Below are 55,571 nucleotides of genomic sequence, written 5' to 3'. Positions count from 1 at the left end.
GACGTGTTCGCCCTGCGCCAGCACCCAGGCCAGCGAGAGCGCGGCGGCAGTGGTCCCCAGGCGCGTGGCCAACCGCGCGAGGCTGTCGACCAGCTCGAGGTTGTGCGGGTAGTTTTCCTCGCTGAAGCGCGGCATGTGATGCCGCATGTCGCCTTCCGGAAGCGAGCCGATGCCCCGCAGGTTGCCCGAGAGGTACCCCCGGTAAAGCGGGGAAAAGGCCACGAACGCGGAGCCCAGTTCCGCGCAGGCCTCCACCATGCCCAATTCGGGGTTGCGCGTGGCCAGCGAGTATTCGTTTTGCACCGCGGCAATCGGGTGGACCTCGTGGGCGGCGCGCAGCGTGGAAACCGAGATCTCCGACAACCCGATGCTGCCGATCTTTCCCTGCGCCACGGCGTCGGCCAGGGCTCCCACCGAATCCTGGATCGGGACCTCGGGGTCGAGCCGGTGCAGGTAGTACAGGTCGATGTGCTCGGTTTGCAGGCGCTGCAGCGAGGCATCGACCTGGGCCCGGAGGGTCTCGGGGCGCCCGTCGATGTGCCCGCGGCCATCGACGAGAGCCAGCCCGCCCTTGGAGGCTAGCAGGTACTCGCCGCGGCGCTGCCTCAGGTATTGGCCTATGAGGTTTTCGCTGCGGTGTCCGCCGTACAGGGTTGCCGTGTCGAGGTGGTCGACCCCGGCATCCAGCACCTGGTGCAGCAGCCGCCCGGCCTCTTGGTCGGTGGGGAAGTCCGAGTAGCCGTGGGCAATGTTCATGGCCCCGAAGCCGAGGGGATTGACGTTCTTGCCAGCCAGTACACGCGTAGTCATGCGTTCATTTCTAGCATGGGCCGGGGCATCCCCGGCCATCACCGAGCATCAATTCGTCATGGTTGCCGGGCGGGTGCCCGGCTGGCCGCCGGTGCTCCCCGCCGCAAGATCCGGGTGAAGGGCGCCGTCCTGGCGGCGTTGGCCCGGAAGCGGGGAATGCGCCCCGGGGCGGGTGGACAACGACGGGACGCAGGTGGTGGCGGCACGGCGGTTGCGCCGCAGTTCGACGGCCAGGGCGTGACGGGCTGCGGGTTGGGTGGCGAAGATGCGGCTGTCCAGGGGCGTCTTGGAAATGCTCATGCCCCAGCTTCTCCGATGAATGTGTCCCAGCGGCGAACCGGGCATGAAATCCGCGGATCGCCGCCCCGGTGGCCGCTCAGGATCCCAGGGCCAGGAACGCCCCGAGTTGTGCGAAGGCCGCCGGGGTGCCGGGCAGGAAGCGCGTGAGCGCGGGGGATCGCACGATGACGGCGCGCCATTGGCCGCGCGAGACCGCCACGTTGATCCGATTGCGGTTCAGCAGGAAGTCGATGCCGCGGGCGGCATCGTCGGCCGAGGAGCACGCCATGGACACGATGACCACCGGGGCTTCCTGGCCCTGGAACTTGTCCACGGTGCCGACCTTGACGTCTTCCAGTCCGGCGTTGTCGAGCTCGGTGCGCAGCAGGTTGACCTGCGCGTTGTAGGCGGCAACGACCAGGATGTCTTCGGCCAGCAGCTGCCGCGGCGCGGCGCCTTCGCCGCCCACCCAGGACAATCCCACGTGGGCCCGCACCTGGTTGATGACCTCGTGCGCTTCCTCCAGGGACTGGGTCGTGTTGCCCCGGTGCTCCACCAGCGCGGTGGACACCCCTGCCGGCACGCCGGAGAGCGAGCGCTTGGCCGCGGCTGCGGCCGACTGCAGTTTGGACTCGTAGCTCAGTGCCGAGACCTTGGCACACAGCTCGGGGTGCATGCGCCACGAATCGGCCAGGAAGTAGCCCAGCTCCCCGGGCAGCGTGGGGTGCCCGGCGCTGAGCCAGCCCAGCGCCGACTCGTCCACCGGTTGCGGGTGGGAACCCTGGGTGACCTGCGGCAGCTGCTGCGGGTCGCCCAGCAGGAGCAGGCGGGTCGCGGCGCGGGAAACCGCCAGGGTGTTGGCCAGCGAATACTGGCCCGCCTCGTCGATGACCAGCAAATCCAGCGAGCCCTCCGGAACCCGCTTGCCGGTCATGGTCCAGGCGGTGCCGCCGATCAGCGCGCCTTGATCCGAGTTGAGCAGTTCCTCCACGGCGTCGTCCGTGGTTCCGGACCAGGGGACCTCGGACTTGTCCCCGGCCTTCAGTTTCTTCGCCACCTGCTCCGGGTGCACCCCGGCGCCGGTGATGGCCTTGGTGAGCACGTTGTCCACCACCGCGTGGGACTGGGCCACGACCCCGACCTTCCAGCCCTGCTTCACCAGGGCGGCAATGACGTGGGATGCCACGAAGGTCTTTCCGGTGCCCGGCGGACCCTGGACGGCGAGGTAGGAATGGTCCAGGTCGTTCAGGGCCTCGACGATCGCGCCGACGATGTTTGGCCGCCCGTCGACGGGCTCCGGGGCCGGCGGGGCGGAAAGCGTCTTGAAGCGCGGTGCGGACTTGCGCAGGATGTCGATGCCCGGGTGCTTCGGCAGGGAGGGCAGGGCGCCGCCGACGGTGCGCGCCAGCTCGGCCAGGGCCTCGCGCAGCGAGGTGGTATTGATGGGCTGGTCGGGGGTCAGTGCCACCGGCAGCGTCCCGAAGGGCTGCACCTTCTTGCTGGACTTCTCGGCAATGACGAGCCGGTCCTCGTTCTGACGCACCACCGCATTGAACAGCCCGGCCCGCCCGGCGGTGCTGGGCTCGAGTTCCGGGGGCAGGGGATCGGCATACATGGCGAACCAGGAACTGCCCGGGCGGAAGTCCGATCCCTCGGCCATGGTGCCGGCCAGGCAGGTGACGCGGGTTTCCACCTGCGCCCGGGCCGTGGACTTGTGCCAGTCCTCCAGCACCGCCGCGTCGTCGACCACGAACACGTTGCGGGTCTCCGCCCAAACATCGAAGGGCTGATCCAGCCGGTCGAAGTGCTCCCACCAGAATTGCTTGGCCTCGCGCCGGTGGTAGCCGGTGGCGGCGGCGACCATGGCGATGGCCCGCTCGTCGTTGCTCAGCGTGCGGTCCTGGGGAAGGGATTCGAGGTACTCGCGCAGCGCGATTTCCTCCGGGCTCGGCTCGACGTCGTCGACCCCGGGGAGGGGAGTCTCGTCCACCCATTCGGTGCGCGGTTCGTGCGGCACCAGGCCCAGCAGCCAGTCGCGCAGCCGCAGCGTGGAGAGGCAGTCGTATTCGTTGTAGTCGCGGATGGATTCCAGGATCCGCCCGGCCTCCGCCCCGTCGATTTCCAGCTGCTCGCAGTACTTGGCGTAGGCGACCACGGAGGCGCCGGCGTCCTTGACGTCCCCGCCGCGCAGGTGCTCGCCCATGTAGAGCGGCTCGAGCTTCTTGATCGAATAGGAGCGCTCGGAGATCAGCAGGGAGTGGCGAACCGTGTCATAGAGGTCCACCAGCAGCCCGTCGCGCAGCCACTGGTCGATGGTGTCCTCGTCGACCACGTGGCGCAGCGACAGGTTTCGCAGCGCGCTCTTCTCATAGGGCGCGTAGTGGTAGATCTTCATCTGCGGGTAGATCGCGCGCCGCGCCTCGACGTAGGCGACGAAGTCGGTGAAGGCCTTGCGTTCCTCGGCCCGGGAATGGGCCCAGAAAGGCTTGAAGACCGGTTCGTCCGTGTCGATCTCGATGACCCCGAAGAGGTATTCCAGACCCCAGGACTCGTCAAAGGGGTCCTGCCACAGCGGGTCGCCCTCGAAGTCGAAGAAGATGTCCCCGGTGCTGGGTTCCGGGAGCCGGGAAATGGTTTGGGTGGCGCTGACCTTGTAGGCGACCCCGCCGATGGTTCCGTCGGTGGCGCCGAGCCCGACCTGCATGCGGGCCTGCTCGGCGAGCTTGTGGTGCGGGTCGCGTGCCTTGGTGTTGGAGGCGGCGAGCTCGTCGATGGTGTTGATTCCGGCTTCCATGAGCTTCCTGCGCTTGGCGGTGCTCATGCCGGCGACCAGCAGCAGGTCGCGGTGTTTGGCGACCTGCTCGGCGCAGTAGTCGCAGCGACCGCAGGCGCCGATGCCCTCCTGCCCCCAGGCAACGGGGTCGGAAGCGGCCCGGTGGGCAGCGGTGAGGGCCTTGAAGCGGGACCGGCGGTCCTTGAACACCGGAAGCAGCTCGTGCATCTGGTGCACCGAATGGGTCTTGTCCCCGAGCACCAGGGTGGTCTGCGCGGCGACGGGGATCCCCGAGGTGATGAGCTGGTCGCCGTAGGCGGCCAGCTGGAGCAGGGCGGTGACGCGGGCGTGGCGGGCCAGCTTGGTGTCCCACACCGCGTAGGTACCGTCGGCCTCGCGGATGAGGAAGTCGGCAAAGCCGACGAATTCCCCGTCGAAGAAGGTCGCCTGGAACACCACGTCGGCGCCCTTGAGCAGTGCTTGGTGGGTTTCCTCGTGGGCTGCCTCCAGCGAGGCGCGGTCCCCGCGGACGCCGGCGGCGAGCATCTTCACGCCGCGTCCGGTGGCCGGGTCATAGTCACCGAACCGAGCACGGAGTTCCTCGAGGACCTTGTGTTCGTGGGCGTCTCCCAGTACCGCGGTGCGGTCGAGCATCTCGTCGGGGCCGAAGTCGGCCTTGGCGCTGCGTCCCAGGCGTTCATCGAGCTTGCTCAGCGAGGCGAATTCGCAGCCGGCAGCCACCACGAGATCGGATGCGGAGTAGATCAGATCCTGATCGAGGAAAAACACGGGACGGTGCTCCTTAGGATTGGCGTAGCTTCGAAACTAACACCCCAGGTCCGACAAAATGGATTTGCCCGGGGGAGCGGAGGCAGGCCCACGGATGGGGCGCACTGCGTTTGGCGGCCGGCCCGGTGCGGCGAGGGCACGACCCGGCGGGCAGCCAACGGCTTCTAGTGCTTGGCCAGCTGCCTGAGGATGAAATCGGCGGTGGCTTCGGCCAGTCCGGCCCCGTCCTCGGAAACGGTGCGGCCGGAGCGTGCGACCTTGAAGGAGTGGTCGCCGCCTTCGAACCAGACCAGTTCGCTGTCCGGGTTAAGGTTGGAAACCACCCGGGTCATGATTTCCGGGTTCGCGAACGGGTCACGGGTTCCTTCCAAGAAGAGCATCGGCACCTGCAACGGGTAGAGGTGTTCGTCGCGCAGCTTGTCTTCCTTTTTCGGGGCATGCAGGGGGTACCCCAAGAAAATCAGCGACCGGGTGTCCATGCCTTCGGCGACGGCCAATGAAGCCATGCGACCGCCAAACGACTTGCCGGCAGCGAACACCGCAAGTTCCTTTGACAGGTTCTGGCCGACCCATTCGCGGACCTGTTTCCACACGTCGATCGCGACGGGTGCGCGGTCCGGAAATTTCTTGCCGGCATCCATGTACGGGAAGTTGAATCGCAGTACCGAGATGCGTTTTTGGGCGACTGCCCGAGCGTAGCCGGCCATGAAATCGTGGTCCTTGCCGGCGCCGGATCCGTGGGCAACGATCAGGAAAGCCAGGGGATCCTCGGCTTCATCAAGTAGAGCGGTGACGCTTTCGGTGCCATACGGGATGTTCAGTTCCTGACTCATGCATTCAAGCCTAGGGCGTACTGGCCGGTTCGTTCTAAGCCTGGTTTCCTTGGTCAGAGTGCACCTGGTCATGCATTCGCGGATCGTCACCTTCTCCGCCCACGCCTTCGGCGCTTGGAACAACGATGCTGGGCACCTTCGGAGATAGGGACACCCTGCCGCAAAGGTTGTAGGTTTCCGTGGATTCGGATGACGCTCGGATTACGCACTGGCCGGGGAGAGCCGTAGAGGTAGAGCCACATGGGCGCATCTTCGACACCACCTCGAGCCCCGATCATTTGGCCAATGGCACCCGATCAGGAACTTCCCGATTGCTGGTGGATCATGGTTGCGACATGCAGTGTGGCAAGATCCTGGCCGTCATCCAGACGGCGGTCGAGAAGTCCTTCGACCAGAGCCAGGCGCTGGTAGAAAACCGACCGCGAAAGGTGGCTTTCTGCGGCAGCCAACGTCCGGTTTGTAGGGTGCTTGAGGTAGGCGATTAGTGTGCGCAAAAGATCCGATCCTGTACTGGCATCGTGCAGCAGCACCGGGCCTAGTATGCGTTCGGGGAATCCCCGGATCGAGGGTTCTGCACGCATCTTGTGCAGGAGCAGTGCCAGCTCCTGTGACCTGGGTTGCAGAATGTCACCGGCGGCACTCTTGCCGGTGCCCAGGGTCATCAGGGCGATGGCTTCCTCGAGGGAAGCGAGCAGCCCAGGCATGCTGGTTGAGGGGTTTCCAGTCGTGGCCCGCGTCGACACCGGTGAACCTGCACGAAAGCGTTTGAGCAGTTCTGCAATTGTCGCTTGTGGTTCCTTGGCGGGGCGGAACGACAACGCTGCCAAGATCATGGGAATGTCTGCCTGCCGACCTGCACACAGGACGTCGAGACCGAGTGAGGCTGCAGCCGAGCGCAGCGAGTTCAACTCTGCGTGGACACTGTAGGAGTCGGGTGCACTGTCGGTGCCCGGTAGCTCAATGGCCAGCCCCAACACTGTTCTGCCACCGAACTCGAACCCGGCTGCCTCGAATTCGTGCTCGAGCTCGTTCCAGTTCGACAACTCCCGTTCCAAGAGCCCCTCAAGCAGCCGCTGGTGCGAGACCTTGGTCCAGTAATCGTCATGCTGTTGGCTGAGCAATTCCATGGACAGGGCGGTGGCTGCCTGTGCTAAAACAAAACCTGTACCGGCCGCGTGTTCCGGGCTTCCCAAGGCAATGATCCTGCCCCACTGTCTTCCCCGAGCCTGGATAGGAGCACAAGCCCTCCCTTCGACGGGATTCCCAGCGGCTACGCGTGAACGCACCCGCCAATTCTCCATGATTTCGTGGTCGTCCCCCGGGCCGCGAGCGTGTGAGACCACTTGATGGGCCAAGTCCTCCAGTACGACCGTCGCCCCCAGGATCCGCGATGTTTCGGCAACGATATGCTGCACCGGGGAACCGATGTCCATTAGCTGAGTGAATCGGCTGCTGACCGAGTCCCGGGCCTGAAGCGCATGCATTTGCTGAGTGAGGAGGACCCGGTGGACGGCCTCGGTTATTGTGATAAATCTGGTGCGTTGGTGCAGGGCGATCAGCGGCAAGCGGTGCTGTTCACAAGCCTTCGCCAAGCCCTGCGGGATCTGTTGGTACCTAATACCGAGTTCCAGAACCAATCCGGCGACTCCGGAAGCCACCAGGGAACGAACGTAGTGCTGGAAGTCGATGTCAGCTGCCCAGCCAACGGCAGTGCTCAGCACCAGTTCCCCTCCAGAGAGAAAATCCATCACCGAAGACGATTCGAGCACGTGAACCCATCGGATCCGGGCGTCCAATTCTCGCGCCCCGGCCACCAATTGTGGACTTCCGGCGAGAAGCTCGGGCAGTTCCAAAACGTCCCGGACGGTCAGTGAACTCTTTGCCGGACAAACTGTCTGGTTCTTTGCTGGATTCAGTGGAAGCGTCTGGATTTCAATCACTCTATCTGTGTCAGACTTCATTTCACTAGAGGTTATGTGATTCAGGGCACTTTGTGTTGGTTGGTGTCGCTGGGAGACGCAAAAGGAGGTGGCGCAGTGTTTGGATTACCGACATTTACGACTGCGGTGATTGTGGGTGTACCAGCCTTCTGGGTCTTGTACACCTTGGGGTTCATGTGGATTTCAAGGGGCTGGAAGGCCGAGGACGTCGAGGTGGACCATGAAAATTGAGCTGGTGTTCCTGGTTGTCTATTTCGTAGCCATGGCCGGCATCGGCGTGTGGGTCATGCGCAGGAGCAGCGCCGGGGCCGAGGAATATCTCTTGGGCGGGCGCAGCCTAGGTCCGGGGGTTACCGCTCTTCGCCTGCAGAGTTCCTCAATGTCCGGCTACATGTTCATGGGTGCCGGCTCACTGGGCTACTCGCAAGGTTACTTCGGCATGTGGTACGCGCTCGGCGATCTCGGTGGCGGCGTACTGAACCTCTCGGTCCTTGGCCGGCGCATGCGCAAGCTTTCCCAGATATTGGGGTCGATCACTTCGATCGAATATCTTGAACACCGCTACCCGTCCAAATGGACACGTGCCATTGCCGCGCCGATCGCTCTGTTCTGCATCTTCTTCTATGTCCTGGCCCAGTTCATCGCCGGCGGACGCGGACTGGAAATGGTTTCGGGTGTCTCGTATCCCGTCGCATTGGCGGTGGCCATCGGAGTGATCGTGCTGTACACATTCCTCGGCGGCTACCTCGCGGTGGCCTACACCGACTTCGTCCAGGCCATCATCATGCTTATCGGCATGATGTGGATCCTGATCGGCACGCTGAACGCCGTCGGTGGTTTCACTGCTGGCAACAAGGGCGTAGGCGAACTTGATCCAACAATGCTGACCATGTGGGGAAAGGGCCTGGCCTTCGAAGGGCAATGGGGCATCATCATTGGCGCCTTGTTGATCTTCTCTATCGGATACATGGGCTGGCCGCACGTGGTGGTGAGCCACATGGCGATGAAGCGTCCCAGCGTTGCCCGTCGTGCCGGCGCTTACTCGCTGCTCTTCAACCTGGCTTTCATTCCCGGTCCGTACCTTGTCGGCATGTTTGCATTGCTCCTGGTCCCGACCTTGGCCAATCCGGAAACAGCGGTCTTCGCCGTGGCCGAGGCCGTGCTCCCATCCTTTGCGGTGGGAATCGTGATGGCCGCGATCATGGCGGCTATCATGTCCACCGCGGATGCACTGCTACTGCAGGCCGGCACGATTGCCAGCCAAGACCTCTACGCCCGGTTCGTGAACAGGAAGATGAATGACGGGCAGATGGTCTGGGTTTCGCGGATCATCGTGCTGCTCCTGGCCGTGGTCGGCTACATCATTGCCGCCTTCGACCCGCCGGCAGTAGCAGAGATCGTGATTTTCTCCACGACGGTGCTTGGGAGCGCGTTCGTCCCCGCATATATCTGTGCCGTGTGGTGGAAGAAGGCGAACACCGGGGGCGCCATCTGCTCGATGCTCGCAGGCACCGTTGCGGCCGTGGGATGGGAGATGGCGGGCATGGCCGCCATCACCGGGCTGGACCCGATGGTCGTGGGCATTGTGTGCTCAACGATCGCAATGGTGATCGGTTCCCTGGCCACACAGGCGCGGCACCCGGTTCCGGAATCGATCGTACGCGCGTTGGACGAGACGGCGAAGCTCGGCCCGATCCCCACCTCGCTGATGCTGGGCCAGGACCAGACCCTTGCCGCCCAGGCCGAAATCGCCGGACGTATCCAGTGATCGAGGCAGAATTCCCGGCCCTGCTCACCCGGGAACAAGCCGGCGCTGCGGTGCGGGCCAGGGCGGCGGCATTCGAGGTTGAATCCGCGTCCCTGTCCTTCCACCCCTTTGCCGGGTTCATCCACGCCTTGACGCTGCCCCGGACACGGGCGGAATCGACGATCCACACCTTGGTGGACCGGTTGACCGGCAAGACGTTCATCACCGACCCTTGGCCCGAACTGCGACACACCGGTTCGGGCCAAGGACGGGTGGACGACCCTCGGTGGAACAGCATCAGCTTCGAGAATGCACGGTTGAGATCGAGGCGCCTGGTGGCCACCGCCTCGCTGCGCAAGATGAAGCTCGGACACAACTCGAGGATCCGGGAGATCCAGAGCTACGAGATGATCTGGAAGCCGAATTGGCTGCTGGCAGGGAAGGTCGGCGACCAGGAACTAAAGGTCCTCGTGGATGGCATGAACGGCGGGTACTACGTCGTTGGATGCTAGGTGGGCAAGACGTGGTCCGGATCTTTCCGGACCACGTCTTGTGCCGGCCACAGGCATGCCGATATCGGGTCGGCCGCCGGGAAATCTTAGTGCAGCGGGAAATTCGAATCCTTGATGTTCGCCTCCACCCGGGTGTAGGCATCGCGCGCCACCGCCTTCCAAAAGCGCAAGGCGGTTCCCGGGTCATCGGCCTCCAGCCGGGCGATCGACGCGGCCGAGAGCACCTTCAGGTGCAGCCGGCCCACCGCGGTGACCCTGGTGGTCTGTTCGCCCTCGCCGCCCAGGGCAATCTCGCCGAAGGTCATGCCGGCCGACAGCGTGGCGTGCCGCACCGGCTTGCCGTTCTGCAGGGTTGAGGTGACGACCTTGCCGCTGAGGATGAAGTACACGCCGCCGAATTCCTGGCCGGGGGTGCGGATGATCCGACCGTCCTCGATCCGGCTTTCCTCCATCAGGGATTCGAGGAGGGCGATGTCCGCGGAATCCAGCGGGTCCAGCGCCGCGAAGTCGCGGACCGCGACCTCGCTGGGCACCAGGTCCTCGCTGCCGTGGCGCTGCAGCAGGATGGTCTCGGCCCACTCCACCGCATCGTTGCGGCTGGGGAAGCAACGCAGCGACTCCAGCGGCTCGAAGGCCTTTTCCTGCACCAGCGCCAGGGTGCGTCCCTCGGCCTCCATCTCCCGTCCCAACTGGTGGATCATCTGCACCGCGATCCGGTCGATCTCATCAACCCGGCGCAAGTCCAGGATCACCAGCTCCACAGACTCCTCCAGCCCGCTGACCTCGCGCACCATGGATTCGGTGCCGGCGAAGAGCAGGTCCCCGGCCAGCTCCACGATGTGCGCGCGCTCGCCGTATTCGGCCAGCAGCCGGTTGGCGGCATCGCTGTGGCGGGTGTACGACGGGGCATCGGTGATGTCGTAGTGGTCGCGGATCACCGAGCGGCCCAGCCGGGCGGCGCGCACGAAGTGCAGCCCCATGTCGGCGCTGATGCGCTCGCTGGCGGCGACCCCGCGCACCGAGGAACCGTGGGCGTCCAGGGCGGGGGAGTAGATGGCCAGGCCCACCTGGCCCGGCAGCACCGCAATCAGCCCGCCGCCGACACCTGACTTGGCCGGCAGCCCCACGGCCGAAATCCACGACCCGGCGTCGTCGTACATCCCGCAGGTGGTCATGACCGACAGGGTGCGCTGGACAGCCTCCTTGCTCATGGCCTGCACCCCGGTGCGCGGCTGGGTGCCGCCGTTGGCCAGGGTCGCTGCCATCATGGCCAGGTCCTGGGTGTTGACCATGACCGAGCAGGCGCGGAAGTAGTCCTCCAGCACCGGCGTCGGGTCGGTCTCGATGATGTCGAAGGAGCGCAGCAGGTAGGCCAGCGCGCGGTTGCGGTGACCGGTCAGCGCCTCGGAGGCGTAGATCGAATCGCTGAGCTCCAGCCGCCTGCCGGCCGCGGCGGAGAAGTGCTCCAGGATGCGGTCAAAGCGGCCGGTGTCCCGGTCCCGGATCAGCGAGATCGTGGCGATGGCCCCGGCGTTGATCATGGCGTTGGCGGGGCGCCCGCTTTCACGGGCCAGGGAGATCTCGTTGAACGCGTCGCCGCTGGGCTCCACGTCGATCTTGCGGTCCACCGCGTCCAGGCCGATGTCATCCAGCGCCAGCGCGTAGGAAAAGGGCTTGGAAATGGATTGGATCGAAAATTCCATCTCCGCGTCCCCGACCTGGTACACGTGGCCGTCGACGGTGGCCATGGCAATGGCGAACTTCGAGGGGTCGGCGTTCGCCATCGCCGGGATGCCCTGGTAGGGGGTCCCGGAGGTGAGGTCCAGCAGGTCGGCATACAGGTCAGCGAGGTAGCTGTCGATGGGGGAACGCATGGTTCCTAGCCTAGGGGGTCGACCCCTGGCGTGTCCGCGATGGCCTGCATGGGCTTGGTGGTCAGCGCCTGGCCAATGGCGGCGCCCAGGATCCGTGCACCTTCGACATTGGGATGCACCCCGTCGTCGCTGAGTCCCGGAATGAAGGTCCCGGCCTCACTTCGCAGCCCGGCGGCGGCATCCACGTACATCCACCCGCGCTCGCCGGCCAGCGTGCGCAGGAATTCGTTGTAGGCGAGCGTGGCGGCCACCGCGTCGTCGCGCGGCGGGATGCTACTCAGCAGCACCATCGGTGCGCGCACGATGCGTGCGATCCGGGCGAGGTTCTCCCCGATCCGTGCGTGTCCGGTGCCGTGGGCCAGGTCGTTGGTGCCGGCCAGAATGACCAGGGCGTCCGCGCTTCCGGGGCGCAGGGCGGCGGCCATGTCCCCGGACTGGGCCCCGCCCAGCGCCCAGCCGCCTGCCCACACCAAGGTGGCGGGTGTGCCGGGTGCATTGACGTAGTTGACCCAGGAGGCCTCCCCGACATGGCCCGCGGCCACGGTGTGGCTTCCCGCCGCGGTGATGGAGTCCCCGGCCACCCTGAAGGTGCTGTGGTCTCCACCGACCGACACGGCGATGGCCTGCGGCATCGGCTCGTCGGCGCGCGGCCCGCCGGTCAGCCCCAGCAAGCCGATGAAAACAGCCACACATGTAAATATCAAGAAGGGTTTGCGAGTTCCCAAGGTGTTGCCCCTTTCCTGCATTAAGCGTAGTGGGACAGGGGGCGTGATTTGGACTCGTTCCTGCAACGATTGCCGCGCGGACACAACAGATCACGGCCGCTTTCCGGGAATTCAATCTCCGGGAAGCGACCGTGACCTGGGACGGAATTTGGTGGTGCGGCTACTTGCGCCGCCCGGCCAGCAGCGAGGCAAGCACCACGGCGGCGGTGACGGAATTGACCGCGGGCCAGGCACCGATCTTCTTCGCCAGCGGGTGCGATGCACCGAAGGCGGCAAGATAGAGCCCTGTCAGGGCCACGGCCCTCGGGGTCCCTGCGTTGGCCTTCCACATCAGGAAGGCGCCGGTGCCGGCAACGGCCAGGACCGCCCCGCCCAGTGGGCGGTTCTTGGTGGTGCGGGCGGTGGCGAAGCCGCCGATGAGTCCGGTTCCGGCAAGGGCCGAGGGTAGGAATGACATGGTTGGGTGTTCTCCTTTTTCCTTCTAGCTTAGATGCCGATGCCGCCGGTGCACGGGGCGCCGGGTTCGAGGGTCTGGGGCCCCTGGCGGTACTTGGTGATGAAGGTCTTGATGCGGGGATCGTCCGGGGAATCGACGCTGAGCTGTTCGCCCCAGGCCGTGAGCTTGATCTTTGCGCCCTGGCCGGGGAAGGGACTCAGGATGAGGTACGTCTTTTCTCCCACCGCGTCCTTCAGCGCCGAGACCTCTGCGTCGCCGATGCCGTCGTAGGTGATCCACACGGCACCGTGTTCCATGGAGTGCACCGCATTGTTCTCCGGGACCGGTGCCTCATAGATCCCGCAATTGAGCCAGACGGGATTGTGGTCCCCGCCCACGCCGGGTTTCTGGTCGTAGGCGACCTTCGTATCGACGTGGTTGGCCGAGGCCACCTCGAAGGTCTTGACGCCGTCGATGGGGGCGGCGGCCGCTGCGGTGGCCGCCGATTTTTCCTGGGCGGCGCCGCTGAGGACCACGGTGGTGGGGACGACGATGGCCAGGGCGGCGGCGGCGATCACCGCGACGGTCAGCAATTTGGTTCGTTTTTCCTTGGCCTTTGCCTTGGCAAGGACCATTTGGGCTTCTGCGCGCTTGTTCATGGGAAGGAGTCCTTTAGCTCAGCTGGGCAAGCAGCTGGGTCAGGGCCGAGATTTCGGCCTGTTGTGTCGTGACGATTTTGTTGGCGAACGCGGCGACCATGGGGTTGTTTCCGCGTTGCAGGTAGGCCTCGGCCATTTCGACGCCGCCCTTGTGGTGGGCGACCATCAGGGTCAGGAATTGCCGGTCGGCGGTTTCGCCGCGGGCGGTGGTGAGCCTCTGGATGTCGGCTTCGCTGGCCATGCCCATGGAGGCCATGGTGTGGGGCTCTCCGGGGGCGACGCTGCCGTGCCCCGCATGCGACGCTTCCTCGCTGAGCAATCCATTCATCCACGTCATTGATTCACCGGTCTGGGGCAGGCCCCAGGTTTCAAGCCAGGCGAACATTTGCCCCGACTGCTGTTGCTGCGTCAAGGCCATGTCGTAGGCCATCGAGCGCACGGCAGTGTTGGTCGAGTGCTCGCGAATGATCATGGAAAGCTGCACGGCCTGGTGGTGGTGCGTTTGCATGTCCCGGGCGAAGCCCGCCTCGGGGGAGGCCTCGGAGGGCAGGTTGCTGCGTGGATTGGAGGAGCCCAGAATCCAACCGCCGGTGGCCATGGCGAGCATGAGGGCCACCAGGGCAATGACCAGGGCGCGAGAGGTTTTGGGTTCGGACATAGGGGGTCCTTGGAACGAAGAGTGCGGTGCGCCCGATATCGGGGCGCGCGGACGGCAGGGCTAGGGAAGCCGGGTTCTACGTTCGGGAAATGGACAGCGCGTGCAAATCCGGTGCCCGCGCTTGCTGCGGCTCGGACATGCCGGAACGTGCCGCCGAGGTTGCGGGTAGTGCGCCGAATGCCCCGGAGCTGTCAGGCCTCGGCGCAATCTGGACTGTGTTCAACTGCGGATCCGCGTGTGGTGCGCAGTGGTGCTGGGTGGGCATGTCCGTCGGGCAGTGCGACGTCCCGGCAGCGGGTGCCGCCTCCGCGTGGATCGGCGAGGCGGATCCGATGTCACCCAATCCGAAGGCGCCGCCCAGGGGCAGCAGCACCGACAGGGCAAGCAGCAGGCCAAGGAATCGCTTCACGTGCACGCCGCCCTTCGGATCCGCTGGAAAATGTTGGTTGAGGAATCAACGATATAAATGCCAGTTGTGCATTAGCTGTGAGAGTGCTTTTGAGAGCTCGCCCGCGACTGGCCCGGTGCAACCGGTGCACGGCCCAAGCCATAGGCTGGGTGGATGGAAATCATTGACCGGTGGTGGCAAGCGGTGCTGGCCGGCTTCAGCAAGAGCGACCCGTTGACGCTGACGCCGTGGCCGCTGCTGGGCCTGGTTGCCCTGTGTGTGCTGCTCACGGTGCCACGGGCCAGCTGGCGAATCTTTGGGCTGTATGTGACATTCGTTCACGAACTGGGGCATGCGGTTGCGGCGTTGGTGACCGGACGGTTTATTCACGGACTGAAGATCAGGCTGGATCACTCGGGCGAGCTTGTCAGCAGCGGCAAGCCGGGATTCTCCGCGGTGTTCAGCGGATTCTGGGGATACCCGGCACCCGCCGTGGTGGGCCTGTCGCTGGTTGGTGCGACGTATTTCGGCCATGCCTCCGCGGCCTTGTCCATTGGGGCCTTGGCCTTGCTTGGTTCGCTGATCTTCCTGCGGAACTGGGCGGGCATCGCGGTGGCGCTGTGCTCCGCCCTGGCCGCACAGCTGCTGGTGGTTTTCACCCCGGCCCGGGCCATGGCCTGGGTGGTCCTTGGACTGGGCCTGATGCTCTTGGTCGGTTCGGTGCGCGACCTCCTAAAGGTCATCGGGGTCCATACCCGCCGGCGCGGGCTGGTCGCTTCCTCGGACGCCTACATCCTGGCCACCCGCAGCTGGCTCCCGGCCTGGTTCTGGCTCCTGGGCTTCATCGTGGTGATTGGTGGCGCGGTAATGATTTCGGGCCGGATGATCTTCCTGATGCTGCGCTAGAGCCTTGCCGTGCGAGGTTCCCGCGCGGCGCCCTGACCTGCAGCACCGATCAGGCGGGGCGCCGGATGTCGGGATGTCCGTGGATGAAATGCAATGCGAGGGCCCGCCGAATCTCCGGTTCGTCCACCCCGTAGGCCCGGGCTATCTGCTCAAGCGTCCACCCGGCAGTGCGCAGTTCCATAAGGGTTGGATAGGCGGGCATGCCGCTGGCCATTTTCACCGCTCCCTTCGACTGGATCGATAAGTCCATCCAACACCACGGCACCGACACTTTGGAGCGTGACGAAACGTTGCGGCCCCGCACGTGGCCCTGCCGCGGGGCGAGGCTTTGGCCTAGTGTAAGTTGCAGGGGACAGCGACGCGAGAAAAGGGATGCATACGGCCATGGCAATCTTCGAATACACGACGCATCTGCCCTACCCGCGGGAAACGGTTTTCCGCTGGTTTGAACGTCCCGGTGCCCTGCCCCGGCTCTCGGCACCCTTCTCCGGAACGGTCAGGCAGGAACCGGACAAGGGCCTTGCCGTGGGTTCGCGGGCCGTCATCGACGTGGCCGCACCCGGGACCCTGGGCACCTCCTTGGCCGCCGCCGTCGGTGCCGCGGCGCTGGCCCTGGGGCTGCCCGGCCGGATACGCGCCGAAATCCCGTGGCATGCCAAGCACATCTCCCTGAATCCCGGCCGCGACTTCACCGACATCATGGAGTCGGGTCCACTGGCCCGCTGGGAACACCAACACTTCTTCGCCGACGACAGCAACTCGCCAATGCCCGGAACAGTGATGCGCGACGTCGTGGAGTTCGAGCTCCCGCTGCTTGGCCGGCTGCCCGGGAACAAGGCGCAAAGGCTCGCGGAACGGGTCTTCAAGCATGAACTGAGCCAGGTCTTCCGGTACAGGGAACGGACGCTCAGGGGCGACCTGGCATTCCACGCAAGCCACGAAACCCAGCCCTTGACCATTGCGGTTGCCGGTGCCTCCGGATTGATCGGCACCCAGCTCTGTGCCTTGCTGGGAGGCGGCGGGCACCGCGTCAAGCGCCTGGTGCGCGACCGCCGGGCCGCCAACGGCGAGGACACGATCTTCTGGGCCCCGGAGTACGCGGTGCTGGACCCCGAGGAGCTGCGCGACGTCGACGCGGTGGTGAACCTGGCCGGGCACACGATTGGCTCACGGTTCACCGCGAGCGCCAAGGAGGAAATCCGCGCTTCACGCGTGCTGGGCACTGGCCTGCTCGCCCGCGCCCTGGCATCCCTGGCAAAGGACGGCAGGCAACGCAGCCTCATCGTGGCCTCGGGCATCGGCATCTACGGCGCGACACCGCACGCCAACGGGCCGGCGGTTCCCCTGGACGAGGACGCCGCACCCGGAACCGATTTCATCGCCGGGGTGTGCACGGCCTGGGAAGACGCGTGTTCGCCCGCGCGCCAGGCCGGGGTTCGCGTGGTCAATGTGCGCACCGGCCTGGTGCAATCACCTGCCACCGGTGCCCTGCAACGGATGCTGCCGCTCTTCGCCCTGGGCCTGGGCGGACCCTTGGGGTCGGAGGCCTGGCAGTCCTGGATCAGCGTCGACGACGTGGTGGGCATCTACGCCCACGCACTGCTCACCAAGTCGCTGGAAGGCCCCGTCAATGCGGTGGCGCCACACCCGGTCCAGGCCAAGGAATACGCCGAGGTCCTGGGCAAGGTGGTGCGCCGTCCGGCTCGCGTTCAGGTCCCTGCCTTCGGGCCCAGGCTCCTGCTGGGCAAGCAAGGCGCAAGGGAACTGGCCTTCGCCGACCAGCGCGTCTCCAGCCAAAAGATCCAGGACAGCGGCTACGTGTTCAGGCACGTCGACCTGGAATCGGCACTGCGACACGTGCTGGGGCATTCCTAGACGGGCGCGGTCAGCGTCCGTTGCCGTGGCGCCTGCCCAGCAGGTACACCCCGACAGCGCCGGCCGCCCCGGTCAGCAGTCCCCAGGGCAGGCGCGGACCGGGCAGATCCGCTTCCGGGTGCGCGTCCCCGCCGGCGCGAACCCGCAGGGCGCGGCCGCTGTCACGATCATCGAGCAGGGCCAGTTGCGCCTTGGCGATCTCCGTGTCGTCGCGGGTCGGCAACGCGAGCTGGTCCTCCGCGGGCAGCCCCTGGCGCAATTCCCGGGCACGTTCAAGTTCGGCGTCAAGCTCCGAACCCAGCAGCAGGGAAATGTTGGCCAGCCAGATCCAGAGCAGCAGGATGATGACGCCGCCCACCGCGCCGTAAGCGCTCTGGTACTTGCTGAAGTTCACCACGTAGTAGAAGAACCCCGCGGTGCTCAGCGCCAGGACCAGCAGTGCGCCCAGCGACCCGGCGCTGATCCAGCGGAACTTCGGCTGCCGGACGTTGGGCGTGAAGTGGTAGAGCAGGGCGACCATGAGAACGGCGATCAGCAGCAGCACCGGCCACTTGGCAATGTTCCAGGCGAGCAGCGTTGCCTCGCCGAGCCCCAGCACCGAGCCGATTCCCTCCGCGACGGGTCCCGAAAGCACCAGGATGGCAATGGCCAGCACCGCCAGGCACAGGATCACCAGGGTCAACAGGTACATCTGCGGCCGCAGCTTCCACAGCGGACGGCCCTCGGCGGTGCCATAGGTGCGGTTCAGGGCCCGGCCGAACGCGCCCACGTAGGCGGAGGCCGACCACAGGGCCACCAGCAGGCCAATGACAAGCGTCCAACCGGCCCCCGTCTGCCCCCCGAGCTGGGTCAGCAGGGCCTCGGCGTTATCGCCCATTTCGCGGGTGCTGATCTGGCGGATCGTCTCAACCATCCACGCCCGGGTCTCGGGTCCGCTGCTGATCAGCGAGAGCATCGAGAGCAACGCCAGCAATCCCGGAACCAGTGAAAGCACCGAGTAGTAGGTCAGCGCGGCAGCAAGATCGGTGGCGCCGTCCCGGGAGAACTCGCGCATGGTGCGCTTCGCGGCATACAGCCAGGCATCCCTGCGCAATTCAAGTTCGCTGCTTTGTGACTGGTCCACTGGGGAATACACCTGCTTCCGGCAAGGCTTTCATGGTCTTTTCCCACCTTACGTCCTAGTTGCCCCGGCGCAAGGAACGTGTGGAGCGGAAGCCGTCGGCGGCCAGCACGACCAGGGCCAGGATGATGGGTGCGTAGGTGAGGGTGTCGCGGGCAAAAAGCTGTTCTCCCATCGCCACCGCTGCCACCAGGAGCAACACCGGTTCAACGTAGCTGAGCAGCCCGAATACCGACAGGGAGAGCAGGGAGGCGGCGCCCAGGTACAGGAACATGGCCACCGCCCCCAACACCCCAATGGACAGCACCGGCAGCAGGGTTGCCTCCGGCCCGCGGTCACCGGTGAGGATGAAATAGACGGCCAGGGGCGTGAGGAACAGGATCTCGAGCGTGAAGGCGGCATTGGACTCAAAGCGCGCGGCGCGCCGTGCAGCAAAGTACACGGGATACCCGAGGCAAATCAGCAAGGTGGGCCAGGCCAGGCCGCCGGCGAAGAGCAATTGGTGGCCCACGCCGAGAACCGCCAGGGCCACGGCGATTTTCTGTCCCCGCGACAGTCGCTCGGCGAAGGCCGCCCGCCCCACCACCACCATGACCAGGGGGAGCAGGAAGTAACCGAGCGACGTCGCCAATGCATACCCGTTCATGGGCGCATACATGAAGAGCCAGAGCTGGAGGCCCACCAGCGAGCTGGCCACGGCTCCGTAAACCAGCAGGCCGGGCCTGGCCTTGATGCGCCCGAGCAAGGCAACCATTTGGGCGCGGCGGCCCGGAACCAGCGCATAGAACGGGGCAACTATCAGCAGGGTCAGTACGATTCGCCACCCGTAGACCTCCGTGTGTCCGATGTCCCTCAGGGAACCGGAAATGAGGAAGATGGCTGCGAACAGCCCCGAGGCCGCCAGGGAGGCAAGAACGCCGCGATTCATCGATGACGCTCCAAAATAGACCGGGAACCGAGCACGGCCCTTAGTCTAGCGTCGATCAATAGGGAGGGAATCCCGCTGCTCCGCCGCGGACGCACGGCTTGGCCGACTGATGCAGCATTGCAGCCTCCTCGCTTCATGGAGTTTCGGGGTCACGGGAAGCGGCGGGAATGTCAGTCTTTCCAGCGAGCCTGAGACGGTCGCCGACCTTTACCACCCCTGTCCGGGGGACGCGGGTTTAGAGCACTACACGGTCCTAGACGCCGGCGGCGAATTCCGGAGCACCTCCGCCGCAGTGGACCGACTTGGCACGCGCACGGGAGCCAAGGCCTGCAAGCAGCACAGCAGCGGATGACAGCGGGGCCAGCACTGTAGCCGGTGGTAGTGGGTGGAGGGGGATACAGGCCTCCGGGCTAGACCTGAGCGTCGCATCACATGGTGCCCGGGGGCAGGGCTCGACTGGAAGTGGGGCCCTGGCCCTTTGCTATTCCGAGCATGAAGAACACGAGGACCAATTCGAGCGTGCCGAGGCCGAAATAGATGGCCTGCAGGAACGAATACTCGAGAATGATCGCCAGCTCCACGAACACCCAAATGATCATCCCGAATCCCGCAACGGCGGACCACAGCATGGATGAAGGGTGGTGTGCCCTCAGCAACGCGGCCGCAAGGCCCTGCGTACCGCCGACGACTACTCCCAGGATGATCCCGGGGACCATGAACGAGTCGAAGGGACTGCCCTGAAGGTATTCCAGGGGAACTCCCGCACCCTTGAAGACGATGGCCATCACGGCACCCGCGAATGCGGACAACGAGCCAAAGAGCAGGAGCACCAGGAGCGCGGTCCGCGTAGCACTGCCATTCATTCGCCCGATCCTAGTTCCTCCGGGGGAATCGCACCCAGGCGCGCACCCCACTCCCGCGCCCGGTGCTCCTCACCTGCGAGCAGATGGGTCGCCTTATCGACAAGGAAGCTCTCGGATTCGACAGCCAGTTCGAATCCCGAGGCCCGCAACAATCTCGATATGCCTCTGGACGCCCTGCCGGTCAACAGTGCCGCAGCATCGAAACGCGTGCCAAAGGCCGCTGCCCTGCCTTCGACACCGGAGAAGGAAGTCAGCCAATCGTGGATTCCCATGCCAGCAGAGTCGGGCTCAAGCGAAAGATCACCCGCGGAGCGAGTTACGGTGGTCCGTGCCGCGTTGCGGGTCGATTCCCGGCTCAAGCCGTGGGCATGCGTGGGTCCTCCCACGATGAGCAGGTCGAGTTCGGCGGGGTTGATTCCATTGGTCTTGGACACCGGCAGGGAGGGTACGTTACCTGCTGGGTCGATGCCGCGGGCAATGGTCTCGGCGACCTGTCGCGTATTGCCGTACATTGACTCGTTAACGACGATTGCGCGCATCTTTGCGTCTCCTGATCGATGGATGGGGGATGAAAGTGGCCTATCTTTGGTGCCCCGGCTGTGAACCTGAGGCCACAGCGGTTCGCAGGAGAACAATGATTTCCACGAGCACACCGAGGACACATCCGGCGATGGCCACCACAATCAGCACCCGTGTCACCATGCCCCAGTCGATGCCGGAGCTGCCGAAAGCGAAGGGAAAGAGCCTCCACAGCCGGGTCAGCACGGCCAACGCGAAGACACTGGTGACGATGTCTCCCACGGCCTTGACCCAGGCGATGTCCAAGACCAAATTGATGAAATTCACCACCGCGCCGGCGATCAATGCGGCCACCGCCACACCGATGACCTGTAGGGTGTCCTCGGTGAGGAACGGCAACGCCCGCCAGCCCGGCGAACCGGTGACTAGCAAGACCAACACGACATTCACCAGCATGGCGACGAGATAGCCTCCCCTGCGGGCCCCAGCGCGTTGTCGAACCTTCGGTCCCCGACTTGCCCGTCTCCCCGTGTCCCTGGCCATGAACACCATGGTGCTCGCGAATTGCGCCCGGCCACAGGGCCGAAGGTCATACCGGGGAGCGGTAGCTAAGGACATCGTCTCGGGCCCGGGCTTTGTGGCCCAAGCCGCCCTTGAAGCCTCGGACTCGGCCATGGTTCTCATGTGCAGCCCACCGGACGACGGAGGTGAGGTCGAGGTGCTCGCAGGCCACGGTGAGGCGTCGTCGGGGATGGTTGGCCGACGTCTGAAGCTGGAATCAGCGGCCGTTCGAAACGTTGTGTCTTCGGGCAGGCCGGAAGCCTTTGAAAAGGCATCAGGCTTGCTGGGGCCGAGGTACTCCAAAGGATACGGTCCTGCCCTTCTGGCACGACTGGGTACGGAAGACGCGGCCCAGGGAGTGCTGGTGCTAGTGCGGGGCAACGGCGGCATGTTGTACTCATCGGTGATTATCGAAATGGTCGCCGTCTTTTGTGCCCAGTCGGCCTTGTCACTAGAACTGGCAAAGTCACGCAAACTTCACGAACAACTGATCCTGTATACGGACAGGGACCGCATCGCCCAGGATCTACACGATGTCGTGATCCAGCGCCTCTTCGCCGCAGGATTGAATGTACAAAGTCTTGGCCGATTCATCAACGATCCGCAGGGACTTGCGCGCATCCACAACATCACCGATGAACTGGACGCAACGATCAAGGAACTGCGCGAAACCATCTATTCGCTTAAGGCCTATGCCGGCGAAACAGAACTCTTGAGCAGCCGAATTGTGAATGCCATCAGAGAAGTCTCCAAACCGCTTTCGTTTACGCCCCGCATTGTCTTGTCCGGGCCCCTCGACTCACAAGTCCCGCTGAATGTTGTGCAAAATTTGCTCGCGGTGGTGACTGAGGGCGTTAGCAATGCCGTTAGGCATTCGCAGGCCGACGAAATCGATGTCGCCGTGACCATGGACGATTCCAACTTGAGCATCACGGTCGAAGACAACGGTCGAGGAATTGTCGAACCGGCCAAGAGCAGTGGATTGGAAAACTTGGAAACTCGTGCCCTGAAGTTTAACGGAGTGTTTCAAATCGAAAGCGGAACCGGCCAGGGAACACGATTGTCTTGGTCCATTCCGTTGTCCCAGCATGGTCCTGCTCGAGTTCGAGCGACCTTTCCCGACGATTCGGCCAAGTAGCGAGTCGGGGCGGGGCTTATCTTCGTCCATCCGCAGCAACAGCACATCGTCAGGCCAGGGGGCGCCGTGCCCCCGGCCTGGAAGTCCACGCCAGATAGCCGCCCATGGCTCCCAAGGCTCCGACGCCACCGGCAAGCAACCTGTTTTGCCATGAATTGAATCGATCACGGTCGGCAGTTGTCAGATCACCGATTCCGCGAATGAAGGCGGCAAGGATCATGCCGGCCACGAGCCGATTTCCGATGCGTTCAGCCCTGGCAAGCAACGGCATGAGGTCATCGGAACGGAGTCGGACTTCGGGGCCGTCGTCGAGGTTGCGAAGCACATGCTCCAAGATTTCGGGCAGTTCTGCTCCAAAGTCCGCGGCGTCAAGTCCCCACTTCTTGAGCACGCCAGGTAGCTTGCGCGGATTGAGCCGTTCGAAGGCCAGCCTGCCGGCATACGGTTTGAGCGCCTCACCGAGATTGAACTCGGGATTGAGCCGAACGCCCATGCCTTCGGTCATCAAGATCATCTTTGTCAGCATGGCCAATTCGGTGGGTAACTGAAGACGATGCGTACGCAGGATGGTCAAGAGGGTAGTGACGAGGGCAGAGAGCTGTATTTCACCAAGAAGTTTCCCCTCGTACTGTCGAATGAAGTGTCCGATGTCCCGCACGAGCCGTTCCCGGTCTGGGATATTCGTATTGACGGAGAGCTGAATTAGGCGACGGGATATCCGGTCCGCGTCACTCCTGCTGAACGCGAAAAGGAGCTTGCCGAGTTGGTCTCGAAGACGGTCGTCCAACTCGCCGACCATGCCAAAATCGATCAATCCAATACGACCCGTTGCTTCAATAAATAAGTTTCCGGGGTGTGGATCTGCGTGGAAGAACCCGTCATCGAAAATCATCTTGGCGATTGCTCGTGTGGCTCGGTCGGCCAACTGGTCCCGCTCGACCAAGGGCATGGAACGTACCGCTTCATCATCGATCTTGAGACCGCGGATCCGTTCGATCGTCAGCACGCGGGAAGTAGTAGTCTCCCAAAATACTTTCGGAATATGGATACTTTCGTCTCCGGCAAAGTTATTGGCGAATCGTTCTGCGTTTTGGCCCTCTTTGAGGTAGTCCAATTCGGCCCGGAGTGTTGCCGCAAATGCTGCCGCTACCGACTCCACGTTGTAGTCCGCCACAACGGGCCAGTTACGGCTTGCCTGATGGGCCAGATTCTGCAGGATTTCAAGGTCTTCCTGCACCTGCGCGACTACGCCGGGCTTACGAACCTTCACGACGACAGCTGTGCCGTCATGAAGAGTCGCCGCATGGGCTTGGCCGATGGAAGCGCTGGCTAGAGGAACATCGCTGAAGTCTGCAAAGAATCGCTCGGGAGATGCGCCCAATTCCTGCGCGATCAGGGAACGGATGACATCCGAAGGAACGGGAGATGTACCATCTTGGAGCCTGGACAGCGCCGCAAGATAGTTGGGCGGAAGCATGTCCGGCCGTGTGGAAAGCACCTGTCCAAGCTTGATGAATGTGGGGCCCAGCTCTTCCAGAGCCTGGACCAAACGATCTGGATTGCCTAACCGGCCGGTCGATCCGGGTGCCGAACGCATGTGCAACCGCTCCAGGCCCAAGCCGGTCGCCAACGATTCCAAACCGTGCCGGACGAGGATTTCCGCAACTTCAGCGTAACGTTCAAAGTGCGTGGTCATGGCTTTCTCCAAGACTTGAGTGCTTCGGTCAGGCGCGGCAGAAACTGAGGACGGGAGCCCAAAACCAGACCACTAACATGTGGGACAGCGTAGCCCCGGGGGCGGCTGGGAGCATAGGGCGGGGGCAACTGCTCGCCGATCACCGCTGCACGGCCTCGCTGCAACGGTGAACGGCGGGACTGGACACGACGTTGGGTTCTAGACGCCTCTTGGTCCTGGTGTCGGTATAGATGTTCGCTGTTTGAGTAGGGAAACATGAATGAATCTCGTTGCCGGGACGGGGACAGCGATCGACTACGGACTCGGCTGTGCTCGGTCTCCGGAACAAGGCGATGAGGGCCTGAATGCTGGTGAAGTCCCAGCATCCCTTGCATGTGCAGGAAGGTCAATTGGACAGTGCATCGATACGGTTCTTGCACCCCCGGTTGCCTCGCCGCATTGAAGTCGCGACCACCATTCAGGAAGTGTCCGGGGGCTAGAGGTGAGTGGCCTCGCTGATGGCTCAGTGGGGGCCGACGGTGCATTGGAATACCCGGAGGGATAGGTCGACAACGGTGCGCTCAAGATGGCGGTTGGTGAAGTCCTGGAATCCGGGTGCGGGCGCATGACGCTGCCGGCCGGCGAGGCTGTGCAGGGTTTCAAAGTTGAGGGCAGTCTTGTTGGGGTGATCAGTTCGGTGTACGTCACCAGTTCGGCCGGCAGCGTGACGCGTCCCAACACTGCGCATTTTGGCGCAATGAAGCGGAAGCTTTGTGGCGGTATCGACCGGGGGGTCCGGCGGTGGGAAGTGGTGGGTGCGTTTCATACATGCGCATCGCGACGACTAGGGCTGCCGCGGCGCTGAGGGTGGCGGCCATCCAAATGGCCGCGTGCAGGCCCAGCAGGTCGGCAACGATTCCGCCGGCGATGGCTCCGACGGCGTATCCGAGGTCGCGCCAGACCCGGTAGACGCCCACCGCCCGTCCCCGCCAAGCGGGGTGTGCGACGTCGCCGACGGCGGCCAGCAGCGTGGGGTAGACCATGGCGGTTCCCGCCCCGAGCAACACTGTTCCGGCCGCCCACCCTCCAAAGCCGCTTCCGAGCGCGATGAAGGCCAGAGCCCCGGCCTGGGCCAGCATGCCGGCGGTGATGAGGTGCTTGCGCCCAATCCGGTCCGAGAGGGCCCCGGTGAACATCTGGCCAATGCCCCACACGCCGGGATACAGGGCGAAGAGCAGGCCGATCTGGCTGGTGCCGAAGTCCGCAGTGGCGAACAGGATCGGGAACAGGCCCCAGGAAAGTCCGAAATTCAGGTTGTTCACCAAGCCGGCCAGGCTCGCCGAAGACAAGGCCGGTTCCCGGAAGCTGGCCAGGGCAAACACTTGGCGGTTGGTCAGGTCCGAGTCCATGCCATGCCTCGCGGAGGTGCCTCGGAAGGCAATGTTTCCGGCATCCAGGAGGGCGTGCGGGCGGGTCTCGCGGACGAACACCCCCGACAGCAGCAGTGCCAGCGCGGTGTAGGCGAGGCCCAGGAGGAAGGGTGCGGGGCGCAGCCCGTATTGCCCGGCGAGGTATCCGGCCAGCATGGAGGTGGCGGCAACGGCCCCGTAGCCGGCGGCCTCGTTCAGGCCCATGGCCAGGCCTCGCTGGGCCGGACCCACCAGGTCGATTTTCATGATGACGGTGGTGGACCAGGTCAGGCCCTGGTTGATGCCCAGCAGCACGTTCGCGGCGATGACCCAGCCCCAATCCGGGGCAAGGATGAGCATCAGCGGCACCGGGATGGCGACCAGCCAGCCGGCCAACAGCACGGGCTTGCGCCCGTAGCGGTCCGAGAGGGTTCCGGCGAACCAGTTGGAGGTTGCCTTGGCAATCCCGAAGGCCGCGACGTAGGCGAAGAGGAACGTGTATCCGCTGAGGCCGAATTCGGTGTGGGCCAGCAGCGGCAGGACGGTTTGCTGCTGCCCGACCATGCCACCAACCAGTGCGTTGACCGCGACGAGCAGGGCGAACTGGGCCGCGTTGGCGCGCAGGCCCAGGACGGGGAGGATCTTGGTGGTGGACGGCTTCATGCGCGGGCTCCTGGGGTGCCGGGGTTGGAGGGGAAACACGGCGAGGAGCCGGTGGCTAGTGGGCTTCGGTTGCCGTGGTGGTGGTGGCGGGCGAGCCCATGGTTGCGCGCCGCAAGGGGCAAACGGGGATTGCGAACCAGCACAGGGCCGCAACGGCAGCGGTTGCGCCGGTGGTGATGCCCAGGATGAGGTTGGCCGGTGAGGGCAGTTCCTGGACGAGGACGAAGACGCCCATGGCCAGGACGAAGAAACCAAAGCCCTTGCGCAGGGCCGCTTCGGGGATGCGTCCGGCCAGGCGGGAGCCGAGGAAGGAGCCGAGGATCGCGGCGGCCGTGACCCCGCCGACCAGTGCCCAGTCCAGGGTGACGGTGGTGAGGTAGCCGCCAAGTCCGGCGAAGGACTTCATGGCGATAACCACCAGCGAGGTGCCGACCGCGACGGGCATCGACAGGCCGCCGAGCAGGGCGAGTGCCGGGACGACGAGGAAGCCGCCGCCGGCGCCGACGAGCCCGGTGACCATGCCCACGATCAGGCCCTCGATGATGACCTTGAATACGGGCAACTCGGCGTCGTGGGTGGCGCCGGTGTGGTTCTTGCGGCCGCGGATCATGGCCAGGGATGTGGCGACCATCATGAGCGCGAAGGCGATCATGAGGATCGTTCCGGGGATGTGGCCCCCGAGCAGGCCTCCGCCGAAGGCCCCGGCCATGCCGGCGGCCCCGAAGACCAGCCCGGTGCGCCATTTGACGCGCTTCTTGCGGGCGTGGGTCACGGCGCTGACGGCGGAGGTGGCACCGACGACGAAGAGCGAGGCTGCGATGGCTTCCTTGGGGTTCATGCCTGCAACGTAGGTGAGGATCGGGACGGTGAGGATGGACCCGCCCCCGCCGAGCAGGCCGAGCGAGAGCCCGATCAGCACCGAAAGCAGGAGGGTGAGTACGAGGGTGAGGGTCATGGAGGTGGCCTTGTCTGGGGAGGGGGCGTGCGGGGTGGCGCCGGCGCGAGCTTTTAGGTGACGGGCAGGCCGGCGCGTTGCCAGGCGATCATGCCGCCGGCCATGGTGTCTGCGGTGAATCCGGCCCCGGTGAGGGCGTCGGCGACGCGGGCGCTGCGGTTGCCGCTGCGGCAGATGACGATGACGGGGCGGGTCCGGTCGAGCTCGTCCAGGCGGGTGTTGAGTTCGCCCATGGGGATGTGGAGGGCGCCGGGGATCATGCCCTCGGTGATTTCGAAGTCTTCGCGGACGTCAAGGAGCTGGTCCGTGGGGCGTCGCTGGTCGGTGTCGGTAATGGTGATTTCTGGCATGGTCTGCTCCTTCGGGGCGTGTTCAAGCGGTGCGGGGGGTGGTTTCCGGGCCCGGATCAACGCGATCCGGGCCCGGAAGCCGGGAGGGACCCGGTGGGCCAGGGGCCTACCGGGTGTGTGCTACGACTTCTTGGGCGGAAGCTGGGCGAGCACCGATGCGCGGGTCGGTTCGTTGCCGGTCTTGTTCCACGGCATCTTGGCCAGGGCCTTGCCCATGGCGCAGGTGTTGGTTGCCGCGGAGAAGGTCAAGCCCGCCCCGATGACCCCGGCGACGGTGCGGATCTGCGGGGAGAGGAACCTGCCCCCGGCCAGCCCGGCGATCACCAGGGAACCGGCGGCCATGCGCACCTGGCGTTCCAGGTCCCAGCGTTTGGAACCTTCCACGGTCCGGCCGCCGGCCTGTTTGTAGGCCGGGACGCCGCCGGCCAAGACATGGGCGTTGCCGAATCCGACTGACGCGAGGTTGGTCTTGGCTTCGGTGGCGCGCACGCCGGATTGGCAGACCAGAACCACCTTGGTGTCAAGCCTCGAAGCGAGTTCCTCGGTGTGTTCGGCCAACAACGGGAGGGGGACGTTGTATGAGCCCAGGATGTGCAGGGATTCGAATTCGGCGGCGGAGCGCACGTCGAGCACCACGACGTCGGAGCCGGCGGAAATCCAGTCCTTGAGTTCTTCGGGGCTGGTGGTCTGGGGAACGGGGTTCATGGCTTGTGGGCCCTTTCTGCCGGGCATGGCGCCCGGCCGGTCCCGCATCCGGAAAGGAAAATGAGGGACCGGAAATACGTAGGATCTATGGTTGAGGGAGGGGCGGGCGAGGACTTAGGCGTTTTGCATTTGCTTCCAGTCGGCCCAGCCGGCGTAGCTGCCCTCGAGCTCGACTACGTCGAACCCGGCACGGCGCAGCGTGGAGGCTGCCACGGAGTTGCGGACCCCGGACTGGCAGTAGCTCACGATCGCGCCGGCGGACGGAAGGTTCTCGGTGTTCCAGAGCACCCGTCCGGCGTTGAGCTGTTCGGAACCCGGCACGTGCCCGGCGGCGTGCTCGGTCTTGTTGCGCACATCCAGCAGCAGGGCGGCATCGAACCCCGCCAGCTCGGCCGGGGAGACCGTGCGAGGCACGTAGACCGGCAGGCCGTCCAGGGACGTGATGTATCCGGCGACCTTGTCGATGCCCACCCGGATGAGATGGTCCCACATCTCGGTGGCGCTTTCGCTGTTCGGGGCCAGCAGCACCAGCGGGCGCTGGTCGGTTTCCGGGTCCACGGCCCAGGCGCCGTAGCTGGCGGCCTTGGTGCCGGCCGGGATGTTCAGTGCCCCTGCGGCGGTGCCCTCGTGGACCAGGGTGTGGTGGCGGGTGTCGACCACGCCGATTTCGTCGCCGGCCAGGGCGGCGGCGACGTCCTCGGTGGCCAGCTCGGCCAGCGGTGCGCGGTCGCCTAGGACGGCCGGACCCTGGCGGTTTTCGCGTTTCATGCGGCCGAAGTAGGCATGGGCGTCGGGCTGCCCGTCAAGTAGGGCCTCGACGAAGCCGGCCTCGTCGTTTGCCTCCAGGTAGGGGCCCCACCACGCGAAGTTGCGTTCGTAGCCGACAGTGGAGGAAGGGATCGCGCCCAGCGCCTTGCCGCAGGCGCTGCCGGCGCCGTGGCCCGGGTAGACCTGTACGTAGTCGGGCAGGGTCAGGAACTTGTTCTTCAGGGAGCTGAACAGGTCGTGGGCCCCGGCGAAGCGGGTGTCGGTCCCGCCGGCGGCCTCGTCGAGCAGGTCCGGGCGGCCCAGGTCGCCGGAGAAGACGAAGTCGCCCGAGAGCAGGAAGCCAGGTTTGTCGCTGAAGGCGCCGTCGGTAACCAGGAAAGAAAGGTGCTCGGGGGTGTGCCCGGGGGTGTGCAGTGCGGTGATGGTGATGTTGCCTAGCGTGATGGTGGACTGGTCGAGGAGGCGTTCTGCCTCGAACTCGTACTGCCAGTCCGTCCCGCCCTCGCCCGAGACGAAGAGCTTCGCGCCGGTTGCCGCGGCCAGTTCCCGGGTGCCCGAAAGGTAGTCCGCGTGGATGTGGGTCTCGGTGACGGCAACAATCTTCATGCCGTTTCTTGCGGCGAGGTCCTGGTAGACCTGGATGTCGCGGCGGGCGTCCACCACGAGGGCTTCACCCTTGGCCTGGCAGCCGATGAGATAGCTGGCTTGTGCGAGGTCTTCGTCATAGATGCGTTCCAGAAGCATTGGTTCTCCTTGTTGTCGGTCGTGGTTGGTTCACCTGCCCGTGATACCCCTAGGGGTATACGATTCATTTCAAACAATAATACCCCTAGGGGTATGCGTCAAGTCATCCATCGTCCGGACCCTGGGATCGCTTGCCCAGCAAAAAGCGGCGCTCGGCGCCATTCTCGCTGGCGCCGAGCGCCGCGCGGCATGGTGCGGCCGGGGCCTATCGGCCAAAGAGGCGCGCGAGGAACCCGCCTTCCTTGCTGGAGACTTTCGGAGCACTTGGATCGCAGGAGCAGCGCTCATTGCGCGGCACATGTGCCATGACCTGCTTGACGTGCTGGCCGCATCCGGCCCAGGTGGTTTTCTGGCACTTGTGGCATTTGGTCGCTCGACACATGGGGTGGTTCCTTCGGCTTGGGGTTGTAGGTGGAGGCTCGTCCGCCCCCTCGGTGGTTGTTCGGGGTGCATACCCTTGGGGGTATTTAGATTCCGCTGTCGATGTTACCCCAGGAAACCCCCGGGGGTATATAATTGAGTAAATGACTACCCGGGAGGTACCCATCATGGATCTTGAAGTGGACACTATGAAGCCCGTCATCAACAGGCTCAAGCGCGCCCAAGGCCAGCTGAACGCGGTGATCCGCATGCTGGAGGAAGGCAGTGACTGCCGTGCAGTTGTCACCCAGCTTTCCGCGGCGTCAAAGGCCATCGATCGCGCCGGGTTTGCCATCATCGCCACCGGACTGGAGCAGTGCCTCAAGAGCGAGGACCCCTCGGCAGACCGTGCCGACATGGAAAAGCTGTTCCTCTCCCTGGCCTAGCCCCGTCTATCCAGCGGCCACTCTCCGTGGGTAGTATCCCGCGGGAATCTGGCCGCCCTGTATCACTCATGCACGAACGGAACAGTGTGGCGGTTTCGTAACCACCAAGGAATCACTATCTGCCGCCAAGCGGGCCCTAGCGATCAGAACCGCTCTCCATCTCCCAGCTACCGTGCACTGAGTGCAAGCATTCCCTGAGATTGCTTTATCAATTGACCCATAAACCGCCAAGCTGAGGATATCGACACGGTGGATCGGAGCAGGAATCGTCCCGAGGCTGTACTCCGACAAATCTTGCTGCCAACCGGCGGCCCGCTAGATTGGCAGCAGGCGGTTTCAGTCTCGATCATTGCAGGAACCGGACCGTGAAGTTCCTCAGCCTGCGTCTGATTTCTTCAGTCCGGCGGAGCGGACCAAACCCAGCCGCGAATCCTGGGCGTGTCCTCCAAATGTCAGCGATGGGAGTACCGTCCATGACTAACATGGCTCGGTAGTGCTCCGCCAATTCGACGGAACCCTGCCCCCTCGTCGGCGAGATTTCCGAATGCGATATGCGTTCGGGGGTTTGATCCGTTGCCCGGTGCGTTTTTCTGTTCGTCGCTTCAACTGACGATGGCCTATCTCATCTTGGTTGAAGTCACCAAGGGTTGGTTCTTGTCCAGATCGGAGCGCAGGGCACCAGCAAGCTGCAAACACGGACACCCCACCGTTTGGATCGGCTGCTATCTCGGTTCGGCGTTGCAGGTTCCCCGGGCCGGGGAAGGGGGGACCTTGGGCAGCCTAGGCAATCGGCAATAGCGCGGCGGTGGCAGCAACAATGACACGTGCTTCATCGGTGGGAATGACGAGAACAGGAATCGATGAACCTGCAGAACTAATCAACCGGGGCCCCGTTGCGCCGCTCTGGTTGGCGGAATCGTCCAGTTTGATTCCCAGCGGGGCCAGCTTGCCGAGAACCAACGAACGGAAGGAACTGGAGTTTTCACCGATGCCGCCGGTAAAGACCAGCACGTCGGCGCCGCCGACGGCCACATGGTACCCGCCGATGTACTTCGCAAGCCGGTAGGCGGCGATCTCCAGGGCCAGGAGAGCCTTGGCTTGGCCCGCTTTGGCCGCCTTTTCGACCGAACGCATGTCGCTGGTACCGCACAAGGCCTGCAGCCCGGACTTCTGGTTGAGAAGTTTCTCGATCGCATCGGCATTGAGCCCCCGACGCTGGAGGAACAAGATCACGGAGGAATCGAGGTCCCCGCACCGGGTTCCCATGACCAGGCCGTCCACGGGAGTGAATCCCATGGAGGTATCGATGCTCCGGCCTCCGCGAACTGCGGTTATCGACGCGCCATTGCCCAGATGGGCGACGATGCCGTCGAGTTCTTCGGAAGGGATCCCGAGAAAGTTGGAGGCTTGGGCTGTTACAAATTCCAGGGATATTCCGTGAAACCCATAGCGTCGGATTCCGTGGTCCAGGTAAAGGTCGTCCGGTATGGCGAAGCGCCAGGCAGACTCAGGCAAGGTCCGGTGAAATGCAGTATCGAAGACGCCAACCTGAGGGATGCCTGGCCACATGGCGGCCGCCGCCCGGACGCCGGCGACGTCTTGGGGAGTGTGCAACGGCGCCAGATGTGCCAGCTTTCCCAGTTCCGTGATGACTTCTTCGGTAAGCACGGTGGGTTCCGTGAAGAGTCCTCCTCCATGGACTACGCGATGCCCGATGGCATCGATTGTCTGGCCAGCCAAGGCCGGAATTATCCGCTGGTTTACTTGGCGGAGTGTCCGGCTATGCACGCTTGGGTCTTCGAAACCGGCGAGATTTTCGAACTGTCCGGCAACCAGAACGGTGGACTGGTTCGCGGGGCTCCGTTCTTGCAGCCGATGCAGCTGGAACTTGATCGACGACGAGCCTGTATTCAAAACCAATATGAGCAAGTGTCTGTCCTCCGATGACGACGACTCGCGAGCCATGGTGGTGATCGCTGGAGTGGCCCGATCGCCACATTCAGATTTTCGTCGATACACAGATCATGGCACTGAACGGATTCGGCCGCCAGAAGCGCTCCGGATGCCGATCGAATTCGTTGTGTTCCGGTGCGAAGGTATTGCGGTGCATCATGTGACCTTTCGTTGAGGCCGGTTTTCTCCTGCACCGAGGCCAAAGCCGCTGGATGCGCGGCGTGCCCCCATGGCTTGCGGGTTCTGCCTCATTCGACCCGCCGGAATCACAAGCATGCGCCCCTCCGATCGTCCACACCGGCCGACGCGGGGAAATACCTCCTAGACCTCGAGCCTGCGCCGGATGAACGAGGAGAGCTGGTCGACAAGGATGATCAGCACCAGGACCACCACGATCTGGGTGGCCATCGCGTCGAAGCGGAACGACTTGATGGACTGGTTGATCAGCAAACCGATGCCGCCGGCGCCGACCAGGCCCAGGACCAGCGAGGAGCGCACGTTCACGTCGAAGCGGTAGAGCAGCAGGCCCACGAACTGGCCCAGGGCCATGGGCAGTGCTGCATGGGTGACCTGCTGGAGGCGCGAGGCCCCCGCGGTGGCCAACGCCTGCTGGGGGCCGGCATCGGTTTCCTCCATCGACTCCGCCCACAACTTTCCCATGACCCCGGTGTTGTGGCAGATCAACGCGAGCACTCCGGCAAAGGGGCCAAGCCCCACGGCGGTGACGAAGATCAGTGCGAAGACGATGTCGGGCACCGCCCTGAAGAAGGAAAGGATGGCGCGGGAGAGCTGGTACACGACCCGGTGCGGGGTGGTGGTTCGCGAGGCAAACACCGCCAGCAACAATGCGGTCGGGATGGACAGGGTGGTGCCCAGCAGCCCGATCCACAGCGTCACGGTGGTCGCCTTCAGCGCCGGGGCCAGGACCGATTCCCAGTCAAGGTCCGGCGGGAACGCGTCGGCCAGGAAGGAGGCCATGCCCTCGGCGCCGGTGACAAGTGCCGACACCTCGAAGTCGGTGCCGCGCAGCGCGAAGACGTGCAGCACGATGAAGACAGCGATGGCCGCGAGGATCGAGGCGATCCGCCACCCGGCGCGGGGAACCGGGGGAACCGAGAGGGTGGGGACGGGCGTGCTCATGCGGCTGCTCGATTCGGGGTGTAGAGGCGGGCCTGCATGGAGGCATCGAGCCCGGAGATGTCCCCGGAGTATTCGATGCGGCCATCCACCAGCCCGATGACGGTGTCCGCGTGGCGCAGCGCCAGGTCCGGCTGGTGCAGGACGGCGGCCACCGCCAGGTTTTCCGCGTGGGCGAGTTCGGCCAGCAGGGCCATGACTTCCTCGGCCGCGCGCGGGTCGAGCGCGGAGACCGGCTCGTCGGCCAGCAGCACGCTGGCGCGCTGGCACAGGGCGCGGGCAACCGCCACGCGTTGTGCCTGTCCTCCGGAAAGCCTGCCTGCCTTTTCGTGGGCGCGGTCGGCCATGCCGACGCGGGCCAAGGCCGCCATTGCTTCCTCCTTCAGCTCGCGGGAGAAGAACATCGGGCTCACGGAGGCCGGGCCGCGCAGCCGGCCCAGGGCGCCGGCGCACACGTTTTCCAGTGCCGTGCGCCGCGGGACCAGATGGATCTTCTGGAACACCATGGCCACGCCGGAGCGAGCCCTGACCAGTTCCGTGCCGCGCAGCGTGGAGAGATCGGTGCCCTCCAGCGTGATGGATCCGGACTCGGGGGTCTCCAGGCCCATGACGCACTTGAGCGTGGTGGACTTGCCCGAACCATTGGCGCCCAGGAACGCCACCACGGAGCCGCGGGAGAGGGTAAAGTCGACCCCGTCCAGGACGGTGCGCCCGCCAAATGACTTGGTCAGGTTCCGCACCTGCATGATTTCCCCGCCGGCCGGCGGGGCCGGATGCGGTGCACGATCCGGCAGCCGTAGCGTCGTCATCAGATGTCCTTTTCGGTCAGGCCCATGGTGTCGGCGAGGTCGAAGAGCGGGTTGTAGGTTTCCTTGGTGACGGGGATCAGGGGACCGGCGGGGGTGACGTCGAGGAACTTGCCCACGGCCTCGATATCCGCCGGGGCGAGGTTCAGCAGCGCGTCCTTCACCGCGGTCTTGAAGGCCGGGTCGGCGTCGGCGGAGACCGTGATGGGGTCGTTCGGAATGGCCTCGCTCTTCCAGACCTGGCGGAATCCGGCCGGATCGAAGTTGCCCGAATCGATGGCGCTGGCCAGGGTCTGCGAGTTGATCTGGGCCGCATCGACGGTGCCCTTGGTCAGGGCCAGCAAGGCCTCGGGGTGGCCGCCGGCATAGTTCATGTTCAGCTCGTCCTCGGCGATGCCGGCCTTTTTCAGGCCCAAGCGGGGCAGCACGTCCCCGCTGGTGGAGCCGACCGAGCCCAGGGCGAGGTCCTTGCCGCGCAGGTCGGCCAGGTCCTTGATCGCCGAGTCCTTCGGAACCCAGATGCCGGCGGTGTAGGTGGAGAGCTTCCCGTCGGCGGTGCCGAAGGAGACCAGCGGCTCGGCGTTGGCCTTGGTGGAGGCGAAGACGTAGCCCATGGGGCCGAACTGGCCAATGTCGAGCTTGCCGTTGCGCATCGAAAGCACCTCGGCGGCGTAGTCCTCGACCACCTGGACCTCGACCTTGCAGTCGAGCTTTTGGCCCAGCGAGGCCGCGAGCACCTGGTAGGCGGGTTCGAGCTTGGAGGGGTCCTCGAAGGGCTCGATGCCGAACTTCAGTTCCCCGTCGGGGCAGAAACCGTTGGTCTCGGCGTTGGCCGGGGCCTGCGCGGTGGAACATCCGGCGAGGGTGAAAGCGGCAACGGCCGCCAGGGACAGGGCGAGGGTGCGCGGGATTTTCATGGGTGGAGGTTCCTTAGCGGGTGGTGGTGGCGGTGGTCAGGGGCCGTGCGGCGAGGTTGGCCTCGGCCAGGCCGAAGGAGAGGGTCATGCCGATGCCGCTGGTCACGGACACCAGCGTGATGGCCTCGGCGATGTCGCGGACCAGCACGGGGGCGACGTCCGAGGAGGCATAGATGCCCTGCCAGCGTTCGGCCACGGCAAGGGAATCGACATCCAGCACCCGCGCCGCGGCCCGCAGCAGCCGGTCGGTGGTGTTCTCGGCGAGGAAGGGCGGCTGGGCCAGGTCGTAGGAATGCGAGTCCCCGAGGAGCAGGGTGCCGTCGGGCCGCTGGGTGAACATCACGTTGGCGCCGATTTCCAGCAGCTCGGGGCTTGCGGCTTCGACCTCGGCGCGCAGCGCCGGTGCCGAGGGCATGCGGGTGAAGGCGTCGTAGCGCAGCATCGAGGTAGCGGTGAGCACCGCGGGAACGATGGTGGTGCTTTCCGGGGCGGGGGCCGAGGCCATCTGCAGGGCACAACGGGTGATCCGGTGTTCGGCGGCAAGGGCCGGGAACAGGTGGTCCACGTCGTGGCCGACGCAGATGAAGACCTGGTCCGCCTCGTAGGCGCCGCGGCTTGTTTCCACCCGTGCCTTGCGACCGGTGCCGGCCCCGAAACCCAGTGCCGTGGTGTTGAAGTGGACCGCCGCATCGTCCTGGCCGTTGAGCCAGGTTGCCAGGCTGCCCACGGTGGTGCGGGGGTCCACGCGCAGGTCGTCGGCGAGAAAGGCGCCGCCGCGGATGCCATCGGTGTTCTCGCGCCCCAGCCGCGCCCGGACTTCCTCGGCGCCGAGCACGCCAACCTGCCCCTCGGGACGGGATGCGGAGAATTCGCGCAGCACCTGGAGCTCGGTCTCGGTGGAGGCAACCACCAGGGCCCCTGACTCGATGGCCCAGAACCCCGCCTTGGCGGCGAAATCCAGCCAGTGCCTGCGGCCGGCCTGCGCCATGTCGTAGATCTCGCCATGCTGGGCGGTGATGCAGGCGTGGCCGAAGTTCCGGATCGAGGCGCCCACCGCACGGTGGTCGCGTTCGATGACGGTGACGCTCAAGCCCGCTTGTTGGGCGAGCGCGGCATGGGCCAGGCCGATGATGCCTGCGCCGACGACCAGGAGATCGGTGGTTGCCACCGGTTCTGCGGTGGCCTCGGAATTCGTTTCGAAGTTGTTCACGGCATTGATGTTTGCCGCTCACCGGTCGCGTTTTCAAGCTGGAACGGCACTTGTCCAGACAAGTTCACCCATGGTTCATTTGGCGATGGTTCCCGTCATGACCTGTTCATTTGTGGTTCACCCAAATTCCCGAAATGCCGCAGGATCCACTTATATGCTCAAGTACGTGCCCCCAACATTCGATGAACCCATCCACCAGCGTCTCAGCGACTTGTTCCGCGAACGGATTTCCTCCGGCGAGTGGAACGAAGGCAGCCCGCTGCCCAGCGAGGCGGAGCTTTGCTCGCAGCACGGTGTTTCCCGTGGAACCGTCCGCCAGGCCCTGGCGAGCCTGCGCGGCGAGGGCCTGATCTCCGGCGGCCGCGGAAAACCCCCGGTGGTCGCCCGCCCCGTCCCTTCCCAGTCGTTTGGCACGTTCATGTCCTTTACCGAATGGGCCCATTCCCTGGGCATGGAACCCGGGCAGCGGACGCTGGAGGTCGCGCGGCGCCCGGCGGGCGAGGAGCTGGCGGGAAAAATGTCCCTTCAGCCGGGCGAACCGGTCATCCAGGTCCTGCGACTGCGCCTGTTGGACGGGGCCCCGACCATGGTGGAACGCAGCAACTTCACCGCGGAGGTGGGCAAGGCGCTGTTCGACTTTGACACGGACAGCGGGTCGATCTTCGGTTACCTGACTTCCCTGGGTGTGGACCTCAGCCGGGGCCGGCATGTCATCGATGCCGTCGCTGCCGACGAGACGGATGCGTCCCTGCTGGAAGTTGCCGCGGGCTCGCCGCTGCTGCGCGAGCGCCGGCTGACCTACGGCCGAGACGGACGGATTCTTGAGTGTTCGGATGACCGCTACCTGCCGCATCTGGCGAACTTCGTCATTGAGAACACCCGGCAGTCCAAGGCGGCCATGGCACGCATCCCGCAGGTCGCGTGAGAATCGAACAAACAACCAAAGGAGCAAAAATGATTGAACTTGTCGTGTTGGACATGGCGGGAACCACCGTCGATGAGCACGGAATCGTCTACCGTGCCCTCGAGGATTCGGTCACGGACACCGGAGCCAGCGTGGATGCCGCCGACCTGCAAACCTGGATGGGGGCGGACAAGACCGAGGCCATTGCCGCCTTGATGGAACTCGGCGGAATCACGGCGGACCCGGAACTGGTGGCCCGGCAGTTCGACCGCTTCCGCGCCCTTTTGGCGGAGCGCTACGAGGCCAACCCGCCGGTCGCCCTTCCGGGCGTGGAGGATGCCTTGCGCCAGCTCAAGGCCAGCGGCATCAAGGTCGGCCTGACTACGGGTTTTTCTCGCGATGTTGCGGCACCGATTCTTGAAACCCTGGGCTGGGGGATTGGCGAGGGCCAGTTGCTCGATGCCGTGGTCACCAGCGACGAGGTCGCCGCGGGCCGGCCCGCACCGTACATGATCCACAGGGTCATGGAAGCCACCGGCGTGCGCGATGTGCGCGGCGTCGTGGCCGGCGGCGACACGGTGGTCGACCTTCTGGCGGCACACAACGCAGGCGTGAATGGGCTGGGGGTCCTCACCGGGGCGCTGCGCCGCGAGGACCTTGAACAACACCCGCACAGCTGGGTGTTGGACGGCGTCAGGGATCTTCCCCGTGTTCTCGAATCCGCACTAGTCAGCCACCAATAATATCGTTTTGGTAACAGCGCCCTGGCGGCCATCGCGGCCTTCGGGGCGCTTTTTGCCGCGTGATTAACTTTTTTATGTGCTCTGACTAGTGCATATGTGTTCCGGTTGGGTCCCCGGCTTGACGTGGCCCCGGGGTGGTGCCGTACGGTCTTTGAGTAACGTTTTTATAACAGCGTGTTGTGAAGGCGTCACCCCTACCGCCGAGTATCCCTCGTTGTCCATTGCGGCGGTAGCCACTCGAACGTCGATTGCGACGCCGGACAACGCCGCCAAGATGGTCCTGGACGACCTATGCGGAGGATGGCACTGGAGAAACATGATCCAGCAAAATACCAAGAGCAAGAACGTTCGTCGCGGCGCAGCAACCGTTGCCGCACTGGCCCTGGCCGGGGGCACCATGGCAATGTCGGTGGCACCTGCATCCGCAGCCAGCACCAGCACCTGGGACGCACTGGCACAGTGCGAGTCCGGCGGAAACTGGTCGATCAACACCGGCAACGGCTACAAGGGCGGCCTGCAGTTCTCTGGCTCGACCTGGAGCGCCTTCGGCGGCAGCGGAAGCGCCGACAACGCATCGAAGTCCGAGCAGATCCGCGTTGCAGAGCGCGTGAAGGCCGCCCAGGGCTGGGGCGCATGGCCCGCCTGCTCGGCCAAGCTGGGACTTTCCGGCGGCAAGGGCTCCGTAGCCAAGACCTACGAGTCCGCCCCGAAGAAGGAAACCGTGCAGAAGTCGAACGAGTCGAGCTACAAGTCGTCTTCCACCAAGACCTATAAGACCAAGTCGGTCCCCGCCAAGAGCTATGCCTCCAGCGGCAAGCGCGCGGCTGCCCCGGAGGCCAAGGCACCGGCCATCAGCGTCAACGTCAAGGACTCGGGCAAGGACTACACGGTGAAGGCCGGGGACACCCTGTTCAAGATCGCCCAGGCCCAGGGCCTGAACAGCTGGCAGGACCTGTACTCCCTGAACCAGGACGTCGTGCCCAGCGCAGACCTCATTTTTGTCGGACAGTCGCTGGACTTGCCGACCAAGTAGACCGGTCCCTCGCAAGAGCGGACGAACGGCCAGGAGGGCTGTTCCGCAACCAACCCCCAAGTGGCTGCGGAGCAGTCCTTTTGCGTGTCCGCCGGACCTTGTCCGATCCAGAGACCCCGCCGGACTAGGCGAATGCAAACACCGGCGGGAAAACCAGCACCACGACGGCTGCCCACGCGCCGTAAACCGGCAGATAACGCGTCTGCCAGCGCTCGAGCGCCGAGAACTCGCGCCTGCCGCGCAGGAAACCCGCGGATAGCCAGGCGGCCCGCGCCAGGTGCACCAGCAACAGCAGGTTCAGTCCGAGCGCCGCGACCTTGTTCGCGCTGAACCCGAACTCCGCGATCCTGGCCAGCATTGCCGCCAGCATCACCGCATCCACGGCCAATGCCGCGCCAACGAGGACCAGCTGCAGGGCATCGAAGAATCCCGGCGGCGAGAGCGGATCGCGGGCGGACAGCGAGTAGAGCAAGAGGCAGAGCACCAGCACGAGGATCGCGTCCATGAGGATGAGCAGGTCGCGGTCGACGTCGACCAGCCCTCCGGCGGTGGTGAGCACGACCAGCATGGCCAGCAACATGGCAATGGTCAGGGGCGTGAAGACACGCGTCAGCACCGGCGCAATGTTCTCGATGACGTCCTGCTTGGCCTCGACCAGCCACGCGGCAACCACGAGTGCCCCCGGGACGGCGAAGGGCAGGATCCACTCCTCCAGCACCGGTTCCAGGTCGAGGCCGACCAGCTGGAGCACGGCGAAGGTGAGCCCGATGAGCACGGCGCCGCCGAGCCCCAGCAGCGTGAAGTAGATGGCGAATTCTCCGGTGAACCTCACGAAGTCCATGCGCCTGCCATCTGAGCGCCATCGCCCGCCGACGTAGGCCACCCCCGCCAGCAGCCACAGGATCACCGGGGCGTGCAGCGCTGCGAGGATCAAGGTGGAGCCGCCGGGCGCAAAGGGGTAGACGTTGATCACCAGGGCCAGCACGACGAAGGGAACGAGCAAGGCAATCACCGTGCGCGCGGTGATCCGCCGCTTCCAGGCGAAATACGCGCCCACGAACGGGAAGACCAGCAGGCCGAGGTTGCGCACCAAAACGTCGTCCTCGCCCAGCCAGGTGAATCCCGCCTTGAGCGCCAGCCCTGCGCAGACGGCCAGGGACAGGACCACGGCAAGCTCCCGCCAGGGAGTGGAGCCGGTGTCCGGAGCACTGTCCGGCAGCAGGACGAGCTGCATCCACAGCCGCTCGGAATGCTCCCGCGCGAATTCGCGTGAGACCGCATCAAGGTTGCCCATGCGCTTGATCGCCACCAGGAAGGCCTCCTCGTCGTCGAGCCCGCCGGCCCGCCGATCGGCGATCTGCTCGCGCAGGTGGTCCTCGAGCTCATCGAGATCCGCGGGGGAGATGGCCTGGCGCCGGGCAACGTACCCGCGCCATTGGCCGATCTGGGCCTCGAGCCCTGAATGCGCCTCCACTACGCCCACCCTGCTTCCGCTGCGGGTGGGCGCTGCGCGGTGTGCCACACCTGCCGCAGCGCCTCGGCGACGACGGTCCACTGCCCGTGCCGCTCGGCCAGGGCTTCGCGGCCGGCCTCGGTGATGGAGTACTGCTTGCGTCGCCGGCCTGCCTCGGAGATGCCCCAGTCCGATCGCAGGTAGCCTACCCGCTCCAGCCGATGCAGCAGCGGGTAGAGCATTCCGTCGGTCCACTGCATGTCCCCGCCGGAGAGCTCGCTCACCCGCTTGATGATGGCGTAACCGTGCAGTTCGCCTGATTCCAGGATCCCCAGCACCAGCGGGGTCGCCGATGCGGCGACAAGGTCCTTGTCGATGCGCACGATGCCTCCTATACATAGATGTACAAGGTATTGAACGCCGGGTGGCCCGTGAATGCAAGTGGAACGGTTCAAACCGGCGCCGGTCCTCCGGTATCCCCGCTTCTAGCCCCCTTAACGGCGCAGGTCCCGCTCGTCCATCCTCGAGATGGGCGAACGGGACCTGCGCTTTGGAGCGGGCGAGCCGGACAGGCCGCCTATGGCCGGTCCGTGAGGACTTCCAGGGCCTGGATTGTTGCGATGGCATCGGTGTTCATGTCCTGGGACGGGCCGTTGAGGTAGCGCTCGAGCGAATCGTCCATGGCGTTGATCCAGCGGGTGTGGTGGACCTCGGCCATGGTTCCGGTGATCACCGAGCGGTGGGCCTTGTCGCGGTAGCCCAGGATATCCTCCGACTTGTGGCGCATCCAGTCCTTGAAGAGGGTGCTTACAGCGTCGAGGTCGAATTCCGGGTAATCGGTTGCCTTGATCAGCTCCCGGACGTACTCGGTCTGGAAGTCGGCTTCGGCATCATGGTCTGCCAGGGCGGCCTGTGCGTCAAGCCAGGACTGGATGTCGGCGGCCCGGTCCGCGGCGGAAGGCAGCTGGACTTTGCCGGTCATGACGTCGCGGGCAAACCAGGCCTGCGCATCGAACATGTTGAAGGTGTAGTACTGGTCCTGCGCGCCCAGGTAGAACAGGTTGGTGTTCTGCTGCCATACGACGCCCTTGTAGAGGTTGCCCGGGTACAGGACGTTCGGGGAGTTGACCGCGAGGTCCGAAGGCAGGAACGGGTACTTGTGCAGGTATCCGGTGCACATGACGACCGCGTCGAACTCGCCGGTCGTTCCGTCGGCGAAGTGCGCGGTGGAACCCTCGAAGCGGGTGACCAGCGGGCGCTCGACGGTGGTCGAGGGCCAATCGAAGCCCATGGGGCCGCTGCGGTAGCTCAAGGTGACGGATGCGGCGCCCATCTTGTGCGCCTGCATGCCGATGTCCTCCGCGGAGTAGGAGGAGCCGATCATCAGCAAGCGCTTGCCGCCAAAGCGCTCGGCGCCGCGGAAATCATGGGCGTGCAGGACCTCGCCGGGGAACGAATTTATTCCCTCGAAGTCCGGGACGTTCGGCGTTGAGAAGTGGCCGGTGGAGACGACCAGCTTGTCGAAAACGTAGGTCTTGGATTCCCCGGTCTTCACGTCCTGGCTGAAGAGCGTGAACTCCTCGGTTGCCTCGTCGTAGTTGACCCAGCGGACCGCGGTGTTGAAACGGATGTACTTGCGGACGTCGGATTTCTCGACGCGGCCCGATATGTAGTCGAAAAGGACCTCGCGCGGCGGGAACGACGAGATCGGCCGGCCGAAGTGCTCGTCGAAGGTGTAGTCGGAGAACTCCAGGCATTCCTTGGGCCCATTGGACCAGAGGTGGCGGTACATGGAGGAGTGGGCAGTTTCTCCGGATCCGTCCATCCCCGTGTGCCAGCTGTAGTTCCACTGGCCGCCCCAGTCGGACTGCTTCTCAAAGCAAACAATTTCGGGCATGTCCGCGCCCTTGGTGCGGGCTGCCTCGAACGCCCGCAGCTGCGCCATGCCGCTGGGTCCTGCTCCAATGATTCCGACTCGCAAACTCATGCTTTTCTCCTCATTCCGGGGCCGAATAAACTACCAGTGGCTAACGGCAATTCGGGACCGCGCCAACTCGGGGCAACAACGGGATATGCAACCAGCAGACGAGGCGAAACCCTCCTCCGATTACGAGGTTCGGCGCTTCATGCGCCGCCATGTCACTTGCTCCCGGGCCTCGATCCCCGCCAAGGGAGAGGCGCCGCAATAATGGAAGAAGACCTGCAGATAGCGGTCATTGCGGTTCCGAATGAACCAGCGTTCGGCCCCATGTGGGTGGGCTGATTCTCTCTCCATGACAGCAGAGGTCGAGAAAATAGTCAAATCGAGCGACATGATATTGAGTACATAAGCACTTTTATTGTTCTGCATTAATGGCTAAATAATTGAATATCTATTCTCTAAATATTCCATTAAATTTCCGGCAGCCATCCGTTCACGGAGACTCCGATTCGGACGTCGTTCCAGTGGTCCCGTGGTGTCTTCGGGTCAGGACCCTCCAATGAATGGCCCGCAGGCAGCGAGGCGGTGCCGTTCGGGATCCGGTCGGAAGGTCCCAAGCCCCGTTGCCGCGAAATTACCGCGCCGCCAGCAGCGTGTCCAGCCGCTCGTAGCCCTGGGTGATGCCGTCTTCCATGCCCGAGGCGGCCATGCCGTCCCGGGCCTCGATGGTCGGGTAGACCGAGTGGCCCACCAAGCGGCAACGGTCGCCCTCCAGCGCCTCGAAACGCATGTAGTCCATGGCGACAACGTCGGGCTGGCCGTCGTATTCAAAGGTCTGGATGGCGATCTCGTTTTCGCGGATGGTGTGGAAGACGCCGGTGAACCCGTAGGTGCCGGACTCGTTGGAATGGGTGTACTTGTAGGATCCTCCGCTGTTGAAATCGTAGGTGTCGATATCCATTTCCATGCCGTACGGCCCAAGCCATTGGGCCAGCAGGGCAGGGTCGCGGTGCGCCTCGAACACGGCGGAGACGGGGAAATCGAATTCCCGGGTGAAATCAATGAAGGGGGTTCCTTCGGGAATGCTGAGGTTCAGGGGGTTGCTCATGATGGGACTTTCGTGGAGTCATCCGCTGTGCGCGGACCGGTCTTTGAGCACGGCATCCAAGCGGTTGTATTTCTGCTCGGCCAACAGCCGATATTTGTCGATCCAACCGGTCAGCTCCGTGAGAAGTGCAGGATTCAGGTGGACCGGCCGGCGCTGCGCCTCGCGTGTGCGAGTCACCAAATGCGCCTGCTCGAGTACCTGAATGTGCTTCGAGATGCCCTGGATGGACATCTTGAACGGTTCGGCGAGTTCGTTGACGGTTGCAGGCCCGGTGGACAGCCGGGCGATGATCTGCCGGCGCGTCGGGTCCGCGAGGGCCAAGAAGGCCCTGTTGAGGTCTTGCTCGCCAAAGGACATGTATTCAACTCAATTCTTGATCAACCTTTCGGTTGATTACTACGATGCTCCGGTAACCGCCGGGAGTCAAGGGGTGAAGCGGCACGATCTGGGGGATTTTTCCCGGTCCACCGTAGGCTGCCCGGCGGACCTACTCGACGCCGGTCAGCGAGGCCACATAATCTCGTGCCGCGCCTGCATGGCTTGCCTGGATGCGCAGGAACAATTCGGCGCTGTGGTGGCCGGGCCAGTTCGCGGGCAGGCAGTTTTCCGGCAGCCCGGGGTCAAGGTAGGGGATGGTCCGCCAGGAATCGATGGCCCGCACATAGGTGGCGAAGCTTTCGGCGCGGCCGGCGCTTCCGGCTCCGGCCACGGCCTTGTTCTGTTCGAGGAATGTGTGGTGCAGCGCGGCCAGGGAGTCCAGGTCCCACCACGCGGCGGCCGAGGCCCGCGGTGTTCCGGTGGACTCCAGGAGATTGGAGACAAAGATCGTCGCGTGGTCCTCCAGGCCCAGCACGCGCAGGATCTCCCAGACCTCCGCCCGCAGGTAGTCGGGGAAAATCCAGAGGCCTGGTGCCACCAGGCCGCCGCCGATGCCCTGCAGGTACTTGCGCAGCTGGTGCCGGCGCTCGCGTTCGGCCTCCGGGATGGAGTAGGAGAGCAGGCACCATGCATCCTGGGTTCCCATGGCCCGCGGTTCGAAGATGCGTCGGTCTCCCCGTGCCAGGATGCGTTCGCCGGTGGCCGAGAGGCCGAGTCCCGAAACGTCCTCCCGCGCCCGCTGCTCGAGGATCCCCTTTTTCTTCAGTCGGGAAATTGCCGTCCGGGTCACCTGCGGGGAAGTGCCCAGCGCGTCCATCAGTGCAAGCAGGTGCGCCGAGGAGATCCAGCCGCCCAGCTCGCGCAGGTACAGGCCCACGATGGTGCGGACCAGGGAGGTGGTGCTGCCGGGGCGGGCGTCGAGGTCGTCTAGTTCCGAAAGCATGCGCGGGTGCTACTTGCCGATCTCGGTGCGCACGGCGAACAACTCCGGGAAGAACGTAAGATCCAGGGCGCGCTTGAGGAAGTCCACGCCGGACGAACCGCCGGTGCCCTTCTTGAAGCCGATGGTGCGCTGCACCACGCGCATGTGGCGGAACCGCCACGCCTGGAAGTTGTCCTCAAGATCCACAAGATCCTCGCATGCCTGGTAGAGGCTCCAGGTGGTGTCGTCGGATTCGTAGATGTCCTTGTAGATGGGGACCAGCGCGGCCTGGAAGACCCAGGGTTGGGTGACGTCGCGATCCAGGATTTCCTGGGGGACGGCATAGCCCGAACGGGCCAGGGCGCGAAGGAATGCATCGTAAACGGTCGGCTCGTGCAGGAGCTTGGTGAGAAGTTCGTGGGCCCCCGGATCGGATTCGAAGACCTCGAGCATGCCCTGGTGCTTGTTGCCCAGGATGAATTCGACGGCGCGGTACTGGTACGACTGGAACCCGGAGGAGGAGCCAAGGGACCCGCGGAATTGGGCATACTCGCGCGGGGTCAGTGTTGCCAGGACCGACCACTGCTCGGTGAGGGTCTTTTGGATGTGCTTGACGCGGGCCAGGCACTTCAGTGACTTCCCGATTTCGTCGTTGTCCATCAGTCGACGCGATTCGACCAGTTCGTGCAGCATCAGCTTGAGCCAGAGTTCGCTGGTCTGGTGCTGGATGATGAACAGCATTTCATCGTGGTGTTCCGGAACGCTGACCGGGTGCTGCGCGGACAGCAGGCGCTCGAGGTCCAGGTAGCTGCCGTAGGACATCGCGTTGCTGAAGTCGGTGCGGACGGTGTCTTCGATTTCGCGTGCACCCTCGGGTGTCTGTGCGTGTGGGCAGGCCATGGAAAAAGCGTATCATTTTCCCGACGAGCGTCAAGGTAGTGAAATCATGCTGCGTCTGAACCGCGGTGGCCCCTTGCCCCCAACCGGGCGACATGAAGGACCGCCAAGAGGCCCCTCACGCCCTGCATGGCGAATTGCCGAGGCCGTACGGAGCGAAACGGGCCGGAATCTCCATGTCCACGTTTTAGGGTGAGCTGGTCAAGGACGCCGCCTTGAGCGGCCGCGGTCACTGGATGCAGAACTCGTTGCCTTCCGGGTCGGCCATCACGATGTGCCAGTCGTTGTTTCCTTCGAACACGCCGGTGACCGTCGCGCCGGCTTTGACGCAGCGGTCAACGTGGGCTTGGGCTTCCGCGCGCCCTTCCTCCATCGTCGCGGCCCCCTCGCTGACATTGATGTCCAGGTGCACCCGGTTCTTTGCCGTCTTTCCTTCGGGCACCGGCTGGAAGTACAACCGGGGCCCCTTGCCTTCGGGGTCGGTGACCGCGCCGCGCCATTGGGATTCCGGGATTCCTTGGTCCACGGCGAAATCCGCCCAGCTTGAGAATCCTTCGGGAGGCTCCTGCAGGCTGTAGTTGAGGGCCGTCGCCCAAAAATGCGTCATCGTTTCGATGTCACGGCAATCAAAAGTTACTTGGAATTGATACGGCACGGGGCTACCTTCCGGTTCGGCTGCGACCCACTATGCCACGCCATGATTGGTCCGTCTGCGGCCTTGTTCCCTGACTCTGGTCGAACCGCTGCCGGGAACGCCTTCCCGGGTCCAATCCCGCAAAGATGAAACGACCTGCCCGTGTCCATCGTTGTGAACGGGTGCGAGCGAGACGTCGGCTGCGTCGGGGCCTCTGTGCTCGGCCCGCCCGTTGGTGGTCAACCGCGTGAGATTCCGTGTTTTGTGTCCTGATCTGTGGTTTGATGGGAAGTTGAACATGCATGACGTGGATGGCCAGGGGTGCCATTCGGACAATGGGGGACACATGAAGGCATTTACTCGTACACTCACCGCCTTGGCTGCGGCTGCTTCGATCGCGTTTTCCGGGGCTGCCGTGGCAATAGCCGCGCCTGTGGCACCGGCCCAGGCGATCGCTGTCGTTGCCGCCAAGAAGGCGCCGGCAATCACGATCAACAAGATCGCCAACAAGACGGTCAAGGGGTCGAACAAGGCCACCATCAAGCCGTCGGTCAAGGCGGCCAGGGGCGTCAAGGTCACCTCAAAGGTATTGACCGTTAAGCAGGGGAAGAAGACCGTTGCCAAGAACAAGGCGTCGGTCGCGCTGAAGGCCGGGACCTACAAGGTAACGACCAAGGTGAACTACAAGGTCGGCAAGAAGAAGCTCACGGCATCCAAGACGCAAACCCTGGTCATCAAGAAGGCCGTGGCAAAGAAGTCGTGGGCAGCGCCCACGGGCAAGAGCTGCCCCGCGGGCTTCCCTGTCAAGGGCAACCAGACCGGCAGCAACAAGGAATGGAAGTACCACGTTCGCGGCGGCCAGTATTACAACCGCACCGTTCCCGAGCAGTGCTTCAAGAACACGTCCGACGCGAGGAAGGCCGGATACCGCGCCTCAAAGCGCTAAGTCCGTTCCAGCCGTCGTTTGATCCGAGTGGTCCGCAGGCAAACTGTGGGCCACTCGTGTTTCTATGTGACTTCGGCGTTTTGCCTTGTTGATTCATCCTGAAAGAGCGTTTTGAAGCATCTGATTTCCCTTGTTGTCTCGGTCCTGATCGTGACCGGGGCGTTGGTGGCGGATCCCGGCACACAGGCCGGGATGGCACCGTCCACCGGCGACAGCCCCCTGTGGTCGAGCGACGCCTCGGCGTCCGTCGGCAGCGCGAAGGTCGCGCCCGGTGCCAAACTCAATGGACCCGGAGCGGTGTCGGTCCTGAACTCCCTGCCTGTCAAGGGCAAGGCGCCTGCCACCGGCTACGACCGGAACAAAAAGTTCGGGAATGGCTGGAAGGACTTCAACGGAAACAAGTGCGACGAGCGCCAGGACACGCTCAAACGCGACTTGTCGGCCGTGAAGTACAAAGACGCGAAGAAATGCCAACTTGCCTCCGGCGTCTTGGCCGACGCGTACACCGGGACCCGAATCAAGTGGAAGGTGAACAGCGGATCCGTTGACATTGACCATGTGGTGGCGCTGAAGAATGCCTGGGTTTCCGGCGGCCAGCAGCTATCCCAGAAACAGCGCCAGGGCCTGGCCAACGACCCGTTGAACCTCATGGCCTCACAGGCTTCGGCCAACCGTTCCAAGGGTGATTCCAACGCCGCCGAATGGCTACCGACCAACAAGGCGTTTCGCTGCCAGTACGTGGCCACGCAGATCAGCGTCAAGAAAAAGTACGCACTGTCGGTGACGGCGGCCGAAAAGAACGCCATGAAGCGCGTGCTCACGACGTGCCCGAAGCAAAAGGCCGCTGCAGTGACTCCCGTCAAGCCTCTGGCCAAGACTCCCGCCGCGCAAACCAAGAAGCCTCCGGCCACCGCGCCCAAGCCCAAACAGGTATCGCCCGGTTCCTACTGCGCGAAGGCCGACAAGGGAAGGACAGGCATTGGCAGAACGAACGGCAAGAGCTACACCTGCAAGACCAGCAACTCGGACACGCGCCTCCGTTGGCGCTAGCCCGGCCCGCAGCACCCGGACAACTGCAGGTCATGGAACTAGGCTGAATCGGCTGTCTGGCTCCATCGGGCCAGGCTATTGGGCTTGAAAGAACCGCCCGGTGCGCAAGGGCAGCACCTTGCCCAGATCGACGCCCTCGTCGGCGATCTGCAGCAGCAGGCGCTGCCGTTCGCCCGAGGAAATGTTCGCGGCCGAGCATCGCCTGGCCACCAATGCCAACCTGTCGGCCAGCTCATTCATGGGATCACCCGAATGCGCCTTGACCCAGTCATAGCGCACCGTGGAGCGGGAGAGCAGCTCATGGATCTTGTGCACTATCGACCTGGCCTCGGTGGACCTGGTCCGTGCATGGCTCATGGGATTGTTGAGCAGGTCAATGGCCATGAGCGAGTCCGAGCGAATGCGGAACCTGACCTTCCCGGCGAACAGCTCCTCGCGGTACCTGCTGGCATCCAGCAGCGCGTAGTAAATGGAATTGAGTTCGCCCTGCAGGATTTCCTTGCCGATGGCAGCGAAGGCGTTGATCGTCGGTGGCGTACCCCGCCCGTAATCCAGGATCCAGCCATGGCCCATCAGCGGGCTGTGCCAACTTCGCGAGGCATCGGTGGTGATCGTCAGCTCGGAGTAGAAATCCTCGATGCGATCCTGGAGCAGGGCCATGGCGGCCCGCGCCCCGGCAAGGGGCCGGAACTGTTCCGAGACCTCGAACCCCAGCTGCCCCAGCGCCTCGGGCAAACGGATATGTCCCTCGAGCAACACGTTGTCGCAGTACACGGATTCCGACGCGTTGCAGCGCACCGCGCGAATGGCCTTGTCGAGGTGGGTCAGCAGGACACCGAGCCGGTGCCCGGATTCGTGGACGGGCAGGACGCCGCATCGTTGCCCGACGACCTGGAACGAGACGGTGCGAACCACTGCCCAGAACAGGATCTGGTTGTGGTGCCGCACCTCCACGGTGACCCCGGAGCGTTCGGTGACGGTCTGGACCGCAGGAATGAACCGCGCGGAGGGAGGCGTCGGGCGTGGTGCCTGCATGGTCTCCTCCTCGATTCGGGGATCGGCCGGTCCTGCTTGCGGAACATCCGATGTCCCAAAGCTACCTAAAATACCGTCCCGTGGGGATAGCCAATGGGCATCCATTCGTGAAGCCGCCGGCCTGGACGCGGAAATTGCGCTCCTCGCCTCCTGCGGGCCGGCGACCCGCCCGGCGTCGTCCAGCGGGCACCTGGCCAGGTGGCGCACCCGGGTGAGCCTAGGATGGATGTGTCAACGAGGAACTCTAGATGAAGCGGGTCCGCACAGGCATGGAAACACGGCCGTCCAAGCTGCAGCACCAGCAGCTGATCGTCACCCTCTTCGGGCTCTATGGCCGCGCGGCGGACGGTACCTTCCCGGTGGCCGTGCTGGTTGACATGCTCGGCGCCCTGGGGATCGAGCCGCCGGCAGTGCGCTCGACGGTGTCCCGGCTCAAGCGCAACGGGGTGCTGGTCAGCCGCCCTGACACCCGCGCCGCCAGCTACAGCCTTTCGGCGGGCGTGCTCGATGCCTTTGAAGAGGGCGACCAGCGCATCTATGCCCCGGAACGGTCGCACCCCAACGATCCCTGGTCGTTGGTCATATTTTCCGTGCCCGAAGCCGAGCGCAACCGCCGGTACGAGTTGCGGACGGAACTGAACAGCCTGGGCTTCGGCGCGGTGGGCGCCGGCGTCGCCATCGCCCCGAGCAATGTCCTCCCGCAGGCCATGGCGCGGCTCAAGGACCGGGGGCTTGACCGGTACGTCGAGTACTTCAGCGCCGACTACCTGAGCCAGGAAGACATCAGGGCCAAGATCCCGCAGTGGTGGGACCTGCAGGAGCTCGACGAGCAGTACCGGGACTTCCTTGCCCTCTATGGAACCGCCGAGGCCCAATGGTCAGCACGGCTTTCAGCTGCCGGTGGGGCCATGGAGCCCGCCGGCGAGCTTGCCGGGGAGGCCTTCGCCTTCTACGTTCCCATGCTCACGCTCTGGCGCCGTTTCCCCTACCGGGACCCGAACCTGCCGTTGGAATTCCTTCCGGACGGCTGGAAGGCGCCTGCGGCCAAGCATGCGTTCTGGGCCCTTGACGCGCTGCTTGCCCCCGTGGCCAGGACCTATGCGCTTTCGCTCCTGGGTGCGCGGGGTTCGGGCCCGAAAGCGTTGGCCATCCAGGACAGCGCCCCTGCCCAGTGAACGGCTGAGGGGTCGATGGCCTCGAGGTGGCCCAGCGCGGCGAATTCGCGCAGCCGGAGCGCTGAGCCCTGCGACCGCGCGGTGGCCGCGAAGGATCGTGAATGCCCGATCGGCACGCGGTTGTCATTGACCCCGTGCAGGACCAGCGTCGGCGTGGCGCCCAGCGGTTGCCGGACGGGGGATGCAGCCTCGTAGGTCTCCGGTGCCTGGGCGGGGGAGGTGCGGAAATATTCGGCCGCCGCACCGTCTCCCAGGTCCTCCAGGTAGGTTCGTTTCACGTCGGTGACCGGGGCCAGTGCCACGACGCCGTCGGCCAGCCGGGCGGTAAGCAACGCCAGCTGCCCGCCCACCGAATGGCCCACCGAGACCAGCGGCCCCGGGATGCTTTCCCTTCGCATCATGGAATTGAGGCTGCCCAGCGCCGCCGCGGTGTCCCGAAGCGGGTCGGGCCACGGGCCGCCGGCCCCGCGCCGGTATTCGATGTTGGCGGTGATCCACCCCTCGGCGCGCAGCGATGCGGCGAGCGGTTCCATCAGCGAAGCGGTGAGGTGCGAGCGCCAATAGCCCCCGTGGACCAGCGCGGCGATGCCGCGCAGTTCCGTGCCGGGCGCGGGGCGGGCAAGCACGAGGTGCTGGGCCTCGTCGGGGCCGTAGGACAGGATCCCGGACAACGGGGTGGTGCTGGTCATGGCGTTGGCTCCTTGGCGGGAACGATGGATGGGCAGTGCCGGCCGCCGAAGCGGCCGACACTGCCCTCGACTTTAGCGGTGGCTAGGCGCCGGGGACGGCTCCCGGCGGCAGGAAGTTGACGTCGCGCAGGGCCGAAAGCCGGACGACTTCCTCCGGATCGGAGACGTTGTGCAGCTCGTCGAAGAGCGTGGAGAGCTGTCCCGACGGGCTGACCCAGAAGAGGGACTTCCCGGGTGTTTCGTGCTTGTTGTAGTAGGCGTGGGGCAGGCCCATGGGCATGCGTACGGTGTCACCCGGTCCGGCGGTGGTCCACTCGCCGTCGAGGTAGAGGGTGTAGACGCCCTCCATGATGAAGATGTGCTCGTCCTGGGTCGGGTGCACGTGCGGGGGCACCCCGGTGCCGGCCGGATCCAGGGAGAGCCAGGCGAACGAGGAAGAGCTTTCGACCTTGGACAGATAGGTGTGTCCCAGCACGTTCCAGGTCTTGTTTCCCATGGCCTCGCTGGCCAGGGTGATGCCCTTGGGCAGATCGCCGAGAATGATTTCCTGGCCCTGTTGGATTTCCATTGCAGCTCCTTGTCGTGTGCTTCCTTGGTGGACCCAGCATGGCAGAGAAACCCCTTGGTATGCAATAGGTATTGCGATCGCAAGTTCTAGTGCATATGATGTGGATCACGCTTGGGGGCGTGCGCTGCTGCGAGGCCAACATGCGGCGTGCTTGAACCAACCACCGAACCGGGCAAGAACCGACAGCCCTTCACAATGAAGCGAGGCGCCAGCGTGAGTACCAAGAAATTTAGCGGCATGAGTGTGCATACCCTGGGAACGGGAGGTGGGCCGATCGTCTCAAGTTCGAGAGCCGGCACCAGCACCGCGGTCCGGGTCGACGATGCCACCTACGTCTTCGATGCCGGCATGGGCAGCATCCGCAATTACCGGTCGCACTGCGAGTGGGGACAGCTGCGCGGCATCTTCCTCACCCACCACCACTCCGACCACATCTACGACCTGGGTTCCTTCCTGGTCACCGGCTGGCAGGTGCCCGGCGAGTCCTTCGCCGCGCCGATCGAGGTCTTCGGCCCCGGCAAGCCTGCCCGCATCCCGGCACTCGATGCGGACCACGCCCGCGACATCGACGCCCGCGTGGGCAAACGCGAAATGACCTCGACCACCGAGATCGTCGACGCCCTGCTCGATACGGTCTTCGCCTCCGACATCGCCATCCGCATGGCCGACGAGGGGCGCGGGGAGCCGCATGAATGGGTGCGCGGGCACGACATCGAGATCCCCGCGGCCGCGGGTGCCGACCCGGTGGCCAACAGGCACCCGGTGATGGAGCCGTTCGAGATCTACCGCGACGAGCTCGTGGTCGTTTCGGCCATCCTGGTCGACCACCGGCTGTGCTTCCCGGCCTTCGGGTTCCGCATCGACTCGCGCCACGGCTCGGTCGTGATCTCGGGGGACACCGCATACTCGGAAAACTGCATCAGGCTCGCCCGGGGCGCCGACCTGCTGCTGCACGAGGTCATCGACCTGCCCTCCATCCTGGCGACCTTCCCCGATGGTCCCACCCGCGAGGGGATCGAGGTCCACCTGCGCGAATCGCACACGCCCTTTGCCGACGTTGGCAAGGTCGCCGCCGCGGCCGGGGTCAAGGCGCTGGTGCTCCACCACATCGTTCCCAACACCCCGGGCACCGCCGACCTGGCTGCAATGGACGAGGCGGTCCGCCGGGACTTCGCCGGCACCGTACACATTGCCGAGGACAACGACGTCTTCTTCCCCCGGGATCCCGGAACCAATAGTGTTGAAACCGCAGGACTTGAAAGCATCGGAGCAGGCGCATGAGCACCTCGGAGCACGTCCAGCCGCACACCCTTCGTGCGGCCGTCAAATACGGGAAAATGAATCGCCGGGCATGGATTGTCACGTCCCTGCTGGTCGTCTTCCAGATCATCAACTTCGCCGACAAGGCGGTGCTGGGCCTCGTCGCCGATTCGGCCATCAAGGAACTCGGCCTCACCGCGGGCCAGTTCGGACTCATCGGCAGCGCATTCTTCTTCCTCTTTGCCATCGCCGCGGTGGCCGTGGGCTTCCTTGCCGGCAAGGTCTCCACCCGCTGGATCCTGCTGACCATGGGCATCAGCTGGGCCGTGCTGCAGTTCCCGATGCTGTTCGGGGGCGGCGCCGCGGTCCTCCTGGTCACCCGCATCCTGCTCGGCGGGGCCGAGGGCCCGGCAACCCCCATTTCCCTGCAGCACGTCCACGGCTGGTTTCCGGCCAAGGAGCGCGGCTTCCCCTCCAGCATCATTGCCATTGGCTCCACGCTCGGACCCATCATCGCCGCCCCCATCCTGGCCGGCATCATCGCCCACCCGGCACTCGGCTGGCGTTGGGCCTTCGGGTTCCTCGGCATCGTGGGCCTGCTCTGGAGCGTTGTCTGGTTCCTCGTCGGGCGCGACGGACCCTACAGCCACACCACCGGGAAAAGGGCCGCCGCGGAGGCGGAGCCGGTGGAGGCCGCGGCGCCCCGGGAGCAGTCGGCCGCCGGAAAGCCAAGCGCAAGCATCACCGAACGCGCCGACCTCCTCAAGCTCGTCCCCATCCGCCGGGTGCTGGGCTCCAGGATGTTCCTGGCCGCGGTCCTGGCCGGCGCCGGCTGCTTCTGGGCCCAGGGCTTCCTGACCACCTGGTCGCCGAAGTACCTCGGCTCGGTGGTTGCCCTCTCGCCCGAGATGATCGGGCTGGTCTCGACCTTCCCGTGGGTCATCGGGGCGCTGGCGCTGCTGGTGCTGGGATACACCTCCCGCTACCTGATGCGCCGCGGCGTCACGGTGCGCTGGGCCATGGGCGCCCTGTTCGGCGCGTCCCTGTTGGCCTCGGGCATCTGCTTCACCGTGCTGCCGCACCTGCACGGCTATGCCGCGGTGACGGCGCTGACCCTCGGCGCCGGATTGGCGATGATCTACCCGCTGGCCCCCACCGCCATCGCGTTCTGCGTCGCCTCCAAGCAGCGCGCGGCCATCATGGCCACGCTGACCGGGCTGGCCTCGGTCGGCGGCGTCGTCGCCCCGGCCATGGTCGGATCGCTCATGGACCGCGCCGGGTACGTGCCCGGGCCCAAGGGCGTGCGCGACAGCGTCGAAATGGCCTCGTTGCTGGCCCAGGGCATGAACTCATCGTTCTCCATGATCGGGATCTACCTCATCGTCGTGGGCGTCATCTGCGTCCTGTTGCTGAACCCGGACCGCACCGCCGAGCGGCTGCAGACCCGGTTCGCCTTCAACGGATAGCCCGGGCCAGGCGCCGGAACCCTCCGCGGGGCGCGGGGGAGGAATCTTCCTTCCCCGCGCCCCGCGCGTTTTTCATCCGGGGCCTTCCCCGGCCGGCCACCCTCCGCTTCCCGGGCCGGTCATGGTGAACGTGGCCGCGACGGCGGCGGAGAACCCGTCGGAGGCAAAGAGCGCATGCGCCAGCGCATCCCGGGCGGCCGCCGCCGGTCCGCCCAGGGGGCGGCCCAGCGCCATGTTCACCCGGGCCTGCCGGGCGGCGCGCCGGGCAGCGGCCAGCCGCCGGCGGGAGACGCCGGCAAGCTGCTCCTCGATCCGCTCCCGGGGCAGCCTCCCGCCCAGCGCCGCATCCAGGACCGGGGCCAGCTCGGCGGCGTCGAGCAGGCCCAGCGTCATGCCCTGGCCCCCGATGGGGCTGACCTCGTGGGCGGCATCGCCGATCAGGACGAGGTTCGGGTGGTTCATGGATTCCACGGCAAAATTCGCCGTCCCGAATTCGCTGAGCATGGAGTTTTCGCCTCCCTCCACCCGGTGGCCGGTCCGCTGCGCGATGAGCTCGGGCAGGGACGCGGTCCCCGAATCCCGGAGCCGGGCGACCCAGCGCCGCCGGTTCCCCGGCAGCGGAAACGACTCGGTGATCCCGTGCCCGTGCAGGAACAACACCGCGGCCGGCCCGAGGCCGGTGCGATCCGGGTAGTCGCCCATGAGGTAGCGATCGGGCAGGTCCCGGCCGCGGAACGGGAGCCGGGCCGCCCGCCGCACGGCCGAGCGGGTGCCGTCGGCCCCGACGACGAAGCGGCACCGTAGCCGCGTGCTCCCGCCGCCGGCGTCGTCGGCCTCGACGTCGTGGAACCCCGGGTGCGCGGCGAACGCGGTGAACTCGTGGCCGGCCAGCAGCGCCGAGGGATCCAGGGCTTCCAGCCGTTCGCGCAGCAGGGCGACGGTCTGGTTTTGCGGCAGT

The 55,571-nt window shown here is 64.9% G+C and carries 55 protein-coding genes (2 of these 55 cut by a window edge); 14 read left to right on the top strand and 41 right to left on the bottom strand.

Annotated elements, in window-relative coordinates; translation table 11 throughout:
- The 5 genes from AC6CHY_RS09210 to AC6CHY_RS09190 form a co-directional block, all read right to left on the bottom strand.
- Positions 1–810, bottom strand: partial view of an aldo/keto reductase gene (locus AC6CHY_RS09210; protein ID WP_217388472.1) — the 5' portion only. It extends 189 nt beyond the left edge of the window; 810 of the gene's 999 nt are visible here — the first part of the coding sequence; the start codon lies at positions 808–810; its stop codon lies beyond the left edge, outside the window.
- Between the two features lie 48 nt (positions 811–858).
- On the bottom strand, positions 859–1,110 hold the full coding sequence (locus AC6CHY_RS09205; RefSeq protein WP_217388473.1) for a hypothetical protein: 252 nt from the start codon (positions 1,108–1,110) through the stop codon (positions 859–861).
- 76 nt (positions 1,111–1,186) lie between these two features.
- A complete protein-coding gene (locus AC6CHY_RS09200; RefSeq protein WP_217388474.1) occupies positions 1,187–4,651 on the bottom strand; it encodes a TM0106 family RecB-like putative nuclease in 3,465 nt (1,154 codons plus the stop codon).
- Positions 4,652–4,815: 164 nt separating this feature from the next.
- The gene (locus tag AC6CHY_RS09195; protein WP_217388475.1) at positions 4,816–5,484 is read right to left on the bottom strand and encodes an alpha/beta hydrolase family protein; all 669 of its coding nucleotides are present in this window, start codon (positions 5,482–5,484) and stop codon (positions 4,816–4,818) included.
- A gap of 296 nt (positions 5,485–5,780) precedes the next feature.
- Positions 5,781–7,424: a PucR family transcriptional regulator gene (locus tag AC6CHY_RS09190; RefSeq protein WP_217388476.1), complete on the bottom strand. Its 1,644-nt coding sequence runs from the start codon at positions 7,422–7,424 to the stop codon at positions 5,781–5,783.
- Between the two features lie 220 nt (positions 7,425–7,644).
- On the opposite strand from AC6CHY_RS09190, the gene AC6CHY_RS09185 reads away from it, so the two are divergent.
- Both AC6CHY_RS09185 and AC6CHY_RS09180 read left to right on the top strand, forming a co-directional pair.
- The gene (locus tag AC6CHY_RS09185; protein WP_217388477.1) at positions 7,645–9,192 is read left to right on the top strand and encodes a sodium/proline symporter; all 1,548 of its coding nucleotides are present in this window, start codon (positions 7,645–7,647) and stop codon (positions 9,190–9,192) included.
- On the top strand, positions 9,189–9,683 hold the full coding sequence (locus AC6CHY_RS09180; protein ID WP_217388478.1) for a hypothetical protein: 495 nt from the start codon (positions 9,189–9,191) through the stop codon (positions 9,681–9,683). Before AC6CHY_RS09185 ends, AC6CHY_RS09180 begins: the two co-directional genes overlap by 4 nt.
- An 86-nt stretch (positions 9,684–9,769) precedes the next feature.
- Here the strand turns inward: AC6CHY_RS09180 and glsA are convergent, their stop codons facing one another.
- The 6 genes from glsA to AC6CHY_RS09150 all read right to left on the bottom strand — a co-directional run bounded on the left by glsA (position 9,770) and on the right by AC6CHY_RS09150 (position 14,444).
- Positions 9,770–11,557 (bottom strand): glutaminase A, encoded by a 1,788-nt coding sequence (gene glsA / locus AC6CHY_RS09175; protein ID WP_217388479.1) that lies wholly within the window; start codon positions 11,555–11,557, stop codon positions 9,770–9,772.
- 5 nt (positions 11,558–11,562) lie between these two features.
- Positions 11,563–12,246, bottom strand: coding sequence for an SGNH/GDSL hydrolase family protein (locus AC6CHY_RS09170; RefSeq protein WP_217388480.1), 684 nt, complete (start codon positions 12,244–12,246; stop codon positions 11,563–11,565).
- A gap of 196 nt (positions 12,247–12,442) precedes the next feature.
- The gene (locus AC6CHY_RS09165) at positions 12,443–12,739 is read right to left on the bottom strand and encodes a hypothetical protein (RefSeq protein WP_217388481.1); all 297 of its coding nucleotides are present in this window, start codon (positions 12,737–12,739) and stop codon (positions 12,443–12,445) included.
- A 29-nt stretch (positions 12,740–12,768) separates the two neighbouring features.
- Positions 12,769–13,377 carry a thioredoxin-like domain-containing protein gene (locus AC6CHY_RS09160; protein ID WP_217388482.1) on the bottom strand — a complete coding sequence of 203 codons (609 nt, stop codon included), beginning with the start codon at positions 13,375–13,377 and terminating at the stop codon, positions 12,769–12,771.
- A 13-nt stretch (positions 13,378–13,390) separates the two neighbouring features.
- Positions 13,391–14,035, bottom strand: coding sequence for a DUF305 domain-containing protein (locus AC6CHY_RS09155; RefSeq protein WP_217388483.1), 645 nt, complete (start codon positions 14,033–14,035; stop codon positions 13,391–13,393).
- A gap of 76 nt (positions 14,036–14,111) precedes the next feature.
- Positions 14,112–14,444 (bottom strand): hypothetical protein, encoded by a 333-nt coding sequence (locus AC6CHY_RS09150; RefSeq protein ID WP_217388484.1) that lies wholly within the window; start codon positions 14,442–14,444, stop codon positions 14,112–14,114.
- Between the two features lie 153 nt (positions 14,445–14,597).
- Between AC6CHY_RS09150 and AC6CHY_RS09145 the strand changes: the two genes are divergently transcribed.
- Both AC6CHY_RS09145 and AC6CHY_RS09140 read left to right on the top strand, forming a co-directional pair.
- Complete coding sequence (locus AC6CHY_RS09145; RefSeq protein ID WP_217388485.1) at positions 14,598–15,329, top strand: M50 family metallopeptidase; 732 nt, start codon at positions 14,598–14,600, stop codon at positions 15,327–15,329.
- Positions 15,330–15,713: 384 nt separating this feature from the next.
- Complete coding sequence (locus AC6CHY_RS09140; protein ID WP_217388486.1) at positions 15,714–17,204, top strand: TIGR01777 family oxidoreductase; 1,491 nt, start codon at positions 15,714–15,716, stop codon at positions 17,202–17,204.
- A 10-nt stretch (positions 17,205–17,214) separates the two neighbouring features.
- On the opposite strand, the gene AC6CHY_RS09135 is transcribed toward AC6CHY_RS09140, so the two are convergent.
- The 5 genes from AC6CHY_RS09135 to AC6CHY_RS09115 form a co-directional block, all read right to left on the bottom strand.
- The gene (locus tag AC6CHY_RS09135; RefSeq protein ID WP_217388487.1) at positions 17,215–18,327 is read right to left on the bottom strand and encodes a YihY/virulence factor BrkB family protein; all 1,113 of its coding nucleotides are present in this window, start codon (positions 18,325–18,327) and stop codon (positions 17,215–17,217) included.
- Between the two features lie 55 nt (positions 18,328–18,382).
- Positions 18,383–19,252, bottom strand: coding sequence for an EamA family transporter RarD (gene rarD, locus AC6CHY_RS09130; RefSeq protein WP_217388488.1), 870 nt, complete (start codon positions 19,250–19,252; stop codon positions 18,383–18,385).
- A gap of 428 nt (positions 19,253–19,680) precedes the next feature.
- A complete protein-coding gene (locus tag AC6CHY_RS09125) occupies positions 19,681–20,115 on the bottom strand; it encodes a hypothetical protein (RefSeq protein WP_217388489.1) in 435 nt (144 codons plus the stop codon).
- The gene (locus AC6CHY_RS09120) at positions 20,112–20,654 is read right to left on the bottom strand and encodes a flavodoxin family protein (RefSeq protein ID WP_217388490.1); all 543 of its coding nucleotides are present in this window, start codon (positions 20,652–20,654) and stop codon (positions 20,112–20,114) included. Before AC6CHY_RS09120 ends, AC6CHY_RS09125 begins: the two co-directional genes overlap by 4 nt.
- Positions 20,655–20,694: 40 nt before the next feature.
- Entirely contained in the window at positions 20,695–21,090 is a 396-nt protein-coding gene (locus AC6CHY_RS09115; protein ID WP_217388491.1) for a hypothetical protein, read from the bottom strand.
- A gap of 85 nt (positions 21,091–21,175) precedes the next feature.
- Here AC6CHY_RS09115 and AC6CHY_RS09110 point away from each other — a divergent pair, with 85 nt between their 5' ends.
- Entirely contained in the window at positions 21,176–22,333 is a 1,158-nt protein-coding gene (locus AC6CHY_RS09110; RefSeq protein WP_217388492.1) for a sensor histidine kinase, read from the top strand.
- Between the two features lie 49 nt (positions 22,334–22,382).
- Here the strand turns inward: AC6CHY_RS09110 and AC6CHY_RS09105 are convergent, their stop codons facing one another.
- The 7 genes from AC6CHY_RS09105 to AC6CHY_RS09075 form a co-directional block, all read right to left on the bottom strand.
- A complete protein-coding gene (locus AC6CHY_RS09105) occupies positions 22,383–24,029 on the bottom strand; it encodes an ABC1 kinase family protein (protein WP_217388493.1) in 1,647 nt (548 codons plus the stop codon).
- A 683-nt stretch (positions 24,030–24,712) separates the two neighbouring features.
- Entirely contained in the window at positions 24,713–26,080 is a 1,368-nt protein-coding gene (locus tag AC6CHY_RS09100; RefSeq protein WP_254455959.1) for an MFS transporter, read from the bottom strand.
- 55 nt (positions 26,081–26,135) lie between these two features.
- The gene (locus AC6CHY_RS09095) at positions 26,136–27,035 is read right to left on the bottom strand and encodes a sulfite exporter TauE/SafE family protein (protein WP_217388494.1); all 900 of its coding nucleotides are present in this window, start codon (positions 27,033–27,035) and stop codon (positions 26,136–26,138) included.
- Positions 27,036–27,088: 53 nt separating this feature from the next.
- Positions 27,089–27,385, bottom strand: a complete 297-nt coding sequence (locus tag AC6CHY_RS09090) for a rhodanese-like domain-containing protein (RefSeq protein ID WP_217388495.1) — start codon at positions 27,383–27,385, stop codon at positions 27,089–27,091.
- Between the two features lie 120 nt (positions 27,386–27,505).
- Complete coding sequence (locus AC6CHY_RS09085; RefSeq protein ID WP_217388496.1) at positions 27,506–28,090, bottom strand: rhodanese-like domain-containing protein; 585 nt, start codon at positions 28,088–28,090, stop codon at positions 27,506–27,508.
- A 114-nt stretch (positions 28,091–28,204) separates the two neighbouring features.
- On the bottom strand, positions 28,205–29,602 hold the full coding sequence (locus AC6CHY_RS09080) for an MBL fold metallo-hydrolase (protein WP_217388497.1): 1,398 nt from the start codon (positions 29,600–29,602) through the stop codon (positions 28,205–28,207).
- Positions 29,603–29,807: 205 nt separating this feature from the next.
- Positions 29,808–29,984, bottom strand: a complete 177-nt coding sequence (locus AC6CHY_RS09075) for a DUF8730 family Cys-rich protein (protein WP_498226567.1) — start codon at positions 29,982–29,984, stop codon at positions 29,808–29,810.
- 166 nt (positions 29,985–30,150) lie between these two features.
- Between AC6CHY_RS09075 and AC6CHY_RS09070 the strand changes: the two genes are divergently transcribed.
- Positions 30,151–30,408 carry a metal-sensitive transcriptional regulator gene (locus AC6CHY_RS09070; protein WP_217388722.1) on the top strand — a complete coding sequence of 86 codons (258 nt, stop codon included), beginning with the start codon at positions 30,151–30,153 and terminating at the stop codon, positions 30,406–30,408.
- Between the two features lie 780 nt (positions 30,409–31,188).
- On the opposite strand, the gene AC6CHY_RS09065 is transcribed toward AC6CHY_RS09070, so the two are convergent.
- From AC6CHY_RS09065 to AC6CHY_RS09045, 5 genes are all read right to left on the bottom strand, one after another.
- Positions 31,189–32,337 (bottom strand): acetate/propionate family kinase, encoded by a 1,149-nt coding sequence (locus tag AC6CHY_RS09065; RefSeq protein ID WP_217388498.1) that lies wholly within the window; start codon positions 32,335–32,337, stop codon positions 31,189–31,191.
- Positions 32,338–32,682: 345 nt separating this feature from the next.
- The gene (gene phnE, locus AC6CHY_RS09060; RefSeq protein ID WP_217388499.1) at positions 32,683–33,501 is read right to left on the bottom strand and encodes a phosphonate ABC transporter, permease protein PhnE; all 819 of its coding nucleotides are present in this window, start codon (positions 33,499–33,501) and stop codon (positions 32,683–32,685) included.
- Positions 33,498–34,307: a phosphonate ABC transporter ATP-binding protein gene (locus AC6CHY_RS09055; RefSeq protein WP_217388500.1), complete on the bottom strand. Its 810-nt coding sequence runs from the start codon at positions 34,305–34,307 to the stop codon at positions 33,498–33,500. Before AC6CHY_RS09055 ends, phnE begins: the two co-directional genes overlap by 4 nt.
- Positions 34,307–35,221 carry a phosphate/phosphite/phosphonate ABC transporter substrate-binding protein gene (locus AC6CHY_RS09050; protein ID WP_217388501.1) on the bottom strand — a complete coding sequence of 305 codons (915 nt, stop codon included), beginning with the start codon at positions 35,219–35,221 and terminating at the stop codon, positions 34,307–34,309. The genes AC6CHY_RS09055 and AC6CHY_RS09050 overlap by 1 nt, the downstream gene beginning before the upstream one ends.
- A 13-nt stretch (positions 35,222–35,234) precedes the next feature.
- Entirely contained in the window at positions 35,235–36,431 is a 1,197-nt protein-coding gene (locus tag AC6CHY_RS09045) for a TIGR03364 family FAD-dependent oxidoreductase (protein WP_217388502.1), read from the bottom strand.
- A gap of 166 nt (positions 36,432–36,597) precedes the next feature.
- On the opposite strand from AC6CHY_RS09045, the gene AC6CHY_RS09040 reads away from it, so the two are divergent.
- The 3 genes from AC6CHY_RS09040 to AC6CHY_RS09030 all read left to right on the top strand — a co-directional run bounded on the left by AC6CHY_RS09040 (position 36,598) and on the right by AC6CHY_RS09030 (position 39,111).
- Positions 36,598–37,356, top strand: coding sequence for a GntR family transcriptional regulator (locus AC6CHY_RS09040; protein WP_336245062.1), 759 nt, complete (start codon positions 36,598–36,600; stop codon positions 37,354–37,356).
- A gap of 29 nt (positions 37,357–37,385) precedes the next feature.
- Positions 37,386–38,078 (top strand): phosphonatase-like hydrolase, encoded by a 693-nt coding sequence (locus AC6CHY_RS09035; RefSeq protein WP_498226566.1) that lies wholly within the window; start codon positions 37,386–37,388, stop codon positions 38,076–38,078.
- A 316-nt stretch (positions 38,079–38,394) separates the two neighbouring features.
- Positions 38,395–39,111, top strand: a complete 717-nt coding sequence (locus AC6CHY_RS09030) for a LysM peptidoglycan-binding domain-containing protein (RefSeq protein ID WP_217388505.1) — start codon at positions 38,395–38,397, stop codon at positions 39,109–39,111.
- 124 nt (positions 39,112–39,235) lie between these two features.
- Here the strand turns inward: AC6CHY_RS09030 and AC6CHY_RS09025 are convergent, their stop codons facing one another.
- From AC6CHY_RS09025 to AC6CHY_RS08985, 9 genes are all read right to left on the bottom strand, one after another.
- Positions 39,236–40,585, bottom strand: a complete 1,350-nt coding sequence (locus AC6CHY_RS09025; RefSeq protein ID WP_498226565.1) for a permease prefix domain 1-containing protein — start codon at positions 40,583–40,585, stop codon at positions 39,236–39,238.
- Complete coding sequence (locus AC6CHY_RS09020) at positions 40,585–40,947, bottom strand: PadR family transcriptional regulator (protein WP_217388507.1); 363 nt, start codon at positions 40,945–40,947, stop codon at positions 40,585–40,587. Before AC6CHY_RS09020 ends, AC6CHY_RS09025 begins: the two co-directional genes overlap by 1 nt.
- A 194-nt stretch (positions 40,948–41,141) precedes the next feature.
- Positions 41,142–42,551, bottom strand: a complete 1,410-nt coding sequence (locus tag AC6CHY_RS09015) for a trimethylamine monooxygenase (RefSeq protein WP_498226564.1) — start codon at positions 42,549–42,551, stop codon at positions 41,142–41,144.
- 120 nt (positions 42,552–42,671) lie between these two features.
- Positions 42,672–42,914, bottom strand: coding sequence for a hypothetical protein (locus AC6CHY_RS09010; protein ID WP_498226563.1), 243 nt, complete (start codon positions 42,912–42,914; stop codon positions 42,672–42,674).
- 205 nt (positions 42,915–43,119) lie between these two features.
- Positions 43,120–43,593 carry an SRPBCC family protein gene (locus tag AC6CHY_RS09005; RefSeq protein ID WP_498226562.1) on the bottom strand — a complete coding sequence of 158 codons (474 nt, stop codon included), beginning with the start codon at positions 43,591–43,593 and terminating at the stop codon, positions 43,120–43,122.
- A gap of 18 nt (positions 43,594–43,611) precedes the next feature.
- The gene (locus tag AC6CHY_RS09000) at positions 43,612–43,950 is read right to left on the bottom strand and encodes an ArsR/SmtB family transcription factor (RefSeq protein WP_217388511.1); all 339 of its coding nucleotides are present in this window, start codon (positions 43,948–43,950) and stop codon (positions 43,612–43,614) included.
- Between the two features lie 130 nt (positions 43,951–44,080).
- Complete coding sequence (locus AC6CHY_RS08995; protein ID WP_217388512.1) at positions 44,081–44,914, bottom strand: PaaX family transcriptional regulator; 834 nt, start codon at positions 44,912–44,914, stop codon at positions 44,081–44,083.
- Between the two features lie 9 nt (positions 44,915–44,923).
- Positions 44,924–45,793, bottom strand: coding sequence for a tryptophan 2,3-dioxygenase (gene kynA / locus AC6CHY_RS08990; RefSeq protein WP_217388513.1), 870 nt, complete (start codon positions 45,791–45,793; stop codon positions 44,924–44,926).
- 226 nt (positions 45,794–46,019) lie between these two features.
- A complete protein-coding gene (locus AC6CHY_RS08985) occupies positions 46,020–46,445 on the bottom strand; it encodes a VOC family protein (RefSeq protein ID WP_217388514.1) in 426 nt (141 codons plus the stop codon).
- 325 nt (positions 46,446–46,770) lie between these two features.
- Between AC6CHY_RS08985 and AC6CHY_RS08980 the strand changes: the two genes are divergently transcribed.
- Together AC6CHY_RS08980 and AC6CHY_RS08975 are read left to right on the top strand one after the other, a co-directional pair.
- Positions 46,771–47,370, top strand: coding sequence for a sunset domain-containing protein (locus tag AC6CHY_RS08980; RefSeq protein WP_498226561.1), 600 nt, complete (start codon positions 46,771–46,773; stop codon positions 47,368–47,370).
- A 111-nt stretch (positions 47,371–47,481) separates the two neighbouring features.
- Entirely contained in the window at positions 47,482–48,420 is a 939-nt protein-coding gene (locus AC6CHY_RS08975) for an HNH endonuclease family protein (protein WP_498226560.1), read from the top strand.
- Positions 48,421–48,495: 75 nt separating this feature from the next.
- Here the strand turns inward: AC6CHY_RS08975 and AC6CHY_RS08970 are convergent, their stop codons facing one another.
- Positions 48,496–49,455, bottom strand: a complete 960-nt coding sequence (locus AC6CHY_RS08970) for a ribonuclease HI (RefSeq protein ID WP_498226559.1) — start codon at positions 49,453–49,455, stop codon at positions 48,496–48,498.
- Positions 49,456–49,703: 248 nt separating this feature from the next.
- Here AC6CHY_RS08970 and AC6CHY_RS08965 point away from each other — a divergent pair, with 248 nt between their 5' ends.
- Complete coding sequence (locus AC6CHY_RS08965; RefSeq protein ID WP_498226558.1) at positions 49,704–50,630, top strand: PaaX family transcriptional regulator; 927 nt, start codon at positions 49,704–49,706, stop codon at positions 50,628–50,630.
- On the opposite strand, the gene AC6CHY_RS08960 is transcribed toward AC6CHY_RS08965, so the two are convergent.
- Both AC6CHY_RS08960 and AC6CHY_RS08955 read right to left on the bottom strand, forming a co-directional pair.
- Positions 50,552–51,319 (bottom strand): alpha/beta hydrolase family protein, encoded by a 768-nt coding sequence (locus AC6CHY_RS08960; RefSeq protein WP_498226557.1) that lies wholly within the window; start codon positions 51,317–51,319, stop codon positions 50,552–50,554. The two genes, AC6CHY_RS08965 and AC6CHY_RS08960, sit on opposite strands and share 79 nt — an antisense overlap.
- Positions 51,320–51,401: 82 nt before the next feature.
- Positions 51,402–51,887, bottom strand: a complete 486-nt coding sequence (locus AC6CHY_RS08955) for a cupin domain-containing protein (RefSeq protein WP_217388519.1) — start codon at positions 51,885–51,887, stop codon at positions 51,402–51,404.
- A 237-nt stretch (positions 51,888–52,124) separates the two neighbouring features.
- On the opposite strand from AC6CHY_RS08955, the gene AC6CHY_RS08950 reads away from it, so the two are divergent.
- Together AC6CHY_RS08950 and AC6CHY_RS08945 are read left to right on the top strand one after the other, a co-directional pair.
- A complete protein-coding gene (locus tag AC6CHY_RS08950) occupies positions 52,125–53,168 on the top strand; it encodes an MBL fold metallo-hydrolase (protein WP_217388520.1) in 1,044 nt (347 codons plus the stop codon).
- Positions 53,165–54,613, top strand: coding sequence for an MFS transporter (locus tag AC6CHY_RS08945; protein WP_498226556.1), 1,449 nt, complete (start codon positions 53,165–53,167; stop codon positions 54,611–54,613). The genes AC6CHY_RS08950 and AC6CHY_RS08945 overlap by 4 nt, the downstream gene beginning before the upstream one ends.
- A gap of 72 nt (positions 54,614–54,685) precedes the next feature.
- Here AC6CHY_RS08945 and AC6CHY_RS08940 read toward each other — a convergent pair whose 3' ends face one another.
- Positions 54,686–55,571: the 3' portion of an FAD-dependent oxidoreductase gene (locus AC6CHY_RS08940; protein ID WP_498226555.1), read on the bottom strand. The gene runs 293 nt beyond the window's last position; only the last 886 of its 1,179 coding nucleotides appear in the window; its start codon lies beyond the right edge, outside the window; it ends in the stop codon at positions 54,686–54,688.

The organism is Paeniglutamicibacter sp. GQ140, assembly GCF_059759235.1.
This window is presented reverse-complemented; position numbering and strand designations above follow the sequence as displayed.

Excerpts from the sequence above, each read along its gene's own strand:
- AC6CHY_RS09205 (WP_217388473.1), bottom strand. The coding sequence starts at position 1,110 with ATGAGCATTTCCAAGACGCCCCTGGACAGCCGCATCTTCGCCACCCAA.
- AC6CHY_RS09195 (WP_217388475.1), bottom strand. The coding sequence starts at position 5,484 with ATGAGTCAGGAACTGAACATCCCGTATGGCACCGAAAGCGTCACCGCT.
- AC6CHY_RS09185 (WP_217388477.1), top strand. The coding sequence starts at position 7,645 with ATGAAAATTGAGCTGGTGTTCCTGGTTGTCTATTTCGTAGCCATGGCC.
- glsA (WP_217388479.1), bottom strand. The coding sequence starts at position 11,557 with ATGCGTTCCCCCATCGACAGCTACCTCGCTGACCTGTATGCCGACCTG.
- AC6CHY_RS09165 (WP_217388481.1), bottom strand. The coding sequence starts at position 12,739 with ATGTCATTCCTACCCTCGGCCCTTGCCGGAACCGGACTCATCGGCGGC.
- AC6CHY_RS09160 (WP_217388482.1), bottom strand. The coding sequence starts at position 13,377 with ATGAACAAGCGCGCAGAAGCCCAAATGGTCCTTGCCAAGGCAAAGGCC.
- AC6CHY_RS09155 (WP_217388483.1), bottom strand. The coding sequence starts at position 14,035 with ATGTCCGAACCCAAAACCTCTCGCGCCCTGGTCATTGCCCTGGTGGCC.
- AC6CHY_RS09145 (WP_217388485.1), top strand. The coding sequence starts at position 14,598 with ATGGAAATCATTGACCGGTGGTGGCAAGCGGTGCTGGCCGGCTTCAGC.
- AC6CHY_RS09140 (WP_217388486.1), top strand. The coding sequence starts at position 15,714 with ATGGCAATCTTCGAATACACGACGCATCTGCCCTACCCGCGGGAAACG.
- rarD (WP_217388488.1), bottom strand. The coding sequence starts at position 19,252 with ATGAATCGCGGCGTTCTTGCCTCCCTGGCGGCCTCGGGGCTGTTCGCA.
- AC6CHY_RS09125 (WP_217388489.1), bottom strand. The coding sequence starts at position 20,115 with ATGAATGGCAGTGCTACGCGGACCGCGCTCCTGGTGCTCCTGCTCTTT.
- AC6CHY_RS09120 (WP_217388490.1), bottom strand. The coding sequence starts at position 20,654 with ATGCGCGCAATCGTCGTTAACGAGTCAATGTACGGCAATACGCGACAG.
- AC6CHY_RS09115 (WP_217388491.1), bottom strand. The coding sequence starts at position 21,090 with ATGCTGGTGAATGTCGTGTTGGTCTTGCTAGTCACCGGTTCGCCGGGC.
- AC6CHY_RS09110 (WP_217388492.1), top strand. The coding sequence starts at position 21,176 with ATGAACACCATGGTGCTCGCGAATTGCGCCCGGCCACAGGGCCGAAGG.
- AC6CHY_RS09105 (WP_217388493.1), bottom strand. The coding sequence starts at position 24,029 with ATGACCACGCACTTTGAACGTTACGCTGAAGTTGCGGAAATCCTCGTC.
- AC6CHY_RS09100 (WP_254455959.1), bottom strand. The coding sequence starts at position 26,080 with ATGAAGCCGTCCACCACCAAGATCCTCCCCGTCCTGGGCCTGCGCGCC.
- AC6CHY_RS09095 (WP_217388494.1), bottom strand. The coding sequence starts at position 27,035 with ATGACCCTCACCCTCGTACTCACCCTCCTGCTTTCGGTGCTGATCGGG.
- AC6CHY_RS09090 (WP_217388495.1), bottom strand. The coding sequence starts at position 27,385 with ATGCCAGAAATCACCATTACCGACACCGACCAGCGACGCCCCACGGAC.
- AC6CHY_RS09085 (WP_217388496.1), bottom strand. The coding sequence starts at position 28,090 with ATGAACCCCGTTCCCCAGACCACCAGCCCCGAAGAACTCAAGGACTGG.
- AC6CHY_RS09080 (WP_217388497.1), bottom strand. The coding sequence starts at position 29,602 with ATGCTTCTGGAACGCATCTATGACGAAGACCTCGCACAAGCCAGCTAT.
- AC6CHY_RS09075 (WP_498226567.1), bottom strand. The coding sequence starts at position 29,984 with ATGTGTCGAGCGACCAAATGCCACAAGTGCCAGAAAACCACCTGGGCC.
- AC6CHY_RS09070 (WP_217388722.1), top strand. The coding sequence starts at position 30,151 with ATGGATCTTGAAGTGGACACTATGAAGCCCGTCATCAACAGGCTCAAG.
- phnE (WP_217388499.1), bottom strand. The coding sequence starts at position 33,501 with ATGAGCACGCCCGTCCCCACCCTCTCGGTTCCCCCGGTTCCCCGCGCC.
- AC6CHY_RS09055 (WP_217388500.1), bottom strand. The coding sequence starts at position 34,307 with ATGACGACGCTACGGCTGCCGGATCGTGCACCGCATCCGGCCCCGCCG.
- AC6CHY_RS09050 (WP_217388501.1), bottom strand. The coding sequence starts at position 35,221 with ATGAAAATCCCGCGCACCCTCGCCCTGTCCCTGGCGGCCGTTGCCGCT.
- AC6CHY_RS09035 (WP_498226566.1), top strand. The coding sequence starts at position 37,386 with ATGATTGAACTTGTCGTGTTGGACATGGCGGGAACCACCGTCGATGAG.
- AC6CHY_RS09030 (WP_217388505.1), top strand. The coding sequence starts at position 38,395 with ATGATCCAGCAAAATACCAAGAGCAAGAACGTTCGTCGCGGCGCAGCA.
- AC6CHY_RS09015 (WP_498226564.1), bottom strand. The coding sequence starts at position 42,551 with ATGAGTTTGCGAGTCGGAATCATTGGAGCAGGACCCAGCGGCATGGCG.
- AC6CHY_RS09010 (WP_498226563.1), bottom strand. The coding sequence starts at position 42,914 with ATGCAGAACAATAAAAGTGCTTATGTACTCAATATCATGTCGCTCGAT.
- AC6CHY_RS09005 (WP_498226562.1), bottom strand. The coding sequence starts at position 43,593 with ATGAGCAACCCCCTGAACCTCAGCATTCCCGAAGGAACCCCCTTCATT.
- AC6CHY_RS09000 (WP_217388511.1), bottom strand. The coding sequence starts at position 43,950 with ATGTCCTTTGGCGAGCAAGACCTCAACAGGGCCTTCTTGGCCCTCGCG.
- AC6CHY_RS08995 (WP_217388512.1), bottom strand. The coding sequence starts at position 44,914 with ATGCTTTCGGAACTAGACGACCTCGACGCCCGCCCCGGCAGCACCACC.
- kynA (WP_217388513.1), bottom strand. The coding sequence starts at position 45,793 with ATGGCCTGCCCACACGCACAGACACCCGAGGGTGCACGCGAAATCGAA.
- AC6CHY_RS08980 (WP_498226561.1), top strand. The coding sequence starts at position 46,771 with ATGAAGGCATTTACTCGTACACTCACCGCCTTGGCTGCGGCTGCTTCG.
- AC6CHY_RS08970 (WP_498226559.1), bottom strand. The coding sequence starts at position 49,455 with ATGCAGGCACCACGCCCGACGCCTCCCTCCGCGCGGTTCATTCCTGCG.
- AC6CHY_RS08965 (WP_498226558.1), top strand. The coding sequence starts at position 49,704 with ATGAAGCGGGTCCGCACAGGCATGGAAACACGGCCGTCCAAGCTGCAG.
- AC6CHY_RS08960 (WP_498226557.1), bottom strand. The coding sequence starts at position 51,319 with ATGACCAGCACCACCCCGTTGTCCGGGATCCTGTCCTACGGCCCCGAC.
- AC6CHY_RS08955 (WP_217388519.1), bottom strand. The coding sequence starts at position 51,887 with ATGGAAATCCAACAGGGCCAGGAAATCATTCTCGGCGATCTGCCCAAG.
- AC6CHY_RS08950 (WP_217388520.1), top strand. The coding sequence starts at position 52,125 with ATGAGTGTGCATACCCTGGGAACGGGAGGTGGGCCGATCGTCTCAAGT.
- AC6CHY_RS08945 (WP_498226556.1), top strand. The coding sequence starts at position 53,165 with ATGAGCACCTCGGAGCACGTCCAGCCGCACACCCTTCGTGCGGCCGTC.